Origin of the sequence: Microcoleus sp. (genome assembly GCF_041354475.1) — a bacterium.
Classification (GTDB): Bacteria; Cyanobacteriota; Cyanobacteriia; order Cyanobacteriales; family Microcoleaceae; genus Microcoleus.
The window spans coordinates 1-57,671 of record NZ_JBGJZU010000022.1 but is presented as its reverse complement, the minus strand read 5'-3'; the positions used below and the strand labels follow the sequence as shown (position 1 = coordinate 57,671).

Here is a 57,671-nt window from a genome sequence, read left to right as displayed (position 1 = left end):
CGCCCTTTCGACAAAAAGCCTTAGAATAAGTAATAGCTCCTGCACTTTGAGGGTTTATAACAGTGACAACCATCACCATTGAAGTCCCCGACGAGCTCTCAGAGCAACTCGCACTCTTGGGCGAACAACTGCCAGAACTCTTGCGCCTGTGCGTCGAGCAGCCAGTATTGCCGTCCCGCACCTACCGCTATATTTTAAACTTTCTTGCTAGCGCGCCCACAGCAGCAGAAATCGCAGCATTCCGTCCCACTCCTGAGATGCAAGAACGCCTGCGGATATTAGTAGCACGCAGCAAAGCCGGTGAACTCACGAACGCAGAACAACTAGAACTAGATGAATACGAGCGGATTGAACATCTAGTAATCATGCTCAAAATGGGCAACCTACCTTATATCACCCGCCAATCTTGATTTGTGACTTATATTTCTGCCACCCTTCGCCGATATATTGAAGAACGCGCTTCCTACGGCTGCGAGTATTGTCTGCTGGGAATTTCTTTGAGTTTTTTCCCTCACGAAGTTGACCATATAATTGCTGTAAAACACGGAGGTACAACTGATGCGGATAATCTCGCCTTGGCTTGCTGGCGGTGCAACCGATATAAAGGGACAGACCTCGGTTCTTTCGATCCCCAGACTAGCGCTTTTAGTTTCCTGTTCAACCCCCGGACGCAGAACTGGCCCGAACATTTTACCTTAGATAATGGCAGGATTATTGGGTTAACCCCAGAAGGCCGCACAACTGTCAATTTGCTACAGCTTAACAACGATGAGCGACTAGCTGAACGCAGGCGATTCCCTGCGTGATAGCTTCGCTTCACGCTCTCAAATTCAGAATAGTGCGATCGGAATCAGCACAAAGCTTAGCGATTCCCTCGAACCTCAAGAGGAATCGCCAGCAGTTTTCTTACGAATACTTTAACAGTTAGAGGATGGCTCAGCACTCAATCTTTTGCAGAACAACAAGACTTTGGCATTAGAGTTATTATAGCTTTCGGAGGAACAGTTTAATGCTGACTCTAGATATCCAATCAATTCTCAATTCTATTCCCAATGAAATTAGCTGGCAAGACATCGTACAGTTTGAAAAACTAGACGATCGCGTTGCCATTGCTAATGACCTTTGTGCTAACATTATTGGTGTCAATGAAAGTACGATCGAATGGTGTCCTAATGAAAATCCACCCGATCGTTTAGAACAACTGGTTTGGTGGTGGGTTGTGCGTCCAGATTTAGGAGCGGCGATCGCCAAAGAAGCACCTCAAGAACTCAAAAATATTATCAGTCAATACATTCTGCAAAATTGACAAAAACCAGCGCTCGTCTGTGGTTCAAAAAAATGCGATCGCCCTTACGACAAAAAGCGCGTGAAGCGGAGCTATCCCGTAGGGAATCGCCCTTAAAATCAGAATAGACAAACAATATCTAATGTGTTATAATTGAGTAAAACTCAACCTAGAGAGTTTTACCTAACTTGATAATAGCTGAAAGATATGTTTTGGATTCTGAAAAACTTAATCAGCACAGATACTCAAGGACACCTAAGTTTAAACCTCGAACCCAAGTCAACAGAGTATCGCGTTCTTGTTAACGAAGCCGGACAAATTCTATTAGACCCCATAACCAACATACCCGATCGCGAACAGTGGTTGTGGCAAAACCCCCAAGCATTAGCCTCAGTCAAGTGCGGCCTCGCACAAGCAGCTAAAGGTGAAGTACATGATTTGGGTGACTTTTCTGAATATGCCGATTTGGAGATTGAAGAGGAATGAATTTTCGGATCGAATTTTCTTCATCAGCTAGAGATAGCTTAGTTAATCTTCAGGACATCAATACCATAGAGACGTAACGCCCTAGCAATGTCACGATCGATATGCTCATCTAAATGAAACCTAATTTTCCGACTCACCTTTTAATTCCTTGATTTTTGCTTGCAACCTACCAGGATTTTGACGCCTAAATTCATCCACAAAAGCATCATCTTCAGCGATTTGTATGTCAATTTCTTGGCGGTGGTCGTAATAATAAGCCATAGCGTCATAAACTGCTGCTAAAATCAAATCGTACTTAGTGGCAATTTCTAAAAGAGAATAACCAATTTTTAGGTGCATCAGCATCACATCTTCTACGGCGATTCTCGTCCCAACAATCCGGGGTTTCCCGCCGCGTATTCCCGGTGTCATTTCAATATGTTCTACACTTACTGTTGTTGGCATGATATTTTATTAGGTAGGATTCATAAATAATATGCTATTATAGCCAAAACGGAGACTTTCATAAGCTCGAACGCTTTGAAATTTTCCTAAAGTACGCGCCGTAGCTATCCGTCTTCAAGAATCGCACTTTCCCCCATCCGCGTCCATTGTGGCACGGGCGTCCCGCCTGTGTATCATCAGCGGTTCAAAAGCCCGATCGCCCATTCCTACTATTTTCAAAACTCACTGCGCCAAAACTTCCCTAACTTTTTCCCGAAACAAACGCACAGCCGCCCTTTGTCCGATCGCCTTACTTTGCTCTATCAAACCCGGAATTTCTGCGATCGGCAAAAACGGAAAAGCCAAACTGTTCTCCCTCTCTTCGTAATTCCCCTCAACCAATTGATACACTACAAGACATTGGTTGCGATATCTCCAGATTTCAGGCACACCCAGAGAAGCATAAATTGAGAACTTATTCAAAGAAGAACTCGTGTAATCCGATTCTACCACTAAATCCGGCGGCGGATCTGCGGGTAAATTAATTTCATCTTTATCTCTAACTAAAGATTCATTTTGAATGTAAAAACAAGTATCCGGTTCAATAGCACGAGCTAAATCTTCCCGTTCCAGAGTCAACGCACCGAGGCTCATAGCTTCAATTTCTAACTCATCTGCTAAAGCTCCAATAAATAGTTCGAGCATGACTTTAGGTCTTTCATGTTTAGGTAATGGCATTCTGATTTCTAAAACTCCTTCAGCATAAGCAATTCTCCACGCTCTACCGTCGCCTACATCTGACATTATCGCTTTAAATGTTGACCATTTAATGCCTGTCAAAGTAATTAGTTTTTCCTCGCTACTTTGTTGAGGAGGAGTCAATGTGGTTGTTACCATAGGAGGTATAATTAGTTAAGCTTTGATTGATTTTAACACACCCTTCTCTCATCTGCATCCATTGTGGCACGGGCCAAAAAGCCAGTGCCATAGATCGATTTCAAAAAGGGCGATCGCCCTTTCTCAAAAAAAGTGCGATCGCCCTTTTCAATTCCTAACCAGAAATCACCTGACTCAAAAGATGAGCCTGAGAACCCTCAAGACGAGGCCCATAAACCTGCACCACCAGAGAAGCTAAAAAATTGCCCCAACGAGCCGCTTGTACAGAGTTCAAACCATTAGTAATCCCAAACAAAACACCGCCCGCAAAAGCATCGCCAGCACCCACAGTATCGATCGCCTTTACCGGAAATCCAGCCACATCAACAATCTGTTTATTTTCCACAACAACGCAGCCCTTATCCCCATTTGTGATAAAAGCCAAGTCCGAAATTTCGCTCATTTTCCGAGCACACTCCTCCAAAGATTCCTCCTTAAAAAAGCTGCGAACTTCATCAGCATTGCAAAAGATGACATCGCAATATTCCGAAACCACCTTGTGAAAATCATCCGCAAATCGATCGACCAAAAAGCCATCGGAAAAAGTAAAAGCCACCTTCACGCCCAGGCGCTTAGACTGTTCCATCGTTTCAATGCTAGCCTTTCGCGGATCGGGAGCATCCCACAGATAGCCCTCAACATAACTATACTTGCAATGAGATAGGCGATCGACATCAATATCCGTCGCCGCCAGAGTAGTAGAAACCCCCAAATTAGTACACAAAGTGCGTTCCGCATCAGGAGTAGTCAGCACCACACAAGTACCAGTAGGTCCGTTAGACTCAGCAGGATGGACGTTAAAATCAATCCCCGCCTCCAGCAAATCTTGCCGATAAAATTCGCCATTAGTATCCTTAGCAACCTTCCCTGAATAATAGCCTTTACCACCGCTCTGAGCCACACCAATCATCGTATTCGCGGCAGAACCCCCCGATCGCATTTGCAGCGAAGTGTGTTCCAAATCGTGCAAAATCCCCCCCTGGATTTCCGAATCCATCAGCGTCATCCCGCCACGATTCAGTCCGTGTTTCAGGACAAAATCATCTTCCACTAATGCTAAGATGTCTACGAGGGCATTGCCCACGCCGAACACATCCACGGAACCCAAATCTTGATTGTTTTCAGTCATCGCTAAATTTTGGTTGACACTAATTATCAACTTTATAATAAATCGGCTTCAAGTCAACATAGATTTTCTTTAACTTGAATCAAAAACCAAAAATCTTTCTCAGATTCCCCTCTAAAATCCCAAATCAATATGACTTTTCCCCCTTTGATTCAGCAAATGTTGCAGCCAGGATTTTATCCCCACAGAGTCACAGAACCGGTGCAGTTAATTCAGACTCATATTTCCTTTGTGTTCCTGACCGGAGAATATGTTTACAAAATCAAAAAACCAGTCAATTTTGGCTTTTTGGATTATTCAACCTTGGAGAAAAGAAAGCATTTTTGCCATCAAGAATTGCAAATGAATCAGCGAACAGCAGCGGAAATTTACCTGGAAGTTTTGCCCATTGTTCAAATAGGCGATCGCTTTCAATTTGCCAAGGATGCAGGAGCGACAAATTCGGCTGAAATTCCTGTGGAATACGTCTTGAAAATGCGGGAATTTCCCCAAACTTCGCTGTTTCTGAGTTTATTAGAACGGGGAGAGTTGACGGAGGAACTGATGGCAGACTTAGGGCGGGAAGTTGCCAAATTTCACGGCGCTACACTTACCAATAAGTATATCAGCAAATTTGGCGAAGTCAACCAAATTCGCAAGGCAATAGATAATAATTACCTGATTTCGCAAAAATATATCGGTGGGCCGCAGACTCAAGCACAATATCAGGAAACCCAAAATTATACAGACTCATTTTTTGCCGAAAATCAAGAGTTATTTAACCGCCGAATAGCCAGTCATAAAATTCGCGAATGCCACGGAGATTTGCACTTGCGAAACATCGCATTCTGGCAAAATAAAATATTGCTATTTGATTGCATTGAATTTAACGAGCATTTTCGGTTTGTGGATGTGATGTACGATATTGCCTTCACCGTGATGGATTTGGAATCGCGGGGGCGCAGAGAATTAGGCAATGCTTTTCTCAATACTTATATTGAAGAAACAGGGGATTGGGAAGGACTGGAAGTGCTGCCACTATACTTAAGTCGTCAAGCTTATGTGAGAGCCAAAGTAACTTCCTTGATGTTGGATGATGCTAGTATTTCAACTGCTGACAAAACGCAGATTTCACAGACAGCAGCTCATTACTATACATTAGCTTGGGAATATACAAAACCGCGCCAAGGAAAGTTAACTTTGATGTCAGGTTTGTCCGGTGCTGGTAAGAGTACAGTGGGTCGATATTTGGCTCGTCACACCGGTGCCATTCACCTTCGTTCCGATGCAGTTCGCAAACATTTAGGTGGAATTCCTGTACATGAGCGGGGCGGGCAAGATTTGTACTCGGATGAAATGACTGCCAAGACCTATGGTAGATTGTTAGAGTTGGGGGTAATGTTGGCAGACAGAGGTTGGAAAGTGATTTTGGATGCCAAGTTCGATCGCGCTTCCTGGAGAACAGATGCGATCGATCGGGCTCAATCTCACAATTTGCCACTGGAAATCCTTTACTGCACTGCGCCAATAGAAGTATTGCGCGAACGTCTGCAACGGCGCAAGGGCGATATTACTGATGCCACCGTAGAACTATTGAATGCCCAGCGAACAGCCTTTGAACCATTCACAGAATTTGAGCAAAGTTATGTAAAAAATGTAGATACAATGTCAGACTTTGAGCTATAATAGACATCTCCAATAATTATTGTGGAACCAGCAGAATGTCTGTTCAAATATGGCGTTTCTGCGGAAGTCTAAGAGAACCCATTGATTTTAATTTGATGCTAATCTGGTAAATATCTTTCCGTTATATTAGAAAAAGGACTTGCAAGCCCATGCCAAAATTTAGTAGAGATTCCAAGGGGTTTAACCCCGCATTGATTTGGTTTGTGTTATTTACTGTTGGCTTTCGCTTAATAGGCTCTACTTTGGCCATAAGTATTATCTTCGGCCTGGTGGGAGGTGGAGCAGTGGGTTTGGTGGTAGCTTGGTGGCATAATGAACTGCTACTCAACCCCAATAAACGTCCTAAGGACAAACCCTCTGATGCTATCCTGAATAAAGAAGTAGTAGAAACCGGTGGCAAATACGGTAAAGGCCCTAGCCGTCAAGCTTCTACATTGCTGGGCTGGTTGTCAGCACCAGAGGATAAATTTTGATTTTTAACAGCACAAGTTTAGGACTGATGCTAAGTGGCACAGGACTACCGATTTTTAGGGTGTTCTACTAATTTGATGATGAACGAATTATTCATGGTTTGTCGATAGTAGAACACCTTAGTAATGGTGGTGACACTGATAGACATCCCTCAAAAAGCTGGTCTTGAACAGGGTGGATGGCCTGTTCCACAAGCATGATTGGAGAAGTTTAATGTTTGTATTTTTGTCAAAGCTACTACCACTTTTTATCTATCCTTTGGGGTTGAGTTGCTTGTTAATGATGGCGGCTTTAATCATGGTGTTGCAGCGTCGGAAATGGTCGGCTTTGCCAATGGCTGTAGCTGTAATTATTTTACTCTTGGGAAGTAGCGGTTGGGTTTCCAAGTCTCTAGTTAAATCCCTCGAATGGCAAAATTTACCAACAACAGAATTGCCCCAAGCTGATGCTATCATTGTCTTGGGTGGTGGTGTCAAAGCTGCTTTACCGCCACGGCCTTGGGTGGAATTGGGCGAAGCTGGCGATCGCATTATTTACGCTTCCCGACTGTATCGTCAAGGAAAAGCCCCTCTGCTAATTCTCAGTGGCGGTAGAGTAGAGTGGAAAGGTGGCGGAGATCCCGAATCGGCAGATATGGCAGAAATCGCCCAAACCAACGGCGTACCTGCATCAGCAATTCTCCAGGAGCCAGATTCACAAAATACCTATCAAAATGCAGTAAATGTGCGAAAAATTCTGGATGCTAAAAATATCAAAGGGCCGGTTTTGTTAGTCACCTCCGCAATGCACATGACTCGATCGCTCTTAATTTTCCAGCGTCAGGGAATAAAAGTAATAGCCGCGCCCACAGATTTTCAGATCACCCAACAGGATATGGCAGTTGCTCAAAGCAATTGGCAAGCAGTGATACTAAATTGTCTACCGGATACCTATCAGTTACACCAGTCAACCACAGCTTTGAAAGAATATATCGGCTTAATGGTATATCGCCTGCTGGGATGGCTGTAGGGGAATTGGAGATTGGAGATTTGGGATTAAAAATTTAAAAATATGTTAGCTTAAAGTAATTAAAGCTAATATCTGGCATAGTCGCCCCAAACAATTATGTTGCCCCACGAGTTGCAAAGCATTGTCCCAGAACCGACTCCCACGGCCGAAATTTTCCAAAAAAACCAAATTGTCCGCGAGTTTTACGAAGAAGTTAAGTACCGTAAAGAACTGGATCTTCACTGTCAGTGGTACTATGCTACAGCGAAAAAGCATCAACAGGAATTGCAGAAAATGCAAGGAGATTTGAATATTTTTGGGTGGTTCTGTCGTGGTAGGCAAAAAAAGTAATATAGCAATCCTTGCAGGAGTCGTAAATATTTTACCCCACCCCAACCCTCCCCTTAGTAAAGGGAGGGAGTAAGAAATTCACAAATGATTTAGGATTGCTATATAGCAGTCCTTGCAGGAGTCGTAAAGTTTTTTACCCCACCCCAACCCTCCCCTTATTAAGGGGAGGGAGTAAGAAATTCACAAATGATTTAGGATTGCTATATATCAAATCCGTTGACATCGGAATTATTATTTCTCTCTTCTCTTTCTCTGTGTCCTCTGTGTCCTAGTAAGGTTTAATCATTCCGATACAACCGGAATTAATATAACAGTTTAACCATGGGAAATTCATAAAAAAAGCCGAAGCAGTGGGATTTTCCGCTTCGGTTTTCGGGTTTTTGCTCAAGCTAAACTTCAGAAGATATTAATTCAACTTCATCTTCTCTGAGATGAGCTTTGAATTTTTTGTCAAACTGTACTAAAATCGGCCAATTGGCACTGACAGGTCTACCGTGCCATTCTTTAACGATGGCTACTACTTCTCCTTCCATATCCTTGACATCAAATGGTTGATTGCGATTTTGAGGATGGTGGTAGACAACAACAGAGTTTTTAATGCAAACGCGATCGCCAACTTTCATAGGTTATAAAATTTAGTGTTCTTGCTTCACAACTTTGCAAAGCTTACTTAAAACTTGTATGCTTTGCGAACTGTTTATTCATCTTCTCACAGAAGCTGAACTAAAATTTAAAGTTGGGTGGGGGCGGGTTTACGAGATTGTGGGTTTTAGGCAATTATTTCGGTGAACCGGTACATTTGAATTTACCGTTGGGGGCGGGCGGGTTTATTGAGATGGTTGATTCTTCTTATATATTGTTGGTGAAACCCGCCCCTACAGGATGTGGGGGTTAATCGGATAACGATCGCCCTAACTGCTGCAACCAACACTCAACATCAACGGCTAGGGTTTGACCCAACTCCAGCAACTGTCGAATCACAGGCAACTCCCAGCCACTCTCTGAGTCAACGAGATCCAGTTCGGTAAGGTCGATCGCACTTTCAGTCGTCGGAGCTGCTTGTCGTTGCAACCAGCCCAAACACAGAGGCACAATTTGACTGTACATGGAATCAAAATACAGTTCCTGGGATCTATCCAAACACAAACCCAACTCCAGGCGATTCCCAACAGCAATCAAACGCTCAATGGTGCGAATATCAAGTTCTAACTCGGCAGGAGACAGCAGCGTCACATCAGAACCCTCTTGCAGCAGCGCCTTCAGAGACCGGTAAATCAACTTTTCCAAAATGTGCCTGACTTCAGGAACCTTCAGCCGACAGCGGAGGTGGCTAGCTTCTGTCGAAATTGCTTCGATTTCCGCCAGCAGGGAATCCCCGTCAGCAGTTTCCTGTTCCAGGGCCTTGGCCGCCGTCAAACAGCGGTGTCCCAAGGCCACTTCCGCGGCTACCTGCAACTCCATAGGGACGATCAACTCGTCGCGGTGGAAGGCCATCATCACCCCGTAATTTTCCCGGTAAACCTGAGTGTAAAGCTGATCTAATCTGGTCAAATTTTCCTGACTCAGCAGCCGGACAATCCGATGACGTTCCTCAGCGAACAAACTCCGCAGGCTAAAGGATTGATCCCCGAACAGGCGAACCATTTCGAGAATGGCGTGGGCTGCGGAAGCTTCTTGCAAAACCGCAAACAGCCGTTCTTTGAGCATGGTGTAAGACCGGCGACTACCGAAAGGCTGAATGCAGCAGTGGAAGTCCCAGCCGCCAAGGTAGAACGCCGCAAATACAAACACTTCGGTTTCCCGTGTAATTTCTGAGGTTAATTCCAGTTGACCTACGGCCAGAGTCATGGAGCCCATGCGCTGAATTTGGAAATCTAGCTGCTGGGCCAGATAGCAGTAAACTCGTTGTTCGCGGGGATATTTGGCAAACAGGGAACTGATGGCGTAGTGGGCTGCAACTTGCTTGAGACTGACTTGGGCGGTGGTGACAAGTTGGCGATAGACTTCTGCACCTGTTCTGAAGCATTCCACATTACTTGGTACTAGGTTAAGTCGATCGACAAAATCCTTTTCTAGCTGGACACCAGTCACTTCCCCAGCTAATTCCAGCGCACGGGCTGCGTAGCGCAAAATCTGCACCCCTTCGGGGCGAGATATTTCTTCAAAAAACCAGCCACAGCTAGTGAACATTAACAGGGCGTGGCGCTGCATTTCCAGCAGTCGCAGGGCGTCTACTTGTTCGGCGGCCTCTAGGGGGCGAACTTGATGTTTGGAGAAGAATTGGTCAATGTTGGCGGTCGATCGATCGCCTATAACATCAATATATTCATCTCGCGCCGCCCAGGGATCGCTAAACAACTTGCGCCCCGCTTCCTCATAAATTGGTATGAGTCGATCGCGCAGCCAATTTAGAGTATCTCGCAAAGGTCGGCGCCATTTGAGGTGCCATCCGCCACCACCACCGCAGCCACAATCATCTTGCCAGCGATCGACCCCATGAGAACAACTCCAAGCTGTCACTGGTTTGAGTTCCACTTCCCAATCGCTAGGATTTTGGCTTAAATAGTGAGCAAAATTCGTCACAGTCCAGCCGCGGCGGGGAAACTCTTCTGTGAAAGCGTAGGCTAGGCATTTTTCGGTGCTATTTTTGTGGTGTCCGAAGGTTTCGCCGTCGGTGGCGACGGAGATTAATTGGGATTTTCGGTGGTCCCCCCGCACGGCTTGACCCAAGCGCCCAGCCAGGTGGTTGCTGCTGCTGAGAACATCATTAAAGCCCATATCGCGCGAGATTGGGCCATCGTAGAAAAAGATATCGATGTAGGGAGTATTAGTTGTCGGTTCGGAATTGTGCCCGTTGGCGCGACTCAAATTGTGACTGCTAAGGGGGGAGAGTTGGTGGGAAACTGCCAGCCGCAGTTCTGGTTTCAAGTAGCAGCGGTAGGGGCGAGTCGGATCGATTTGACCTCCCCCGACTTCGCGCCATTCGGGATCGCTATTCTCATGGCCTGGAAGTTGGCGGCAGCGTTCGGCTTGGGAGGGGGCGAGGACGATGAAGCGAATGCCCTCAGCTACCAAAACTTCGAGGGTGGCGTAGTCTACCGCAGTTTCGGCCAGCCACATTCCTTCGGGGGCGCGATCGAACCGGGAACGGAAATCTGCGATCCCCCAGCGAATTTGGGTTTGTTTGTCTCGCTCGTTGGCCAGCGGCATGATGATGTGATTGTATACTTGGGCGATCGCGTTACCATGACCATTGAGTCTTTGACAGCTTTTGCGATCGGCTTCCAGAATCCGCTGATATACTTCCTCGTCGTAGCGTTCCAGCCAACTCATCAGGGTCGGTCCGATGTTGAAGCTGAGATATTCGTAGTTATTGACGATCCCCGCGACTTCGCCGCGATCGTTGAGGATGCGCGCAAAGGCGTTGGGGCGGTAGCACTCTTTGTCGATGCGTTCGTTCCAGTCATGGAAGGGATGGGCGCTGGCTTGGCGTTCGATCGCATCTAGGTAAGGGTTTTCCCGTGGTGGCTGGTAGAAGTGACCGTGAACCGTCACGCATACTCCTGTGGCTGTAGCCACCATGTTTTGGGTTCCGGCCGTTGTTTCCCGTGTGTCCGAGAAACTCAGCGCAGCGGATTTAGTCTGAGAAATGGAAACCATTCGATCGAATCCTCAAGTAGTTTAAAGACAACAAAAACCGCAAAATTAATTGCAGAAACTTTTGACAGAGCCCGTTTGAGCGTCAGGTATCTGTCGGGGCTAATTTTTGGTAAACAAATTTTGATACATCTGTAGTAGTGTGGGAAAAGCATTCGTTCCGAGATGCCGATCGTCAATCCCTGAGTTTTTCCGCAAATGCTTTGTTGTTGAGTTAGTTAAAAAATGTACTGTTCCTGCTTTCTGGCACTTTCGACCCATTTCAGGTTAGTGTTCGCAGGGTTGTTGCTTGAGTTTTATTTACATGGCTGGATCGTAAAGTAGAAACACTTAAATTGCAAGTTTTCGCCGCAAAAATTTAATGTTTGGGCTATAGACTTTGGCGGCTGTGGAGATGGGTTTAACGCCCGATCGATTGATATAATCAGGGTTGGGGCCGAGTTTTGCACCATTGTCTATTTCCCAGTTGGGTAATTCCTGTAGGAGTGGTGCCAATTGGGCGATCGGGGGCAGATTTGCTAGACATATACTTTCCAGAAAAGCTGTAACCCATGATATTTGACTGCCCAAGGTGCTCTAAGGTGAGATTCGGGTGAAGGATTTAGAGAACTTAGCTAGAAATATCAGGAACCCGCACCATCATTTCTCAGATGTACCGTCTTTTCAAACTTGATTGGTTCACGTTTTGGAGGTTGTGGAGGTTTTGAAGGTTCTTCTTTTTTTTGAGAAGTATTAGACTCTTGCTTATCGGCTGAATTATTAGACATGGAGGTTTGTTTGAGTAATAACGAATGTAATCCCAATATAACGCTAATTTACCAATACGCGGAGCAGGCATTAAAAGATTTAGATCTGAGTAGCAATAGGCTTAATACAAAACTAGGTGTAGTGCTGGGATTTGATGCAGCTCTAATTCGTTTTTTTTCAGGCTTGCCAGATCGTTCGGTTGAAGTAACTATTGATGCTTTTGATATTTCCTTGGAGTGTAATTTGTGTTTATTATTAAAATCCTTAAGTTACCTTGCTTTAATAATTTCTTTGATTTATTGTTTCTTGGGATTTAAGCCGCAAACAGGAGGTCAAATAATTTTGCCAGAAGAATTGCTCGAAAAATGCCTTGACATATCAGAGGAAGACTATAGACTCTCAATTATAGAAAACAGGAATCAATCAATTAAGGAATTGGCGAAAAATAGAGACAAAACATCAGATTTGTTTAAAGGGGCTATCTGGACACTCATAGGCGCTGCCATTTTGTCAGCTATTGACGTAATTTTATCCTCCTTCTTAGTCAAGTAAACTACAAAATAGGAAGAGGATTAATTAATGGACATCAACCAACAAAAAGAACAATTCAGCAACATCTACCTGCAAGCCGTCACCACGGTTGCAGGCTATTCCCTCTACAAACCATCCGTAGACGATGACAGCGTAGACTGGGGAATAGCTGCTAAAGGCGGGACAGGCCCCATCAGAGCACCCCGCTTAGAATTGCAGTTAAAATCTACATCAAGAGATATCCAAAACGATAACTCCATCCGCTACCCCCTCAAACTCAAAAACTACGATGACTTAAGAATGGATAACTTCGCCATTCCCAGAATTTTAGTTGTCGTTTTAATCCCCGAAAAACTAGAAGACTGGTTAACCCAGTCCGAAACAGAACTCTGCATCAGAAACTGCGGATATTGGAGTTCGCTGCGAGGAAAGCCAAAAACACAAAACACAACTGCTGTCACCGCCACCATCCCCAGAACCAACCAATTTACAGTCGTCGCCCGCCCGTCAATTATGGAGGGAATTAGCCAAGGAGTTCAACCATGAAAGTCACCGTAAAAGATAGCCAAACCCTCGAAACAATAGACTTAAATAAACTGAGAACTTACTTACAAACTCACGGCTGGCATGAAGACCAACCTTTCTTAGACAATGCCACACTTTGGCATAAGCCAACAGCCGACGGAGAAGAATTAGAAATATTGCTACCTAATCGGCAAAATCTCGGAGATTACGCAGCCCGCATCCGCGAGGCAATCCAAACCCTAGAAAATGCCGAGAATCGCCCCCAAGTTGAAATCTTAAGTGAATTACTTAGCAGCATTCCCAACACAATTATCCAGGGAATTGTTATGCAAATACATAGCCAAAATGCCCAAAGATTAAGTGGTGAGATTACTCTCTTAGGTATTGTTGCTGACAAATTGCGTAAAATTGAAACCTCACTGGGAGACAAAGATTATATCCTGGCTATTAAAGCCTATCAAGAACGCTTACCGATTCTCTGTAGCGGTGACTTAATCAAAGACAACAACGCCTTCATTCTTAAAAATCCCCACAACTTAACCATCGATGAATTGTGGTAAAACTAACAGATTTTGTCGAATATCTGTATTAAATGCCTTCCAAACACAGAGCGAGTTCTTAAACTCCCAACCATCTATTTTTCGGTGTGGTACACTTGGGAGCATGGAGGATAAGCCCATTTGGGCGATCGCATCCAATCCACTCGGCATTAAACCTTCACCACGAAACACTCGGTAGCAATCTTTTGCAGCCTCAACCAAGGTAACACTAATCCCTCGTTTCACCAGCAGCAAGGCAAGTGCCGCACCAGTTGGCCCCGCTCCCACAATTACAACTTGCATCACTGGCCTTTCTCATTATTTGTTAATTTCTTCCCACTATACCTTGGTCATCGCAGAAACACAATTTGAACGAGAGGTACTGACATCGATCGGAATCTGCACAATAAACTCTGTCCCCTCACCAGGCGCAGAAATACAACTAATTTGACCTCGATGTTTTTCCACTATAATATTGTGACAAATAGATAACCCTAAACCTATACCACTTCCCACGGGTTTTGTAGTAAAAAACGGGTCAAATATTTTAGAACGCACTTCTTCATTCATCCCATGACCATTATCAGCAATGCTAATCACAATGCCATTAGAAATGGGTGAATTAGATTGCCAACTATCCATTTTTGTACTGATGGTAATTCTGCGCCGTGAGGATTGAGTTTCCACAGCATCAATAGCATTAGCTATCAGGTTCATAAATACCTGATTTAACTGCGACGCATAACAAGTAAACTTTGGCAAGGGACTGTAGTCTTTAATTATCTCAATTTCCTTGCCATTATTTGAACCATTGATTAGGTGTTGCAAAATCAATAAAGTATTATCAATACCTTCATGAATATCCACTAACTTGTACTCTTTTTCATCCAGGCGGGAGAAGTTTCGTAAAGACAACACAATCTTGCTAATCCGAGATGCACCCTCTTTCATCGACTTCAACAATTTTGGATAATCATCGGCGATGAAATCGGGATCGATATGATCCAATATTTGCAGAATGTCGGCCGCTGGTTGGGGATAAGTTTTGCGGTACAATGTAACGATATCAAGCAAATCTCGCGCATAGTCCATCGCTACGGTAATGTTGCCGTAGATGAAGTTAACGGGATTATTGATTTCGTGAGCAACCCCAGCCACTAGCTGACCTAAAGAAGCCATTTTTGCCTTTTGTACCAACTGAGATTGAGTATTTTTGAGTTCCGTTAAAGTGTCTTCAAGTTGCTGTGCGTAGGATTGAATTTCTTCATAAATTTGGGCTTGCTTAATCGCAATTGCTACCGAGTCAGCCACTGCACACAGTAATTCTACTTCAAAAGCTTGCCAGTAGTACGATCGATTTTCTTTCACCACACAGATACTACCCCAAACTTGTGAGTCAACCTTGAGCGGTACGAATAACCATGCGCCAAGAGATAGTTGAGTTAAGCGTTGTTTAATTTCATCAGAACAAGTATTAACATCATCAATTTTCACAATTTCTGATTGCTTAAGCCGCTCGGAAATTTCATTATTTTCCTCGGAAGTTTCTAGCCCTAAACTTGTCTCTAACAGATTAGAATCATAATACTCTGATATGTTGACCCATAGTTTTCTGTCCGGGAAATATTTAACAATAGCAACACGGTCTACGCCTAGGCTAAGGGCAATCTCGCGGACGGCGGTAGCAAAAATAGTATTTAAATTCAGAGAACTGCGGATAGATTGAGTTAAGTGATTCAATAATTGCTCTTTTTGAAATTGCTGTTTCAATCTTTCTTCTGCCATTTTTCGCTGAAGTATTGAACCTAGTTGAGTTGCGAGAGCCTTCATCAATTCCATGATGCGGATTTGACACAAAATGGGTGTTGTATTGAAAAAGCTTAAAATCGCAATTACCCGATCTTCAACTAAAATTGGCACACCAAAACAGGCTTTTAAACCAACTCTATCCGCCATTTTATTGCGGATAAAAACTTCATCGGGTGCTAGGGAAATATCTTCTAGCCACTCTGGTTGTTTGGATGACCAGATTCTCCCTGGTAGTCCTATATTGGCAGCAAATTTTATGGGCAAACTTTGGTTTATATACTCGAATAAATTTGTTTTTTTGGTATAAGAATTTTGACCGCAATTTAAACAACTTCCATCATGACTGGGTATCCAAGCTTCTGCTAAATCCCAATTAATGAAGTCGCAACACAACCGCAGCATGACGGATATTGACTCTTCAAAATCGTTAGTTTCGGCCATGGCAAAGGTAGTGTGAAGCAAAAAATCGGTTTCTTCTTGGGCAATTTTTCTCTCCAGGATTTCTGATTCAAGACTGTGATTTTGTTGTTGAATTTTCTGAAATAACCGACGTTGAATGAGTTGATTTGAGACACGGACCAGAACCTCTTGATCGTGAAAGGGTTTGGTAATATAATCGACTCCGCCGACTTCAAAAGCTTTGACTTTATCAAAAACTTCATTTAAAGCACTAATAAAGATAACGGGAATGTCTTTGGTTTTTGGCGAAGCTTTCAAGGCTTGGCAAACTTGATAGCCGTCCATGGCAGGCATCATGATATCCAGCAAAATCAAATCTGGAGGAATTAAATCGATGGAACGTAGGGCTAGTTGACCATTAGGGGCAGTGCGTGTTTTGTATCCTTGCTCAGATAGTATTTGAGCTAAAAGTTGCAAATTCGTGGAAATATCATCAACAATTAAAATATTTCCTTTAAAAGAATGAGGTGTCTGATGATTCATGCCTAATTATATGTCTGGCTTGATCAGATCTAGTATTTGATTGAACAGAAATTCGTTAGCTAAAGCTGTAAGAGCGTTGGCTAAAGATTCATGACGATCGCGAATTTGCTCAATTTGAGTGAGAATTAACTCTAGATCGCACTCAATTGTAGCTTGTTCTAAGGACATCAGCCAATCCGCAGGCAAACCCGCCAGAGCTTCAGGAGTCAAAGCTTCGGTTTGATTTGATTCCTGTGTATTATGAGGTTCATCGTAAATGTAACGCACTCCTAGATGTTTGTGAAGGGCGTCAAAGATTTCTGATTCTCGAAACGGTTTGCGGATAAAGTCATCGTAATCATCTGAGAGAACCATGGTTCGCCCTTTCTCCGCAGTGCTAGCACTCACCGCCACAATGGCGGTAGCTTGACCTTTAACGTTAGCTTTAATACGTTTTGTCGCCTCATACCCATCCATGATGGGCATCCGCATATCCATGAAGATTAAGTGGGGTTCAAAACTCGACCATACTTCAATGGCTTCTATGCCATTACTAGCTTCTTGAAGTTCAAACTCAAAACGGTTGAGCATTTTGACTAGGAGTTGGCGCAAATCTGCTCGATCGTCCACAATCAGAATACGATAAGTGGGCTGGTTGGGTTCCAGACCAATGACTTGACGAGATAGCTGTTTGGGTTTAACGGTACTAGCATCAACAACGGTTACTGGGATATCGAAGGTGAAAGTAGTACCGCATCCGACTTGACTGCGCACTGCAATTTGACCCCCCATGAGTTTGATAAACTGTTGGCTAATCGCCAATCCTAAACCCGTTCCCTGCTGGTAAGATGCCCCTGTTTGGGTTTGTACAAAGGCTTGAAACAGTTTGTCTAGCTCATCAGGAGCCATACCACAGCCAGTGTCTTCTATTTCAAAATGTAATTGGTGATTGGGCAACCCCCCCCTGGCCCCCCCCAAGGGGGGATGGGGAATGGGTGATGGAGAATTGGGTGATGGGGAATTGGGCAACCCCCCCCTGGCCCCCCCACCCCCCCCTGCCCCCCCCAAGGGGGGAATGGATGATGGGGGAATGGGTGATGGGGGAATGGGTGATGGGGGAATGGGTGATGGGGAATTGGGTGATGGGGAATTGGGCAACCCGCTACCTCCCTCTCGCTCCCCCTTGGGGGGGAATGGGGGAAGGAATTGCTGATTTTCATTGCTGAAAACTGAACTTATTCTGAGGGAAATTCCTCCTTCTTTTGTAAACTTCATGGCGTTAGAAAGCAGATTAATTAAAACTTGGCGCAACTTGACTTCATCAGCTCTTAGGTATGGGGGGACATTGCTAGAACAGTCAAAGATTAACTGCAATTGTTTTTCCTGAGCCTGGAGTTGGAACATCTCTTCAACTTCGTTCAACAAGCTCTTTAATTCAAACTCTATGGGATTCAGGGTAATGCGCCCTACTTCTATTTTTGCTAAATCTAATACTTGATTAATCAGAGTCAGCAGGTGTTCTCCGCTGCGGTTGATGATGCGGAGATTTTCTTGATCTTGGAGATTGAGATTGGTAGAGTGTTGCATCAATTGGGAGAAGCCAAGAATGGCGTTGAGCGGTGTACGCAATTCGTGACTCATATTTGCCAAAAAAGTGCTTTTTGCCCGGTTAGCGGCTTCTGCTGCGACGGCGGCTTCTTGGAGTTGTATTGCCTGTTTTTGAGTAGCTTCGAGTAATTGAGCTTGTTGCAGAGCAACTCCAAGTTGAGTGCTAATTTGCAGTGCAATATGGATTTCTGCTTTGCGCCAAGTGCGGGGCATGGAATTTTGATAACTGGCGAGTAAACCCCAAATTTGACTGCCACAAAAGATGGGAACAATTAAATAGGCTCTGGCTTGAAACCGCTCTAAAAGTTCGAGGTAACAAGGAGTAAACCCAGCTTGGTAAATATCTTCTGTTGTGCGGTAAAGAAGGCCTTGACTGTACAAACTGTCTTTATTTTGTTGTATGTAGGTATCGAGGACTTTTTCGCCATAGGGTTGGAGAGTTTTTGCTTGACAACTAGGGTCGGTGATGATATTTCCCGAAAAATTAGCAGTTTCCGATCGCTCAAGCAGAGGTATCCACTCCTTCCCCACAGACTCGGCAACAAATTCCCCACTCCAATCAGGATTAAAGCGATAGATAGCAACACGATCGCATTTGAGGATTTCTCGCAGTTCAGAGGTGGTGGTATTAAAGATCGTGTCAATATCTAAGGAATGGCGCATTCGTTCGATGGAGCGAGCGAGGGCTTGTTCCCGTTCTATGCTATCTTGTAAGGCTTCTTCTGCCTGTTTGCGATCGCTAATATCCAAGACAGTACCAAACAAACGGACTAACTGCCCTTTTTCATCAAAAACAGGTTCGCCTCTGACTTCAATATAAGAGATTGACCCATCTTTTTGAAGCAGCCGCAAATCTGTTTCAAAGGCTAGTCCAGTGAGAGCTTTTTTATTAACCAGTTTGAGATAGCGATGGCGATCTTGAGGATGAATAACTTTCACTAATTCATCCAATTCTAGTGGGGGTTGACTGGGGTCAATTCTGTGAATGCGATAAAGTTCTTCACTCCAAATAGTTGTTTTTGTGGCGAAATCGTATTCCCAAGTGCCAATATGAGCAATCTTTTGAGCTTCCAGCAGGTTAGCTTCGACTCGTTTGCGATCGCTAATGTCACGAGCCACCCACACCACAGAACGATTTGGGAGTGGCGAAATACTAGCTGAAAACCAAACTTCTTGCTGATTAAGGCGTAGACTATAATCAAAATTAACAGTTTTTTGGGTAGCCAACGCCTCTAGAACTTTAGCAAACCAAACATCTTCGTTTTCTTCTTGAAAAAAATTGAGCACTATTAAATAAAACTCATTCATATCGCAGGCGTAAAAGCTAGTCGCCTTCGTCGGTATAATTTGTAAATTTTTTTGTTCATCCAGAATCAGTACAATATCGGCAATGGAGTCGAAGATTGTATTAATTTGCTGAGTAGAACTATCCAGTTTACCTTCTAGTAATTGACGGTCTCTCATTTCAGTTTGTAATTGTTCGTGAGTACGAGCTAATGCTGTGCTACGTTCAATGACTTCGGCTTCTAGAGTCCGATTGTAGTCACTCAATATTTTTTCACTTTGTTTGCGTTCACTAATATCAGTAAAAGCGACGATCGCATAGCTGATATGTCCTGGTTCATCAAAAATTGGTCGAGCACGTACCTCAAAGGAAGTAATATTTCCATCTCGATGAATTTCTATATCATCAAGACATACTGTTTCGCCCTTTAGCGCTCGTATAACTGGTAGTTGTTCCTGGGGATATAGCTGGTTTTGACGATATATTTGATAAGCTTGGGCAAGATTTTCGGTAGTGCTATCGGGGATAGTTACGATACCGAGGGCATCCTTGGCTATTTGATTGAGATATATACATTTGCCCGTGGCATCATGGATAGCTACCCCCACAGGCATACCTTCAATAAATTGTTTGAGTTGGCTCTCACTCAGCCCTAAAGCTTGATTTACAGAGTCGAGCTCTGCAAAAGAATTTTGCATTTTGGATGTCATTATATTGAAGGAATTTGCTAGTTCTGTCACGCCATCGTTAGCATCCATTGGTCAAATTTTCTCCGCTTGCATTTTGGTAATATGTTGAGAATAATTATATATGCAAAATCTAGATGGATTTTGTCATCCATCTAGAGCAGTTACACGGAGAAAATTCAGTTATATCGTTTCCGGCTGCATCGGAATGATTTAACCGCAGAGAACACTCTTGACACAGAGGGAGAGAATAGAGATCTGAATCATTCAGATGCTACCGGATTTGATATTAAAGGCAGACCCTGGTAACAACTAAGCTAGTGAAAATCGTTTTCGTTCAAACCTGCTAATTTGGCTAAAACTGCTACGAATTGAGCTGGTTCGATGGGTTTGGTTAAGTGTTCGTCATAGCCGGCGGCGATCGCCTTGGCGCGGTCTTCTTCCCTAGCATAGGCTGTCAGGGCGATAGCTGGCAAGCGCTTGGTGAGAGCAGATGGGGACGATCGAATTTTGCGGATCAGAGAGTAACCATCCTCGATCGGCATACCGATGTCACTCACCAAAATATCCGGCTGGAACTTGCCTAAAATCTCGATCGCCTCCGCCGCGGAACCAGCAGCGATCGCCACGGAACCCGACTCCGAAAGCATCACAGTCAAAAGTTCGCGATTGTCAGGTTCATCATCAACCACCAAAACCTTCAAACCCGCCAGAATTCCAGGAGGCAAAAACCCGGAATTCCTGTCCCCTCTCAACTGTGACTTCTGACTTTTCGGCTGTTTTAGTGGCAGTTTCACCGTAAATGTAGCACCTAGATCTAGACCGGGACTTTCTGCTGTGACACTCCCGCCGTGGAGTTCCACCAAGTGGCGGACAATGGCCAATCCCAGTCCCAAACCATTATTAGCCCTAGTAATTGAGCCGTCAGCTTGGCGGAAGCGATCGAACACATAGGGCAGAAACTCAGCAGAAATGCCCTTTCCGGTGTCGCTGACTTGAATTTGCAGGTAATTAGTCAGGGGTAGCGGCGAATTCGTGGCAACTTCGCCGTACTCTGTCAAATTCGGAATCCAACCTCCCAACTCCCTGGACAAACGCAATACCACTGTGCCCCCCGACGGTGTAAAGTTCACGGCATTGGTCAGCAAATTCGATATTATTTGCTGCAACCTGTGAGGATCTCCCCAGATCAATCCCAGTGCGGGGTCAAGTTGTGAGTTGAGGGTGACAGACTTGGCCTGGGCGTCAAAACTGACTAAATTCATCGCCACGTCGATCGTCTTGACTATATCCAACCAGCCAGTTTTCAGAGACAACTTACCTTGAATGATCCGGGAAACGTCGAGCAAATCTTCCACCAAATGGGTCTGTACCCTTCCCTGACGCTCGATCGCTTCCAGGGCACGGCTTAAGGTGGCTGCATTATAGGGGCGACTGCGAAGCACCTGAGCCCAGCCCAAAATCGCATTTAAAGGAGTCCTCAGTTCGTGGGAAAGAGTCGCTAAAAACTCGTCTTTGAGGCGGTTGATGGCTTCGGCTTCGGCCCGGGCGGCCCGTTCGCGTTGCAGTAATTCGGTGCGTTCTGCCTCGGCTTGTTTGCGATCGCTGATATCAGCGACGATCGACATACAATTAATATTGCCCTTGCCATCATGTATGGGAGTTGCCCACAAACCAATATCGATCAGTGTACCGTCTTTCCTTTGGCGCTTAGTTTCCACTCCGGCGATCGCATTTCCTTCCCGAATACCTTTCAACTTAGCGGTAAATTCGTCCCGTTTATTGGCAGGAACATTGGGCAAAAAGTGACCAAGTGCCTCTGATTCCTTCCAACCAAAAATTCTTTCTGCCGCTGGATTCCACAGTGTTACCACACCATCTTCGGAGTTGAAAACGGTAATTGCCAGAGGACAGGCTTGAACCAAGGCTTCTAAAGTTTGATTGATTGCCGATCGCGCTGCTTCTGCTTGTTTGCGATCGCTAATGTCGAGAACAAAGAACGAACCTTTGTCTTGGCATCCTTGGAAATGTGCCGCGCCGATCAAAACTGGCAAGCGCGTGCCATCTTTGCGGATGTAGAATTTTTCAAAAGGTGTGCAACTCCCGAATGCTGAGATTTGCTCCAAGGCTATGCGATCGAGATCGGCCTGTTCCGGTGGCGTAATTTGCGACCAATACAGGTTTCCCAAAACCAAGTCTTCCCTGCTATATCCCAGCATATTTAGCAAGGCATCATTAGCTTCAGTAATTGCGCCTTCTCTATCCCAAAAACCGATACCGATCATGTTTGATTCTACGACACTGCGGAACCGTATTTCGCTTTCTCGCAAAGCTATTTCTGTCTGTTTAGCTACCGTAATATCTGTCAGAATTAGGCCAGCTCCTATGGTTTCTCCATTTTCATTTTTCACTGGATAGTAATTACCTACCCAATGGCCAAAAACACCCATTTCTCCCTTAGATTCACCGCTAATTTCGACGTTCAAAATTGGCTCACCAGTATCTATAACCTGCTGAATTATCCAGGCATATTGGGCTGCGGATTCTGGCAACAGTTGGCGGAAGTCTTGACCCAAATGTTGTTCGGCTGACAAACCGTTGAGTTCTGCTAAGACTTGATTGATGCGGATGTAGCGCATTTCGCGATCCAAAAAACAAATCCCCAAAGGAGATGCTTCCAATAGCGAGTCAATTAAGGCAAAGGATTCGGATGTTTGAGCCAGTGCTTGCTGGGCTTCTGCATAAAGTCTGGCATTATCAAGACCTAGGGCGACGTGGTAAGCTAGGTCTTCTAGCATGGCTAAATCTGCCGAATTGTAGTGGCGATCGGACTCAGATGTAAAGCAAGTAATAGCACCGATGACTCGTCCCCGCGCCGTCATCGGTACGCAAGCTTGGGAGCCGATATTGAGCGAGCGTAATACTTCTAGTTCTGCTTCATTTCCAGATACTGTTGCTAAGATTTCTGGATTTAACTCACTAATTAATTCAGATGTTCCCGTGCGAATTACTAAGGGATAACCATGTAAAACATGATTATCAATATTTCCCACCGTCAACAAATTCCTCCGATCTAGCCTGGATGCTTCTGCGTGAGCAACAGCGACTAGGCGAACTTGGTCATCGGTTTCCCTCAGATGAATCCAGCAACCCTGTGCTACCATTTCCACGGCTAATTCGGCGATATTTTGCAACACAGTTTCGCCATCAAAGCTCGCTGCGAGCATTTTGCTGACTTCTGCTAAAAAGCGCGATCGTTGTTGTTCTATTTCCGCTTTTTCCCTAGCCCCTTGTTCTATAGTCAGTTGCGCTTTTTGAACTTCTGCAACTTTCAATTCGGTGATATCTCGCGCTACAATTAAGGCATATTGAATTACACCTGCTTTGTCAAATTCAGGAACTACGCGAGATTGATAAGTTCTGATGCCCTTGGCTGAAGGTGCTTGAAATTCAATGATTGCTTCTTTACCAGATGCAAAAACTTTGTGAACAGTTGTTTCCCAGAGTTGGCACACTTCTGGATCTATGCCGATTTCGGCACTGGTTTTACCAATAAAAAATGAAACCGGTTGTCCTTGGCTGTTGGCTACTGCTTGATTGACATAGACATAACGCAGTTGTTTGTCAGTACGGATAATGATATCTGGCGTATTTTCTAACAGTGTTCTCAGTTGCTGTTCGCTGCTGGATAAAGCTGCTTGTGTTTGTTGACGTTCTGTGACATCTCGAACAGTCCCAACGTGTCCCATCAATTCCCCAGAGTCAGAAAACATGGGGGAGCAACTAACATTAATCCAAGGGCAAATTTCCTCGGATATTTGCAGGCGATATTCCATCGCATATTCTCCACCTTCGCGGGTATAATTATGCCACTGAGTCAACACTAGCTCCCTGTCTTCTGGGTGAATGTAATTTTGCCAGCTATCGCCTAAAATTTCTTCAAAAGTCATGTCATAAATAGCCTGACATCGGGGGTTTACATAGGTAGTGCGACCCTGAATATCCGCCATAAAAATCCCCATCGGCGAACAGGAACTTAAAGAGCGAAATCGTTCTTCTTGAGCTTGCAGCGCTTCCTTCGCTACTGTCAATTCTGCCGTTCGCTGTTTGACTCTAGTTTCTAGCTCACTGTAGGATAAAGCTAAGGCCATTTCTGCCATGCGACAGTCAGTAATATCGACACCAGTTGCGATGACATATTCTACCAAGCCGTTGCCATCAACAATGACTGTATTTGACCAATTAATTAAGCGCCTCTCACCAGTTTTTGTGAGCCAATAATTAGTATATTTACTAACCAAATCTTCGGTCTTTAGTTGATTAAAAATATTTTTAACTTGCTCTAATTCTTCGGAAACCAAGAATAAATCCCAAACAAATTTATTTTTGACCTCAGCAAAGGAGTAGCCTGTGGTTTTTTCGCAAACTTCGTTAAAACGGACGATCCGTCCTTCCTTGTCAAGAACTACAATCAAACAGGCGGCTATGTTAATGACTTTGGCAATAATATCTCGTTCTGTTTGTAGTTCTTTTTCTGTGGACTTGAGACCAGCATACCAAGTCGCGACCATTGCAGTGACCAAAAATAAGATCGCAGAAGTTGCCTTAAATGCAAACAGTAACAAAATAGTCAGCAGTAACGCCGTGCTGGTGGCAAATCCAGCAATTTTGTAAGGTTTAATGGGTAAAGGTAGTACCTGAAGCGGACTCATTTTGGTTGACCTATAGCGAGGGCGCTAAATTATTGACTACTTAAAAAGATATTAATAATTGTTTTTTTTATCTAGCAAATCATAATTTTGGGCGACTTGCCATCATCCCTGAGACAGATTTGAAGAAGTCGGTTGTTTGTTGCTACATCCCCGTCGGGGTCTCTCCCCATCTGCCCATCTGCCCATCTACCCATCGGCGCCTCTCTTTGTTATGATGAACAGACAAATAAGCTGATTTTTGGGGACTAACTGAGCGTGAATCACAAGCTGGCAAAAACGATCGGGTTATTTTTGGCAGCAGCAATCATGTTCGGATTCATGGGTTATACACTTCAAAATCCAAATTCTGCGAGTAACTCAGGGATCTCGATCGGCTTTCCCAATTTTACCATCGCCAACCCCAGTGCGATCGACAATACAGGCGATCGGATTTATCTCAACGGCACCTGGCAATTTGTCCCCGCCCTTGGCAATTCCCAAAATCCCCCCTCATCCCCAAGCTGGGGCTCCATCCAGGTACCCGGAGACTGGATGGAAGAAAACAGCGAAGTCATACCAGGAATCATCTCTCGTGGCACTGGCAAAGAGTGGGAAAACTTCAAAAACAAACAACTATCAAAAGCCTGGTATCAGCGGACAATAGACATTCCCAGTGACTGGACAAACCGCCGAATTTTTATCGATTTAGCCAGAGTCAGCACCGATGCAGTCATCTTTATCAACGGTATTAACTGCGGTCAAATTGATTGGCCCTACGGCACTATTGAAATTACTAAAGTAGCCAAACCAGGTCAAAATACGATATCGATTTTAGTCGCTGCTATCTCCGAAGAAAAAGAGAAAGTAGTGATTATGGGACCGAGTGAAATCTACACCAAAGAATCCAACCTCTTCTCGCGAGGAATCATCGGTGAAGTCAGAATTTTTAGCAGACCCCCAGGTCCGTTAATTAGCGATGTCTTTGTTCAAACTTCCACCCGAAACCACCAAATTAAATTAGATATAGAACTCAAAGATATTAAACAAAACGGTCAAATTCAGTTAGTAGCTCAAATGTTCGATGAAAAGGGCCAAGTCGAACAAAAATTTACCGGAACAGCCCAAGTTAAAGCTAAACCAACTCAAACCGTAAACATCCAGTGGGACTGGAAAAACCCTCGGATTTGGGACCTTGGTCAACCAAACCTTTATAACCTGCAATTAGAAGTAACAGGAACTGGCATTAATACGCAGTACAACCAACCTTTTGGCTTCCGAGAATTTTGGATAGAAGGGCGTAAATTTTTCTTAAATGGAACAGAATTACGGCTGCGACCAACCTTACATTCCGATACATGGGAAGGTGGCAGTGTCATCGGAGCCCAAAAATTAATTGAGGGCTACCTTAAAGCCGGTTTTAATATCATAGAAATGTGGCCTTGGGATCATGACGAACGGGGACGGTGGCATTTCCGAGAACTGTTTTCGGAAATAGCAGACATCAAAGGTTTTCCCATTATGGCTCCCGCTTTAGATATTACTTCCATAGGTTGGAACGGCCAGTGGAAAAACCACCAAACAAGAGAACGCTGGGAAGGACGAATGGCGACGGAAATGAGACGATATCGCAATCATCCCTCAGTCTTAATGTGGGCAACCAGTCCTAATTTTTTTGGCAACAATGACGACCAAAATCCTCGTCGCATAGGTAATAAAAAAGTAACAGGAACCCTGGGAACCATTGATGACAAACGTTTGCGGGAGAACACACCTTTGGCAAAGGATCTGTATTCTGCTATCAAAAAAGTAGATCCAACTAGACCTGTGATGTTACATCAAGGTGCAAACTTTGGCGATGTTTATGCGCTTAATTCTTATTTAAATATGATTCCATTGCAAGAAAGAGAAGAGTGGATTTCTGAGTGGAGCAAAACTGGAGAAATGCCCTACATGGTGGTGGAATTTGGGACTCCACTACAAGCAACCATGATGCGAAATCGCGATGGTTTCGATAGCGTTATTGTCAGCGAACCTTGGATGACAGAGTTTGCAGCGATTTATTTTGGTAAACAGGCTTATGAGTTAGAAAGTCAGAGTTATAAAAATAAAATTAGAGAAAAATTTATTAAGGCCCAGGAGTATCAAAACTGGTATCTGAATCCAGAGTTAGATTTTGCACCGGCTTTTCAAAAGTTGCAGCAGTTATTTAGTACAAATACTTGGCGCAGTTGGCGGACTTTTGGGATGTCTGGGGGGATGATTCCTTGGAGTGATGGCCATGGTTGGCAAGTTTCGGATGTTGGTAAAACTAAGGTAGATGTTGGAGAATTTCAACCGGGACAGCGGGGGGTCTATTTGAAGCAGATGTCGAAGAGTCTGCTGTATTATTTGCAGCCAGAATCTTACAATATTTATCCTGGTGGCGAGGCAATTATGAAGAATAATAGTCCCACTTTGGCTTGGATTGCTGGTGCTAGTCCCGCTTTTGTCACCAAAGACCACAGTTTTTTTGCTGGGGGAAAACTGGCTAAGCAAATAGTATTAATTAACGATACTAGGAGTCAACAAAATTTTAGTTTTAATTGGCAAGTTTTGGTGGATGGGAAAGAGGTGAAAAAAGGCGATAAACAGGGAACTATTGACACCGCAGGTACGCTGTTTTTCCCCATTGATGTGATTTTACCTCAGAAGGTTTCGGGCAAGGTTGATGGCGAAATTCGCCTGAGTACGAGGGTGGGCGATCGCCCCCACGTTGATAATTTTTCGTTCCGGGTATTTGACAATCCAAGCAAAATCAAGGATAAGCTGACAATCTTCGATCCTGTGGGCAAAACATCGGCGATGTTAAAACAATTAGGTTATGAACTTGTGCCTTGGAATGGTAATGTCGGGGTAACCACGGGAGGGGCAACCACGGGGGGATTGCCCCTACTAATTATTGGTAGGGAAGCATTTTCTAGCGGGCAAAATTTGCCTGGAAATTTAGAAAATTTTGTGCGGAATGGTGGTAAGGTAATTGTGTTTTCCCAAAGCAGGGAATGGCTGCGAAATATGGGTTTGCGGATTGCACAACACATCAGCCGTCGAGTTTATCCAATTAATAGCAACCACCAGGCAGTTAGCGGTTTGGACGAGGCTGATTTGCGGGATTGGATAGGACAAAGCACTTTGATTGAAGCTTATCCAGATACTGTTCATACGGTCGGAAAATTGAGCGAGAAAAATTCACATTGGTATGGCTGGCATTGGGGAAATTATGGGGGTGTCAGCAGCGCTTCTATTGAGAAGCCTCACCGCACTTCTTGGCGACCAATTTTGGAGTCGGAGTTTGATTTAGCTTATTCGCCGTTGATGGAATTGGATTATGGAAAAGGGCGATTGATTTTAAATGAGTTGGATTTGGAAGACCATTTTGCTGCGGATGCTGGGGCGGCGCAATTAGTCCAGAAGCTTGTGAGTTATGGGATGAATTCTATTGTTTCTGGGAAGCCGGATAAAGTGGTTTTAATTGGGGGAGATCGGGATAGGAAGAAGTTGGATGATTTGGGGGTAATTTATCAGCGGGCTAATGGGCTTTCTCCAGATGTTGGTTTGGCGATTATCGGGGTCGAGGCCAATGTGAAAGATGCTGATTTGCGGGGTTATTTGAATGCTGGCGGCAAGGTGTTTTTCTTGCCGCGAAAAGTGCCTGTTGCTGGTTTGGGTGTGGGTTTGCAGCCTGTTCAAAATTTCGGTGGTTCGCTGGCGGTTCCGAGTTGGGATGAGGTGAAGGGGGTTAGTGGTTCGGATTTGCGATCGCGCTCTTTTTATGATAGTTGGTTGATTAAGTCTGGGGGAGAAATTGGTGCTGACGGTTTGTTAAGTCGGGTTGCTGTAGGTAAGGGTGTGGCGATTTTTTCTCAGATTGACCCGGATGGTTTGAATGCTGATACTAAGACTTATTTGCGTTTTACTCGCTGGCGACAAACTCGCGCGAATGCTCAGATTTTGGCTAATTTGGGGGCGAGTTTTAAGGAGGATGGGGTGGTGTTTAAGGGTTCGAGTAATCAGTTTTATCACTCGGATTATAGGACTGATTTTGAGAATGGGGATAATCCTTATCGCTATTATCGATGGTAAGATTTTTTAACCGCAGAGGGCGCAGAGGGCGCAGAGGAAGAGAGGAGAGAGATGAATATTTTAGTCCTGGACGCATTTCGACCAAAGAAACCGGGTTTTTTACTAAATCTGTGGTTTGTAACGAAGTATTTTCATAAAAAACCCGGTTTCTGGAGTCCCATGCGTAATATCATGTCCGGTCAATTGACCATGATTCCTGTAGGGGCGGGTTCACCAACAATATTTGCCAAAAACCGACAATCTCAAAAACCCGCCCCCGCCTATGTATTATGCTTAATACTGTTAAATATCAAAGGTCAAAGTGACGCCGGAAGCGGGGGTCTAGTTTGTCGGTTTTCTTTTGGTTGCAGGTGCGGCATAGGGTTTGCAGGTTGCTGATGTCGTTGCTGCCGCCGCGGGCTAGGGGGATGATATGGTCGATCGAGAGTTGGGTTTCTTGTTTGGTTTGGCCGCAGCTTTGGCACTGGTATTTATTGCGGGTGAATACATATTTTCTGACTTCTGGGGGAATGGGGATTCTAGGGGTTTTAGTCATCTTGTTTGGCTAACTCTCTTTCGGCATTTTTTGACGCAAATCATCGAGGGGAGAAACGACTTTAGTATCTGCTGATTTTCCACTTTCGGTAATTTCTGCAACTTCCAGTTGTTCCGGCTCAAACTCTAAAGTAATTCTCACTTTTCCTCTTTGCCAACTCTTAGCACCTGGTTTAAGTATTTTACAATCTATTCCTTCTCTAAACCACATTTCTTTTAATTCTGTCCATCCACCTTGATCTTTTATTAGAGTCAGCATCGCTGCAAGAAACTCACTGATTGTAAAGGTGCGGTTGGTGACTAAAATTTCACCCGAATATAGAGACACAACATCGTCACGTTTCAGTGAATCAAAATTCTCACTCATTTTATTGTCCGGTTTGGGTTATTGTAATTATAGTTGTTTTTGGTTGTATCGGGATGATTTAACCACAGAGGACGCAGAGAACACAGAGAGATCGGAGAGAAATGAATAATTCCGATGCTAAATGTTTTCAACCCGCGCAGGCGGGTTTTGTCTGTGTAGACGCGATTCCCAATCGCCGGAATTTCGATCGCTCAAATTGCAATCATTCGCCATCCACCGAAACACCATCATTTTGTCCAATTACAGGCAACAAATGCTCGTGCAACTTCATCGCCTGCAAACAGCTATTAATCCCCGAAACAGCCCGATCGTACTTTTCCATCTTTTCTTCATTCTCCCCTTGCAGCCGCTGATTCCTAGCAATCTTCTCCTCCGCTTCCTGGGCTAAAGTTTGCTCTACATAATCGCGGGCTTGACTGTATTTCTGCAAAATATCATCCGCTTGCTTTTGGGCCATCGGTAACAAATGATCTTTCAGGGTTTTATTAACTGTTTGGCGGAAGGTTTGGCGGATGGTTTTCGATACTTTTGGCTCGAAATCTAGGCGCAATAATTGCCGAATTGCTGGTTGGGCATCTACCATGTTTTCGCAGTCGTAACCTTGGGATGTTTGCTGCAATGTTTGCCGGAATTGATAAATGGAAAACGTGTCTTCGTCGTAAAAACGGGGACTTTCTCGCACGTAGCGATCGCACTCAACGCCGGCCGCATTCACCAAAGCATCAGAAACCTGCTTTGACAACTCCTCTAACTGCTGTTCAATTCCCCCGTCATTCCCCAACAATCGATAAAGTAATCGATAATATTCAGACTTGCGCACGCTGTCTTTCAAATACTGGAAAAAATTAGCAACCAATGAAGCAGTAGACTCTACTAAAATATCTTCTAACTGATTGGCTAAATAGTAAAGCGCCTCAACTAAAACAGCAATTAAAGGTGCTGTAGCATTGCGGGGATGAGCAATCACAGTGCGCCCGTAAGCCGCCTCAACGGAAAAACTATCTAATAATTCATCTAAGCGCCGAATCATGCGAGATTGCAGTTGCCGAAAATCGTTATCAAAAATATCGCATTTATTCATAATCATTTCATTGATTTCTGTGGCGATATGTTCCCGAAAATCCTGTCCTACTTGCTGCAATTCTTGATTTAACCGCAGAAGTTCCTGTGCTTTCATCGCCTCAATTTCGCGGGGCTGACTGTCCAAATTCCGCTGGATTGTTTGGTAGTGTTTCCGCAGTTGAATGCACAAGTCTTCTAAATCGTCGGCGAGGTTTTTGAACAGTTGCGGGCGTTTTTCTTCGGTGAGGTAGCGGGTAATTCCCCTGCGAAAATCTTCGATGCCGCTATCTTGAATTAATTGCTCGATTAATGGTCTTCCTTGTTCGGCAAGAATCCGCACGTAGTTTTCGTTCGGTGTTTCGTAGCTGTTAACTGAAATCCGAAATTGGCTGGGAGATAACTTGCCAGAATTGGCACAGTAGCGGTTAAATTCGCTGATAAATTGTGGAGTTTCTTCGCTATTCTCGCTACCATTACCCGTATTGTAGGGGCGGGTTTTACCGATCGACTCTGAATCTAAGTTACTATCTACATCAACCCGCCCTCTTTCGGCAAATATTGTATTTAAGCCAAAGCGATCGCGCGTTGTGGTATTTTTAATCAAACTCCCGTAAAATCCCAACAATCCGCTAGTTTTGTAAACTCTGGTAGTATCGCGAAAGTCGGAATTAATCAGATTTTCTAAGCGCTGTCGCAGTTGGGTGTTGTACCAAGTTTCGTCGATGCGGTTGAAAATGTAAAAAAGGCGATCGCGAATTCCCGGATTTCCCTTGGTTTTTTCCATCAACTCGGTTTCTTCCGTCGTCATTTCCCCTGACGAAGCTGCTTTTAAAACGCAGACAACTGCCGAAGTATCCGGGCTTTCAATTTTATTATAAGTCAATTCTGCATCTCGTTGTACAGGCGCATCAATTCCCGGCGTATCGATAATTATATTGCCATCTTGCAGCAGGGGATGATAACAATAATATTCGACGCGCTTGAGCACCGCACTGTTGCTACCGCGGCGAGCATAGCTAGCAGCTTCCTTGAGATTGGAAAAGTTAAACTGTTCCATCGAGTAGGTGGCGTTTTCGAGGGTGTGAATGCGATCGCGATTGGCTTCAAAACCTTCTAACAGCAGCATCAAAGCCTTGGCTTGTTTGGCTAATTCCGATTTGTTTTCGCCGCCTTCTTTTTCAATAATTATTTTACAACCCTGAGACAAAAGTGGCACTACATCTGTTTGATTAATATTAAGTTCAGTAGTTAACCCTAATTTTTCACAAAGAGCATAGGCTTGCTCTCGAATTTCCACTTCGCTCAAAAATGTGAGAACTACTCGCTCTTTGTCTGGCTCAGCAAAGGCGATATAACATTCAGTACCTGTGGCGTGTCCTTCTGCACTGTAGAGCAATTCTCGCTCTAATAAAGCATTAATCAACATGGATTTTCCAGCACTGAAAGCACCCGCAAATACAATTTCAAATTCGGGAGCAATTGCTTTTTTCAAAGAAGCTTGCACTGCTGTAATATCTTGTTGTCGCAAAGAGGATTCTTGACGCAGCAGTTGCAATAAAGACTCTACGTGTTCTTGTAGATTTTGGCATTGAGGCGAATTTTGAGTCATTGTGGCAGAAGGCTCCTGATTATCTCATGATTATCTGAGTGTTAATTATCCGCTAGTTCAGAGCTGATCGCAACAGTAATTTCACTTATATTATCTAGGCTTGGTGAAAGTATCGCCTATTAACGGGTTTAACTTTCATGCTCTTCATGGGAACTAATGTCACTCTTGCTCTGCCTCGCAAGCTATCAGAAAAACTGGAGGCAGAGCCTCGGAATTTTCCTTACTAGGCTCTACCTAATAAGGAGTACCATTTAACTCTTTTATACTATATTATACAGACAAATCTTGACGTGGTTTAAAAGACTCAACCTCTCGCAATTTCTGGTACAATTCTCGTTCTTCCTCGCTAATTTCCTTGGGAATTAATACCAAGATTTCTACCAATTGATCGCCCCGATCGCCATTTCCCGTCGGATAGCCCTTTCCCGCCAGCCGCAAGCGCTTGGACGAAGGAACTCCAGGGGGTAATTTCATTTTCACCCTACCATCTAGCGTGGGTACTTCCACCTCTCCACCCAGCACTGCTTCGCTAGGAGTCAGTGGCAATTCGCAGCAAATATCCGACATTTCTAAGCGAAAGAATGGATGGGGAGAAATCGTAATTTTCAAATACAAATCCCCGCCGCCAATGCCTTGATTTCGCAATCTAATTCGCTGGCCAGATACCATAGCAGCAGGCAGATTTACTTCGATTGTCCGCCCGTCTTCTAAAGGAATTCGCTCTAGGCCTCCAGCATAGGCTTTTTCCAAACTCAAAGTCAGCGTTGCCTCAATATCTCTTCTAATTTCTCGCTCTACTGTTTCTCTAACTTCCCTTCTAATTTCCCGCTCCTCCATATCTCTTCTAGGTTCCCTAGAATTAGCCACATAACTCGTTTTCTTAGAAGCCGTACTCCACGGTTCCGGGGAACTAACTCGCTGTGCATCATTGGCTGTGCCCATCCTCACTTCCCGGCGTCTTCCGAGCACTTGGTCGAAAAATTTATTAAAATCTGAGTAGTCGCTAAAATCGACATTATCGGCAGTTTTTCTGCTGCTAGCTTTACTGTTTCCCCAAGTTGAAAAATTGGGAATTCGCACGCCTTGTTTGCTTTGAAAGCCTTTTTGTTTCCAAAATTTACTAAACTGGTCGTATTGAGCGCGCTTATCGATATCTGAAAGAATATCATAGGCTTCATTAATATCCTTAAACCTATCTTCAGCAGATTTGTCCCCTGGATTGACGTCAGGGTGCAACTGTCTCGCCAGCCGTCGATAGGCTTTTTTGATTTCATCGGCGGAAGCATCTCTGGGTACTCCCAGAATTTGATAGTAATTGCGAAAGTTCTGCATAGTTTGAGAAGGAAGAAGGAAGAAGGAAGAAGGAAGAAGGAAGAAGAAGGAAGAAGGAGTTTTATTATTGTAGTTTGTTGATTGTACTGACAATTAATCGTGTTAGCTCATCTACTTCTTTAATAACGGGTGAAATTTTATCTGGTGCTGCTAACCCGACTCTTTCAGAAATGACTAGATGAGTATCCAGTTCTCTGAGCGAACCGAGAGCTATTCGCAAATATCGAATATACTCTTGTCTGGTAACACGTCCATATCCCTCAGCAATGGTAGCTGGTACTGATACAGATGCACGACGGATTTGACTGGTAATACCATAAAGTTCAGATGAATGAAATGATTTCGTTAATTCGTAGCAAAGTTGACAAAGATAAATACCCGCTGCCAGATGTATTGTTCTCTATGGGTCATACAACATGATTTTCTCCTTGCTTACTATAGTAATCTCTATCTATTTCAAAGAAGTCTAGTGTAGTGGAGGAGGGAGGAGAGAGGAGAGAAAAAAGAAATCTAGAAGAAGTTAGAAAAAAGCCATCAGATATTGTTTGCGGAAAATCTGCTTCTTCCTTCTTCCTTCTTCCTTCTTCCCTCCCCCCTTGGGGGGGGCAGGGGGGGGGTGACTTCTTCCTTCTTCCTTCAATTACAGCCAATCGTCGTCATCATCCCAATCGTCACTTTGATTTTGATAAGGGCGAGTTGGGCGATTAGCATTACTTCTACGATCGCCCATTCGATCGCGGTCGTAGGGTTGGTCGTAGGGTCGGTCGTAGGGTCGGTCGTAGGGTCGGTCGTAGGGTCGGTCGGGAATTGGATCGACAGTCGATCGCCGATAGGGCTTAGCATTCTGATAATAGCTGTTGTCATCGCTGCGTCGCTTGCTACCCTCGCCGGAAAAAGTACGCTTCACCGACTCAAAGAAATCATCATCGTCATCATCATCAGCAAAAGCTGAAACTTCTCGGCTCAAATCATAAAGAGCATCCTGCAAATCAGAACCAACTTGGTCAACTCCGCGCTCATCATTGCGTTCCAAACTGTCTCGCAATTCTCGAATTAAAGTTTCTATGCGTTGGCGGCTTCTTTGAGCAAACTGCATTCCGCGATCGAGCGCAACTTCCCGCAACTGCCGCTCGGCCTGATAAGCTAAAGCCTCAGCGCGATTGCGTTTTTCCACCCTTTCCCGCTGCAACTTATCAGCTTGAGCAAACTGTTCAGCATCGCGAATCATTTGATTCACTTCCTGCTGAGAAAGCGTCGAAGCACCTTGCACAGTAATACTTTGTTCCCGGCCAGTAGTTTTGTCCAAAGCTGTCACCAACAGCATCCCGTTAGCATCAATATCAAAAGCTACTTGTATCTGCGGAATCCCTCGCGGTGCCGGTGGAACTCCCGTTAGTTTAAACCGTCCCAAAGACTTATTATCCTGGCCTAATTCCCGTTCGCCTTGGATGATGTGAATTTCCACGACAGTTTGGTTGTTTTCAGCAGTGGAAAAAATATCCGATCGCCTGACTGGAATAGTAGTATTGCGAGGAATCAATTTTTTCATCACACCGCCGATGGTTTCCAAACCCAGGGACAGGGGAGTGACATCCAACAGCAGCACATCCCGGACATCGCCGCCCAAAATTCCAGCCTGAATTGCCGCACCCACGGCCACAACTTCATCGGGATTGACATTTTGATTTGGTTCTTTATCAATCAAACTGCGAACAACTTGCTGAACCAAAGGAATGCGAGTCGAACCACCAACTAACACAACTTCATCAATGCGAGAAGGACTCAAATTGGCATCAGCCAAAGCTTGTTTTACCGGACGGCGCAGCCGCTGCACCAAATCGCTACACAGCCCCTCAAATTGACCGCGAGTCAGCCTCGTTTCCAGATGCAAAGGGCCATCTTCATTGGCATCAATAAACGGCAAATTAATCTCCGTGACTCCAACTCCAGACAGCTCTATTTTCGCTTTTTCTGCTGCTTCGATGAGGCGCTGCAAAGCTTGGCGATTTTTCCGCAGATCGATGCCTTCTTTTTCTAAGAATTGTTCTGCCAACCAATCGACAATTTTGGAGTCAAAATCATTGCCTCCCAATTGAGTATCGCCGCTAGTTGCTTTAACTTCAAATACTCCATCTCCGACATCTAAAATCGACACATCAAAAGTGCCACCTCCCAAATCAAACACTAAAATAGTTTGACTTTCTCGCCTTTCCAAACCGTAAGCCAAAGAAGCTGCTGTGGGTTCATTTAAAATCCGTTTGACATCAAGTCCGGCAATTCGTCCCGCATCTCGTGTCGCCTGTCGCTGGGAGTCGTTGAAATAAGCAGGAACAGTAATTACAGCCCCCGTCACCTCTTGTCCGAGATAGCGGCTGGCTTCATCGGCCAACTTCCGCAATACCATCGCCGAAATTTCCTCTGGGGCGAAATCTTTTTTCATCCGGGGACACTTGACTTTGATGTTCCCGTTGTCGTCGCGGCGAGTTGTGTAAGGGACGCGCTTTGCTTCTGGAGTCAGTTCGGTGTATTTGCGTCCGATGTACCGTTTGACTGCGTAAAAGGTGTTTTGGGGATTCAAAACTGTTTGGCGTCTGGCCATCTGTCCGACAAGCCGTTCTCCTTCCTTGGTGAAAGCAACTACCGAGGGAGTTGTCCGCATCCCTTCTGCATTGGCAATCACAACCGGTTTGCCGCCTTCCATGACGGCTACTACTGAGTTTGTTGTTCCGAGGTCAATGCCAACTACTTTACCCATGCGTCTGTTGTCTCCTGTGGCGTGGTGTCTAGCCTTTTCAATATAAGCGTAAGTATGATTGCACTAATTGTACCGCGAGAAGAAGCGGGGGCTGCGGGGGGATTGCCTCACTTGGGGCTAGCGGCTGGGGTTGGTTGGGTGCGATCGCCCTTGGTTCGATGGGCTTTGGCGCAGCAACCGAGGAGCAAATTGATTAGAATGGAGAGCAAAAGTTATACCTAATAAAACTATGAAATTCTCCCTCGATGTAGAAAACAATCCTACAGGTTGGCCAGATCATACTCAACTACCCGAATCAGACGGTACTTTTGTGAAGAACTTTCAAGAACATCCCCAAAGCATTCTATTAACCGATTCAATTACTCCCATTTTGCAGAGTATTCACGCTGACGGTAACTATTGCATCGGTCAAGATAGCGGTATTTATTGGCGATTAACTGACCCGCTAGAACGGGGTGCAGAAGCGCCAGACTGGTTCTACGTGCCCAATGTCCCGCCCACACTAGACGGTCAATTGCGCCGTTCTTATGTGATGTGGCAAGAGTTTGTATCACCGTTGATTGTGTTAGAGTTTGTATCCGGGAATGGGACGGAAGAACGGGACAGAACTCCTTTATTGCGATCGGGAAAACAGGAAACTAAGGCTGGTAAATTCTGGATCTATGAAAATGTCATCCATCCGGCATTTTATGGAATTTATGAAGTCAGTAAGGCTAGTGTTGAAGTTTATCACTTTATAGAAGATAGGTATGAATTAGTTGTTGCAAATGATCGCGGTCATTATCCAATTCCGCAGTTGGGAGTGGAATTGGGAATTTGGCAAGGTACTTATCAAAATGTTGAGTTACCTTGGTTGCGCTGGTGGGATAGTGAAGGGAATCTGTTGTTATCTGGAGCTGAAAGAGCTGAAAAAGAGCGACAAAGAGCCGATCGCGCCGAAGACCAATTAGAGCAATTACGCGCTCAGTTGCGATCGGCCGGCCTTGAACCGGAATTGTAAATTGTCTGAAAGTGCGATCGAACTCATTGCTGTTATTGTCTCAAAAACACCTCCAATCAAAATAAAACTATGAAATTCACCCTCGATGTAGAAAACAATCCCACAGGCTGGCCAGACCACACTCAACTACCCGAATCTGATGGTACTTTTGTGAAAAACTTTCAAGAACATCCCCAAAGCATCTTACTAACTGATTCAATTACTCCCATTTTAGAAAGAATTCACGCTGACGGTAATTATTGTATCGGTCAAGATAGCGGTATTTATTGGCGATTAACTGACCCGCTAGAACGGGGTGCAGAAGCGCCTGATTGGTTCTATGTCCCCAATGTCCCGCCAACACTAGACGGTCAATCGCGCCGTTCTTATGTGATGTGGCAAGAGTTTGTATCGCCGTTGATTGTGTTAGAGTTTGTATCCGGGAATGGGACGGAAGAACGGGACAGAACTCCTTTATTGCGATCGGGAAAACAGGAAACTAAGGCTGGCAAATTCTGGATTTATGAAAATGTCATCCATCCGGCATTTTATGGAATTTATGAAGTCACAAAGGCTAGCGTTGAAGTCTATAATCTGATCCAAGATAGGTATCAATTAGTTGCTGCAAATGAGCGCGGTCATTATCCCATTGCACCGTTAGGAGTGGAATTGGGAATTTGGCAAGGTACTTATCAAAATATGGAATTACCTTGGTTGCGCTGGTGGGATAGTGAAGGGAATCTGTTGTTATCTGGAGCTGAAAGAGCCGAAGAAGAGCGACAAAGAGCCGATCGCGAACAGGAAATCGCCCAACAAGAGCGACAAAGAGCAGAACAACAACGACAAAGAGCCGATCGCGCCGAAGACCAATTAGAGCAATTACGCGCTCAGTTGCGATCGGCAGGTATTGAACCGCAATTTTAACCCAGCCTAAACAACAAAATACCCAGATTCCCGACTTATTGAAGAAGTCGGGAATCTCACATTTTTCACCAACATTAATCATCACAGAGGAAACCAAGTGCCGCGCATTTTTGACAACATCGAACTATCTCTGCTACCAGCATTACGAGAAACGATTAAACTCTCCTACCGTGCCGATTTTTGCGTTGGCTATTTCAACCTCCGGGGATGGCGGAGCATTGGCGATGTAATCGAAGCATACATGGGAAATCAAGGAGCCTGCTGTCGCCTTTTGGTGGGAATGCAAAGTTTGCCATCCGATGAATTGAATGCTAGTTTTAGCCTGATTTCCCATCACCGCAGCATTGACAATAGTGCCATTATTCGCCTCAAAAAACGGATGGCTGAGGAATTTCGCCAACAGTTGACAATAGGGGCTCCTAGTGATATCGATGAAGCAGGATTACGCAGGTTAAGTTATCAGATTAAAACTGGAAAAGTCATTGTTAAATTATTTTTAGCTTATCACCTACACGCTAAACTATATCTCGTTCATCGTCACGATCCAAACAGTCCGATTGTCGGTTTTTTGGGTAGCAGCAATCTGACTTTATCGGGACTATCGAAACAAGGAGAATTGAACATTGATATTTTAGATTTTGATGCTTGTAATAAGTTGCAAAAATGGTTTGACGATCGCTGGGAAGAATACGGCTGTGTTGATATTTCTAAAGAACTTGCAGAAATTCTCGATCGCAGTTGGGCGCGATCCGAACCAATTCCACCCTATCACATCTATCTCAACATTGTCTATCATTTGTCCCGCGAGGCGATCGCAGGTATTGCGGAGTTTCAGATTCCCCGCGATTTAGTGGGTTTATTTCAGTTTCAAGAAGAAGCCGTTAAGCTAGCAGCCCGTCACATTACCAAACGGGGAGGCGTGATTATTGGCGATGTGGTAGGTTTGGGCAAAACTTTAGTCGGAACTGCGATCGCCAAAATTCTCCAAGAAGATTGTCTCTTGGAAACCCTGATTATTTGTCCGAAAAACTTGGTCAAAATGTGGCAAGAGTATGCAGATAAATATCGCCTACTTGCTAAAGTTTTATCCATCAGTCGGGTACAGCAAGAATTGCCAGAATTGCGCCGCTACCGAGTTGTCTTAATCGATGAAAGTCACAACCTCAGAAACCGCGAAGGCAAGCGATATCGAGCCATTCAAGAATATATTGCCATCAATGAAAGTAAATGTATTTTACTTTCAGCAACTCCCTATAACAAAACCTATTTAGATTTATCTGCTCAATTGCGGCTGTTTATTCCTGAAGACCAAAATTTAGGATTGCGCCCGGAAGCTTTGCTAAATAAATTAGGCGGTGGTAGCAAAGGAGAGTTAGAATTTATGAAGCGGCATCAATGTTCCGTGCGCTCTTTAGCTGCTTTTGAAAAAAGCGAACATCCTGATGATTGGCGAGAGTTGATGAAGCGCTACATGGTGAGGCGAACTCGCTCGTTTATCAAAGAAAATTATGCGGCAACTGATGCAGAAAACCCGCGCAAATATCTAGAATTTGCCAATCGCACGCGCTCCTATTTTCCCGATCGCATTCCAAGAACCATTAAGTTTTCCTCCGAAAATCCTGCAACCAAAGCCCAGCTTGACTTCCCAGAAATTGTCGAAGTCATCAACGCCCTAAATCTGCCCCGTTACGGGCTGGGAAATTACATCGCCAAAAAACCCAAACAACAGCCGACTGAAGCAGAACAGCGACAGCTAGATGCCCTATTCCGTGGCGGTCGGCGGTTGATGGGATTTTCGCGGACAAACCTGTTTAAGCGCCTAGAAAGCAGTGGCAGTGCCTTTATTCAGTCGATCGAGCGCCACATCCTGCGGAATTTTATCTACTTATATGCGATCGACCAAAACTCCGATATCCCGATCGGCACTCAGGATGCAGAATTATTGGATACCCGCAACAGCGACGAAGATGCTGATGCAGTTGTGATGAGCAATTTTGATAGCGAAGAAACAGAAGATAATTCGGGGGAACTTTTAGATATTGCAGCCGAATTGCTACTCAACGAAAAAACCTTTAAACAGCGGGCAGAATTAGTTTATCAAGAATATAAAACCCGCTACCAGCGCAGGTTTAAATGGTTAAAATCCGACTTTTTTGATAGCAAGAAGTTAAAACGGGATTTACTAGCAGATGCCCACTGTTTAATTGAAGTATTGCAAACTTGCAGCGCATGGCATTCTCAACCCGATGAAAAATTAGCTGCTTTGGTGAGATTGCTGACAGAAACTCACCCCCACGAGAAAGTATTAATTTTCACTCAATTTGCCGATACAGTCCGTTATCTAACCGACAACTTAACCAAGTTAAATATTGCGGGCGTTGCATCAGTGACAGGCAAATCAAAAGACCCCACCGAACTCACATTCCGGTTTAGTCCAACTAGCAACGGTAAGCGTGAAAAAATCTCACCCGAACAAGAATTGCGCGTCTTAATTACCACCGATATTCTGAGTGAAGGTCACAACTTACAAGACAGTGCGATTATCGTTAATTATGACTTACCTTGGGCAATCATTCGGTTGATTCAGCGGGCGGGAAGAGTAGACAGAATCGGACAGCAAGCAGAACAGATTTTGTGCTATTCATTTTTGCCAGATGAAGGAGTAGAGCGGATTATCAACCTGCGCGAAAGACTGCGCCGAAGGTTACAAGAAAATGCCGAAGTTGTGGGAACAGACGAGACATTTTTTGAAGATGATTCACCCCAAGTCATTCTGGATATTTACAATGAAAAATCCGGCATTTTAGATGGCGAAGAAGATGCCGAAGTTGACTTAACATCGGAAGCTTTTCAGATTTGGAAAAATGCGACAGACAACAATCCAAATTTGAAAAAAACCATTGAATCAATGCCAAATGTAGTTTACTCAACTCGCAATCATACACCAGAACCATTGCAGCCCGAAGGAGTTTTATTGTACATGAAAACCGCCGAGGGAAATGATTCCTTAATTTGGGTCGATCGCGCTGGAAACAGCGTCACTCAATCGCAATTAGCCATATTAAAAATTGCCGCATGCGACGAATCTACACCAGCAATCCCCAGAGACAAACAACATCACGAATTAGTCACAAAAGGTGCAGAATTGATAGCCGAAGAAGAGTCAACAGCGGGCGGACAATTGGGCCGGTCTTCCGGGGCCAGGTTCCGAACTTACGAACGTTTGAAGAGTTACGCGCAGTCCATGCGTGGTACAATATTTGCATCCGAGGAATTGGCAAAAGCCATTGATGAAATTTACCGCTATCCCCTGCGCCAGTCGGCAATTGACACGTTGAATCGGCAATTAAAAAGCGGTATTGGCGATCGCGCTTTAGCAGAATTAGTCGTAGCATTAAGAATGGACGACCGTTTTTGTATAGTTAGTGAAGATGGAGACAAACGGGAACCGATGATTATTTGTTCTTTAGGCTTGTTTCAGAACTAATAAGATGTACAATCAGTAATATCAATTTAATTGGTCGTTGCACATATCCCGATCCCCCTAAATCCCCACCCCCCCTGCCCCCCCAAGGGGGATAGGGGAAGGGGACGAAAGAGAATATTTCTTGTCCCCCCCTTATTAAGGGGGGTTAGGGGGGATCAAATTCTATGCAGCCTCATGAAAAATTGGCATAATAGCTTTATTTTAAGATTATGACGCTATCAATTGAGCCTCAATCCAAGCTTTCTCTGGCAGCATTCTTGAATTTATCAGAAACGGAACCGGCGAGTGAATATATCGACGGTAAAATTTATCAAAAACCGATGCCCCAAGGAAAACATAGTCTGATTCAAACTGAATTTGCCTCAACGATTAATCAACAGGGTAAACCCAAAAAACTAGCTTTAGCTTTGACTGAGTTACGCTGCACATTTGGGGGACGTTCCTTAGTACCAGATATTGCCGTTTTTGAATGGTCTCGCATCCCCGTTGATGAAAATGGAGAAATTGCTAATCGATTTGAAAGTCATCCCGATTGGGTAATTGAAATTCTGTCACCAGAACAGTCTCCCAATCGTGTAATTAACAAAATTATTTTTTCGATCCAGCACCAAACTAAATTAGGTTTATTTATCGATCCAAACGATCGTTCTGTGATGGTATTTCAACCAAATCAGTTACCAGAAGTGAAGTATGATAGTGATATTATACCAGTTTTGAATGTGTTAAGCGATTGGCAATTGCGAGTTGCAGATATCTTTAGTTTTTTACAAGTTAATTAATCCAGTAGCGACATGGCATTAGCTGTCAGTCCGCCACTCCTCTCGTTATCCAGCCAGTCCGCCAGGGAATGAATTCCCTGTCTAATAGCGAAAGTCCTCTGAAAGAGGACTCATGAGTTGAAAATTCTTCTTCTCAGTCCTCTTCAGAGGACTTTAGCTTTGAGGCAGGGGTTTCAACCCCTGCCGGACTGTCGGACTCTCCTATCCCTTCTTCCTTCATATATAACTATGTCACAAACACTTACAGAATCCCGCCAACTTCTCCAAGACTTTGAATTCAACAAACTATTCGTCCAACAACTCGGTTGGGACAATCCATCATCCCGCAAAATCGTACCTGGAGAAATAGACGGCGAGACTTATGCCCGAAAAGCCATCGCCCAACTTTTAGGAGTAGTTGTATATGAAATTACCACCGCTAGCGGCCATATCCCCAATGCAAATCAAAGACTGACTATTTATCGCGAAATAGTCCAAATCTCCCGCGAAAACCTATTAATTTTTATTGATGCAAATCGCACCAAATCTCTCTGGTATTGGGTGAAGCAAGAAGGTACAAAACTTTATCCTCGCGATCATGTATACGTGAAACGGGAACCCTGCGATTTACTGTTGAGTAAAGTCACAGCTTTAAAAGTTGAATTAGCAGAATTAGAAACGCTTTCAGTGATTGATGTCGCCGAAAGATTGCAGGCTGGATTGGATGTCGAACGAGTTACTAAGAAGTTTTTTGAAGAATTTAAACAGCAACACGTAGAATTTTTAAGTGTGATTTCCGGGATAGACAAAGAAACAGATAGGCGCTGGTATACTTCGGTTTTACTCAACCGCTTGATGTTTGTTTATTTTTTGCAGCGCAAAGGATTTATCGACAGCGGTAAAATGCTGTACTTGCAGGAAAAATTAGCAGCAAGCAAACAGCGAGGAACCGATTTATTTTACTCAGAATTCTTGAAAACACTGTTTTTTGAGGGATTTGCTAAACCTCTCGATTTGCGGGAGGATGACGTTAAAGAATTTATCGGCGATATTAAATACTTGAATGGCGGACTGTTTCTGGAACATCCCATCGAACAGAATTATCCGAATATTGCCATACCCGATGCTGCGTTTGAGAAAATCTTAGATTTATTTGCGCGCTATTCTTGGAATCTTGACGATACAGTGGGTGGGAAGGAAAACGAAATTAATCCAGCGGTTTTGGGATACATCTTTGAGAAATACATTAACCAAAAAGCCTTTGGTGCTTATTATACCAGACCAGAGATTACTGAATATTTGTGCGATCGTACAATCAACAAACTAATCCTCGATAGAGTCAACCAATCCCTTAACTCTTCCAACTCTTCCTCCCCCCCTCCCTCTTCCTCCCCCCTTAGCAAGGGGGAATCTCCCTCTTTCTCCCCCCTTAGCAAGGGGGAATCTCCCTCTTTCTCCCCCCTTAGCAAGGGGGAATCTCCCTCTTTCTCCCCCCTTAGCAAGGGGGGCCGGGGGGGTTCTTCTCCCCATCAATTTGAAACAATCACCGAACTCCTCACCAATCTCGACGCCAATCTCTGCCGCCACCTACTAACAGAAATCCTCCCAAACCTCACATTATTAGACCCATCCTGCGGTTCCGGCGCATTTTTAGTCGCAGCGATGAAAACGCTGATTTACATCTATTCAAAAGTCATCGGTACAAGCAAATTTTTAAATGACCGCCACCTCAATGACTTACTAAAAACCATCGAAACCGAGCATACTTCACTCAACTATTACATCAAAAAACGGATTATTAGCGATAATCTCTACGGCGTGGATATCATGCCCGAAGCAGTGGAAATCGCTAAATTGCGACTGTTTTTAGCCTTAGTTTCGGCGGCGCAGAATGTCAACGACTTGGAACCGTTGCCCAATATTGACTTTAACATCATGGCCGGCAATTCTCTGATCGGATTACTGCGGGTGGATGATGCAGAATATGAAGGAAGTGGAACTCAGTTAAACCTGTTTCACAAGACCTACAGACAAGTATTAGAGGAAAAAAACCGTCTGATTTCTATTTACCGTCATGCGACTACCTATAGCCAAAACTTGCAGAGTTTACGAGATGAGATTGCCGAAAAGAAAGCGCCGGCTATCGAAAATATTAATAAGATTTTGTTGGAAGATTTCAAGCAATTAAAAATTAAGTTTGAACAAGCACAGATTAGCGGTAAGCCGATTAAGCGTAGCCTTTCTATAGCTGATATTGAAGCTTTGCAGCCTTTTCACTGGGGCTATGAGTTTGATGAAATTTTGCATCAACGGGGCGGTTTTGATGCGATTATTACTAATCCACCTTGGGAAACATTCAAGCCAGACGCTAAGGAGTTTTTTGCAAATCATAGCAATTTGGTGACGAAAAATAAAATGGATATTAAGAGTTTTGAGAAAGAGCAAAAGAAACTCTTGCAAGATATTGAGGTTTCTAATGCTTGGTTGGAATATCAGAGCAATTTTCCTCATATCAGTGCTTATTATCGTTCAGCGGAACAGTACAAAAATCAGATTTCAATTGTCAATGGTAAAAAAGCAGGTACGGATATTAACCTCTATAAACTATTTGTAGAGCAATGTTTTAATCTCTTACGCAGAGGTGGCGAGTGTGGGATTGTGATCCCTAGTGGAATTTACACAGACTTGGGTACGAAGCAACTGCGGGAGATGTTATTTAGTCAAACCCAAGTGACTGGATTATTTTGTTTAGAAAATCGAAAAAATATTTTTGAAGGAGTTCATAAGAGTTTTAAAATAGTTGTCATTACTTTTGAGAAGGATGGGATAACCACTGAATTTCCCTCAGCTTTTATGCGTCTTGATGTGGATGAACTGCAAAGATTTCCTAGTGCTGATAGCTTGCAAATTAACGTTGAATTAGTGCGAAAGTTGTCTCCTGACTCTCTCTCAGTGATGGAATTTAAAAATGAGGGAGATATTCGGATTGCTGAGAAAATGCTGCAATTCCCGTTACTGGGCGAACAGATTGAGGAGAAATGGAATCTGCGGTTAACTGCGGAATTTCACATGACGAATGACAGTCATTTATTCAAGCAAGAACCAGGGAAAGGGAGACTGCCACTTTATGAAGGGAAAATGATTCATCAGTTTACTCACCTATGGGGTAAACCTAAATACTGGATAGATGAGGATGAAGGACGCAAAGCATTATTGAAACGCAATGAAACGGATATAGGACAAAAGCTAGATTATCAAACTTATCGTCTGGCATTTAGAGATATTGCTAGAAATACCGATTCTCGAACAATGATTATGACTATGTTGTCGAGAGAAGTTTTTTGCAATCATAAGTTGCCAACGGCGGTCATCAGATATAGCGAACAGCTAAAACCAGATTGTCAAGCTGAACTATTTTTTATGTCAGTGATGAATAGCTATGTAATTGATTGTGCTTTTAGACAGCGAGTAACGACAAATCTTACCTTTTTCTTCATTTATCAAATGCCTGTCCCAAGATTAACATCAGCCGACAAATACTTCACCGACATCGTACAGCGCGCCGCCAAACTAATCTGCACCGCCCCAGAATTTGACGAATTAGCCCAAGAAGTCGGCTTAAACTCCCACCGAGAAGGCGTTACCGATGAAACAGAACGGGCTCAATTGCGAGCCGAATTAGATGGCATCATCGCCCACCTTTACGGCTTAACGGAAGCAGAATTCGCCTACATTTTGACTACTTTTCCCATCGTCCCCGAAACCGTGAAACAAGCAGCATTAGCCGCCTATCGCACCTTTGCAGCATCATTTTGGCCAACCTGAAATCATCAAAATTTCGAGCACTCCCGCGCAATTTCCCAATCTTCCTGGGTGTGAATTACCAAAACTTTCACCGCAGAATCCGCCGTCGCAATATCTGCATCAATGGGCGACTGTAGATTGTGTTCTTCATCCAATTTTAAACCCATAAATCCAAAAGTTTCGCAAGCAGCAGCCCGCACAATAGGAGAATTTTCCCCAACACCCGCCGTAAAAATCAAACCATCCAATCCTCCCAAACTCGCCAACATCGCCCCGATACCGGCACGCAAACGGTGGATGTAAATATCCAATGCTAGTTGAGCTCTCTCATTACCTTGGGAAATGGCTTCCACAATCTGTCGCATATCAGCAGACACCCCAGAAATCCCTTTCAAACCAGAATTGCGATTGAGCATATTGTCAAGTTTTTCCGCAGTTAAATCCGATCGCCTTAACAGATGAATTATAATACCAGGATCGATGGAACCCGATCGACTTCCCATCATCAAACCTTCCAAGGGCGTAAATCCCATCGTCGTATCCACACTGACGCCACCGCGAATAGCAGCCAGAGAACACCCGTTGCCCAAATGACAGCTAATCAGCCGCAAATCTGCCAAATCACGCCCCAGAATTTCGGCAGCCCGACGCGCGCAATATTGATGGCTAATCCCGTGAAAACCGTAGCGGCGAATGTCTTTTTCCAGCCATTCGTAGGGGCCTGGATACACAAAGGTGGCGGGTGCTAATCCTGCGTGAAAAGCTGTATCAAATACTGCTATTTGCCGCACATTTGGGAGGATTTTTTCCATCGCCTCAATGCCTTCTAGGTTGACGGGATTGTGTACGGGGGCGAAAACTGCTAAACGGGCGATCGCCTCTTTAACATCTGGTGAAATTAACGTACTTTGCCGATACTCTTGCCCGCCGTGTACGACGCGGTGCCCGACAATATCAATCTCGTTTAGATTGTTAATGGTTTGAGTTTTCCCTTGCCACAGAGTATCTAGCATTCGATAAATAGCAGCTTGGCGAGATTCTGAGGCTAACTCCTCTTCTAGCTGACTACCTGCTGCTGTTTCGACTTTCAATTCAGATACATTCTGCTGGTGAGTCCAATCAATTTTTGCTTCCCACAGAGGTTGCAAAGGGCGATCGGATTGCACATCTTTTAACTCATAAAGACAGCTTTTTTGACTGCTAGAACCTGCGTTTAAGACTAATATTTTCATACTTTATTTTGTCCGGTTTAACTGGTTCCTAGGCTCTGCCTGGGAACCTATGCCTAGAGGCTCTGCCTCGCTTCATCAATGCTCAGTAGCCTCGCTGGTGGAGGAAATGGGAGGCAGAGCCTCCAGATATGTGTTACCAGGCAGAGCCTGGGAACAAGTATAACGAGTAGATAACCATACAAAATTTATGAAGAAAAATGTCGAAATGTTAACTCTTAATGCAATTAGTAGCTAACAGTTGCGGTAGTTTGATATATCTTCTGATTAGATTTTCATTTACTAAAATTTAAGGAGTCAAATCGATGTTTACACCAATTTTACTTGCTGTTGCCCCCAGAACCGTAGAATGGAGCCCTACTATTGCTTTGATCATGATTGCTTGTAATATTCTAGCGATCGCGATCGGCAAATCAACCATCCAAAATCCGAGCACAGGCCCAGCCATGCCCTCATCGAGTATGTTTGGTGGTTTGAGTTTGGGTGCTGTGTTGGGAACTACTGCATTTGGTCATATTTTGGGAGCAGGTACTATTTTAGGATTGTCTTACATAGGCGCAATTTAGAATCTAGGATGATGGTGGCGCAGCTTACCGGCAATTTCAAGTACCGGGTAAGTTGCGCAGAGTTTCATCCATGTGCGATCGATCGCCCAAAACCTCCAGCATCGGCCCGCGCACATCAAACTTGACAATACTAACAGAAGCTGCTAGAGCAGCAATGCGATTGCGGTAACTTCCCAGATCGATTCCCAACAAACTGCACAGAATAATCCGAATAGTCGCCTTGTGCGAAACTACCAAAACATTACCATCTTTGTACTTTTCCTGAATTTCTGCGATAATTAAGGACGATCTGCTAGCAATTTGCACAGAAGTTTCGCCATCAGTCGGTGGATTCCAAGCCGGTTCCGTCAACCAATTAATGTACTCTTGGGCATATTTTTCCCGGACAAATTCAACTGTTTGACCCTCCCACTTGCCGTATTTAATTTCCCTCAAGCCGTCGCGAAGCTGCATTTCAATTCCCAGAGTATCACACAAAGGTTTTGCAGTTGCGATCGTGCGTTTCATGGGACTGACATAAACAGCATCCCAAGGCAATTTTGCGTAAGCGGCGCCAAACTGTTCTGCCATTTGAGAACCTTCGGCTGTTAATTCGGGGTCGAGGTCGCCGCAGAAACCACCTGTTTTGCTGTAAACTGTTTCACCGTGGCGCAGAAAGTAGATTTTTAAGCTCATATAGATGTCTTATTTGGTGAATAGAATTTTTTTTTAACCACAGAGGGCGCAGAGGGCGCAGAGTTAGAGAAGAGAGAGATGAGTAATTCCGATACCTACTTATGTGAATTTTATCATATTAACAAAAGAGTGTAAAAAACTCCTTCAAATCATCTAGTGCAGAATTATCCCAATCCCAAATATCTTTTTTGTGTTCCATAACATAATCAAACTCAGACATACTGCATTTCCTTCCAGCTTGTTTCTGTTCCTGCTTTGAGCAAGTATCAAATCTAATATAGTTGCTAATCCAGAATTTATCAAACTCTTTCTGGTTGATTTTCTTTCCCTGGTTTTCTAGGCAAGTTTTCCAACTATCCAAGCAATCAGCATAGGGAGAATCTTTAGCCTTGATTGCCCTTAAGAGCGTTTCCAGTTCACCTTTGCCTCCCACATTTGTAAAGTAACAAGCCAATTTTGCATTTGTTCCATTATCTCCACAAATATCAATAAATTGTTTAGTGCTTAACAAAGTTTCAGCTTCAAACACCTGTTTAATACATTTATTTACCAATTCCAGCCGCTCTTGCTCTGAATCGTTATCAATATCAAGAATAATCCCTATTTTTTCTATATCTCTTTTTTGCAAGTCGGCTTCTAAATCTTTTAAAGTAGTGATTAACCTTGTTTCGCTCAAGCCTTCCAAACTTTCATAATCATCTATAAAAATAGGTTCTTCTATCTGGATATCGCAGTTAATAAAATCAACCATTGCCTTCATAAAAATTGCATCATTTTTACTTTCTACTATGACAATATTACTCACCTCTCACTCCTTTTTGATGCTCTAGTGCGTAATTCAAAGTTTCCAAATCGCGTCTGATACCGATAATTTGATCGGTTTTAGGTTTCTTTGCTAGTTCAAAATAGGCGCTGCTGCATTCTTTATTTAGTTCCAAACCCACATCAGCAAATGCTTGCAGCATCTCTAAACTGTGAGTTGTCGCAAAAATCTGGGTATCCAGTTCCACCGCCAACCGAAATAACATTCTCCAAAACTCCCGCTGATTTGTATAGTGTATGCCATTTTCTATCTCATCGATTAGCAGTATTTTGTGTTCGCTGTTTACCAGTTTAAGGATAATTTCCGCAACTCGGTTCATGGCATCTCCAAACAATGAGAGAGGTAAACGTTTCTCTCCTTTTCTTCTCAAGTATAGTGTTGGTTCGCCAATATAAAAACTCTCTACTGATTCGATTGCAGGGTCGATAATTTGAAAAGCTTTCAAGACTTCACTATCTTTTTCATTTAAACGGGCGTTATCGTATGCTACTGTGAGCTCTATTCCTGAAATTCTGGTAAAAGAGGGAATAATCGGTAGTTCACCAGGAGTAGGAATGGCATCAGTAATTATCGTATTACTACCATTTATTAAACCTTTGGAACTAGCAGTTAAACAATCCGAGCCACTGATACCACTGACATTTTGGGTTGTGTTACCTGTAATTAACATAATAGTTTTCGGATCAGTAGTTTTCGGATTTGTATATTGCTGAATGGTGAATTCATCGGTGTCATCATTGTCACTTGTTCCAATAATTAGTATAGATTTGCCTTGTTCTCTTCCATAAAACAAGTTATCCCAAGCTCTGTCAGGCATAGCTTTCATGACTAATGATGACTCTTTTCTCAGATCTCTTAGGACTAATATACTGCTAGCTTCTGGAGAAATATTGAGAAAAAGTGCTTCTAATAACGCTGTTTTGCCAGCATTGTTTTTACCGCCGATTAAATTGACTCTTTCAAACCCAGAAATTTTGATTTTCTCAAAACACCTAAAATTTTGGATTTCTATTTCTTTAAGCATTACCGCTCCTTTTGAATGTACAAATCCTAAATTGTGGTTGATTTATGCTAAGATTACTTTGAGATTGGTGCTTTTAATTATACACTCTATGCAGACTATAGACCTATTTGAAGTCATTGAACGCCATCCAAGCAAGGTGAGTGGTGCATGGGTATTTCGGGGAACGCGCGTACCTGTTGCCGCCTTTTTCTAGAATCTTAAAGACGGGGCCTCTATTGACCAGTTTCTCGAATGGTTTCCGGGGGTAACTCGCGCCCAAGTTGAGGTATTACTCGATCGCGCGTTAGCCTCAATAACGCAGATGGCGGCATGAATATTGATTAACCCGCAAGTCCGTCGGGGGTTAAAAACCCCCGTCTCATAGCGAAAGTCCTCTGAAAGAGGACTGAAAAGCCAATTAAATAAACCACTTAATTCCTAAAATCGATAGTCGGTTTCAACCGACTTTTGCTATGAGACAGGGGTTTTCAACCCCTGGCGGACTCGCGGACTAACGAGAGATTTCTTAATCAAAATTACCCAGGTGCACCCGATCGCACTGTTTGATCTGCTGTCACCGTCGGATCTTTAGTTTCCTTGGGCATTTCAGACGAAACGACACCCCCGTGAGGCCACTTCCAATCGCGGATTTCCGGCATATCGTCGCCGTGTTTGTTGATATACAACCTGTGCTCGATCAGCTTGTCCCGCAGCGCCTGTTTCCCATAAGCCGCAGCATAACTCAGTTTCGGAACGCGATCGATTACATCACCAACTAAGTGGAAGCGATCGAGATCGTTCATCACCACCATATCAAACGGCGTCGTAGTCGTTCCCTCCTCCTTGTAACCGCGAACATGAATATTCGGGTGATTCTTCCGGCGATAAGTCAACCGGTGAATCAACCAAGGATAGCCGTGAAAAGCAAAAATCACCGGCTTATCTGTCGTGAACAAAGCATCAAAATCCTTGTCAGACAAACCGTGAGGATGTTCTGTCGAAGGCTGAAGCGTCATCAAATCCACCACATTCACCACCCGCACTTTTAACTCAGGATAATCTCGGCGCAGAATGTCAACAGCCGCCAAAGTTTCCAGCGTCGGAACATCACCCGCACAAGCCATTACCACATCCGGTTCGCCGCCTTTATCATTGCTAGCCCACTCCCAAATCCCGATACCAGCCGTGCAGTGTTTAATCGCAGCATCCATATCCAAATATTGCAAAGCCGGCTGCTTCCCAGCAATAATCACGTTGACATAATGGCGACTGCGGAGACAGTGGTCAGTTACTGACAGCAAAGTGTTCGCATCGGGCGGTAAATAGATCCGCACCACCTCCGATTTTTTGTTAATTACGTGGTCGATAAAACCCGGATCTTGGTGCGAAAAACCATTGTGGTCTTGTCGCCAAACGTGAGAAGTTAGCAGGTAGTTGAGAGAGGCGATCGGTCTGCGCCAAGGAATATCGCGAGTAGTTTTCAACCATTTAGCGTGTTGGTTGAACATCGAATCAATGATATGAATAAATGCCTCGTAGCAAGAGAAAAATCCGTGCCTTCCTGTTAGCAAATAGCCTTCCAGCCAACCCTGACACAGATGTTCGCTAAGGATTTCCATGACGCGGCCGTCAGGAGACAGGTGCTCGTCATCCTCCGGTAAAACACTACCCATCCACTCCCGGCCAGTCACCTCAAACACTGGATCGAGGCGGTTTGAGGCAGTCTCGTCGGGCCCGACAATGCGGAAATTAGCGTTCTCCTGATTCAGTTTCATCACATCTCGCAGAAAGCGGCCGGTAACGCGGGTGGCTTCTGCCATTACAGTCCCCGGCTTTTGCACGTCAACGGCGTAGTCTGCAAATTCTGGCATTTTCAAGTCTCGCAGCAGCAGACCGCCGTTAGCGTGCGGATTTGCCCCCATCCGTCGATCGCCCTTGGGCGCTAATTCTGCTAATTCTGCAATCAGTTTACCCAAGTCATCGAACAGTTCTTCGGGCTTGTAGCTTTTCATCCAATCTTCCAGGAGTTTGACGTGGCCGGGCTTAGAAGCCATTTCGGCTAATGGAACTTGGTGCGATCGCCACGAACCCTCTGTTTTCTTACCGTCAACCTCCTTGGGTCCTGTCCAGCCTTTGGGAGTTTTCATCACAATCATCGGCCACTGCGGGCGATCGGAACAGCCATTAGTCCGCGCTTCCTGCTGAATCGCCTTAATTTCGCCAATGACCGTATCCATCGTTGCAGCCATCAACTGGTGCATCGTTTCCGGGTCCGATCCTTCCACCCAATAAGGTTTGTACCCATAACCGACCATCAAACTTTCCAACTCCTCGCGGGGAATGCGGGCCAACAGCGTTGGATTGGCAATTTTGTAGCCATTCAGGTGCAAAATGGGTAACACGGCCCCATCCCGAACCGGGTTGAGAAACTTGTTAGAATGCCAGCTAGCAGCCAGCGGGCCAGTTTCTGCTTCCCCATCGCCGACAACGGCCGCCACGATTAAATCGGGGTTATCGAAGGCCGCCCCGTAAGCGTGGACAAGGGCGTAGCCAAGTTCGCCGCCTTCGTGAATCGAACCCGGAGTTTCCGGTGCGACGTGGCTGGGGATACCGCCGGGAAACGAGAACTGTTTGAACAGCCGTTGTATCCCTTCTTCATCTTGGGAAATGTTCGAGTAATATTCGGTATAAGTGCCTTCGAGATAAGTGTTGGCCACCAAGCCCGGCCCGCCGTGTCCTGGGCCTGCGATGTAGATAGCGTTTAAGTCCTGCGCTTTGATGAGGCGGTTGAGGTGGACGTAGATGAAGTTGAGGCCTGGAGTAGTGCCCCAATGTCCGAGGAGTCTGGGTTTGACGTGTTCGAGTTTGAGGGGTTCTTTGAGTAGCGGATTGTCTAGAAGGTAGATTTGTCCGACGGAAAGGTAGTTAGCCGCCCGCCAGTAAGCGTTGATTTTGCTTAGTTCTGAGTCGGAAAGCGGCTTTAATTGCGGGATTTCGGTGGTTCCTAGCATCATATGCGATTCAATCCTGTGTTTTGGTTATTTATCGTTCGACTTTGTTTTGAAGTTTTATCGTTATTTTCACTGACGTGGGATATTATTTTGTTACTTGTAACACTGTTTATTTTGACTCCATGTTTGGCCAGTATACAAGTTAATTGTAGCTTGTTTTTGTCTAAATCAAAGTTTAAATTAAGGTTAATTTTGTCTAAACATCACTCAATATTGAGGGAAGAAAAGCGACAATTTGCGAGGGTTCAAGGAATTTGGCAATAGAAAATAGGACTTATAACTTTATGGTGCGTACTGCGCGTCTTCTCCGCAGGTGCTGCGCCTCGTTGGATGTGTTCTGCAAGTTCCCAAAAGATACTTCTTAAGGTAGATGTCAGAATGATTTACCATCAGAAATTTATCAACAACTTCAAAAGATATAGCAATGCTATTTTAATGGTGAACTGGCTTGTTTTTAATGAACCGCAGAGGCACAGAGGGCGCAGAGGAAGAGATTAGAGAGTAGAGAGAAAGAGGAATGTGCACCAATTCGGCATCGATTGCTATAGTAAGTCAAAAATTATCATGATTTACTAAGTGGATGAAAGGGAGAAATTTGAGTATTTTTTTTAGTTGCTGGATGAGTTTTGTCAGCCGGATACAAGTTTAAAAGTCGATGAGTTGAGGCGGAGGGGGAGACAGTTATTAGTCAAAGATAGATACGCTCCAGGAAATTAATCTATATTTAAACTCTCGATTTAACATTTAACGAATTCCGGTCAAGTGGAGTTACAACCTGCTATGAGGTGAGCGTTTATATAACTATAACTTAACCTAAATCTGTACTTATTTTTAATAAAAGTATGGGAAACTTCTTGTGGATCTTGATTATTGATATGCCCGCTTTTTGGATGCGACGGGCGTCAAATCCTGGCAGCTAGGCAGATCAGAGCAAAATTTCCACGTCATTTCTTAAGAACTAATCGGCAAACCTATGACTAATATTAACGGCAATACCGCCGCCCCTACTTACGTCAACAATATCAGTGACAGCAATCTGAGTGCAGGTTACAAACTGACCCCTCTCTTGACAGTAGGCGACGAAATTCCCCAATTGACTGGAAATTTTGGCAGCTACACCGCCAACACAACCAATCGCTATGCTTTCACGGGCATTCCCGATGGTTTAGGTATTCAACAACGTCCCAACGGTAACTTCTATGTCTGGGTCAACCACGAATTAGGTAATACAACAACCACAGACATTTCCAGCACAGCAACAGGTTCCAAAATCAAAGGTTCCAGAGTCTCCTTGTTTGAGTTTGACTCAAATTGGAAGGCGATCGGCGGTCGGAATTTAATTGAACGAGTCCAAGACGGTACAAAAACATTTACCTTGGATTTAACTACTGGAAATTATAGTTTCCCAAGCAGCACCGGTCCGGAAACTTTTAATTTTAGTCGCTTCTGTTCGGGGTACTTGGCCGATTCTGGATTTCTTGACAGTAACAGCAACCCCGCACCGATTTGGTTTGCACCAGAAGAAGCTGATTCAAATAGTCGCGGTTTTGCTGTCAGACCCGACGGAACGGCGATCGCCCTTAATGGCTTGGGACGCTATTCTAAAGAAAATGTCGTTTCTGCTTCCCAGTACCGCGCCGGTAACGCTAGCAAAAAGACGGTTCTGATCTCTACTGAAGACACCGGCGACGGCGAACTTTATATGTTCGTTGGAGATCAAACTGCTGCTGACCCCAACGGATTTAACAACGGGAAATTGTACGTCCTGCGCGTGGGAACCATTGACAACGAAGGACAAGTTTCCAAAACAGGTGCGATGACTGGAACTTGGACTGAGGTAGACCCTAGCGTGGTTTCTGATGGTACAGCCTTGAGTAATTGGGTGAATGCCTCTGGACGTTCAACTAACTTCCGCCGATTGGAAGACATTGCTGAAGACCCCAAAAACCCCGGTACATTCTACTTTGTTACTACTGGGACGAATAATTTGCCCGGAGTAAGCACTACAACGACTACCGCTAGTCAGGCGGAAAATCCTTACGGCAAACTCTATCGTTTCAGCTTAAATGCTACTAATCCGACGGGCCAAATTAGCAATTTTGAATTGTTGCTGGAAGGAGGCCCTGGTAAGGGTGTCAGCTACGACAACCTGGCTGTAGACGCCCAAGGCAATGTCTTGCTTCAGGAAGACGAGACGGCATTTGGCGGTGAGGTGATGAAGGCAGAAAAACGCGATGGTCGGATCTGGTCGTACAATATTGCTGCCAATAATAGTCGGGCTTTAGATGCTCGAACAGTTGCACCGCTATTTGAGCTTTACGAAAATGCCGGGGGCAGCAACTTTAATAACTTCACTACGCCCGGTGAATGGGAAACTTCTGGGATTGTTGCTTTTGGGACGAACCCCAGCCAAAGTTCTTACCTGTTTGACGTTCAAGCCCACACGATCAGAAATTCGGGAACTAGCACTACAATTTTGCGGGGGAACCACGCAGAAGGCGGTCAGTTAATTTTAGCTACTCCGGTAGGGGTGGCAAAACCAACGGTGGAAACAACGCCTACACTGTTGGACGATCCGAATGTGTCGGCACAACTGCGGGCAGATGCGGACGATCCGGCGATTTACGTTCACCCTACAGATCCTGGTAAGAGTTTAGTGGTGGCGACGGCGAAAAATGCTGGGTTGCGGGTGTACGATTTGCAGGGAAATCTGTTGCAGTCGATTAATCCTGGGGTTTCAGCTACCGATCGCATTCGCTATAACAATGTCGATCTGGTGTATGGTTTCAAGATTGGCGATCGCACGGTGGATTTGGCGATCGCTAGCGATCGGCGCAATGACAAATTAGCTATTTTCCAGATCGATCCCAATCCGGCTACTCCAGGTCAGACTCTCAAAGATATCACCGATCCTAGCATTGGTACTCTCTTCCGCACGCCGACGTTTAGCGCCGCAGCTTCTGCTGACGAAAGTAATGCCTACGGTTTAACTTCGTACCGTTCTCTGACGACTGGCAAATCTTACGTTTTTGTCAACCGCCGCAATACTGGAGATGTCGCACAGTTTGAACTGTCTGCAACTGCTTCCGGTCAAGTAGGTGCTAAGCTAGTACGGAATTTTACGGTAGCTAATCCACCGGCAGTACCGGCCGGACGATCGCCTCAACTCGAAGGTATGGTTGCCGACCAACAATTAGGATTCCTGTATATTGGACAGGAAGATGTCGGCATCTGGAAATACTCGGCCGAACCGACTGGCAATTCTACCGGCACATTAATCGATCGCACGCGGGCGCAAGGCGGTACTGTACTGGTAGATGATGTGGAAGGACTAACCATCTATTACGGAGAGAACGGTAAGGGTTATCTTCTCGCCTCCAGCCAGGGAAGCAACACGTTTGCAGTGTACGATCGCGGTGGCAGTAATGGATTTATCGGTGAATTTGCGATCGGTACTAATGGTGCGATCGACAGCAACCAACAATCTGACGGCGCTGATGTCGTTAATGTGCCTTTAGGACCTAATTTCCCCTCCGGTTTGTTGGTGACTCAAGATGGATTCAACGATCCGCAGGTTTTTGATAGTCAAAACGAGAATTTCAGCACGAATTTCAAGTTGACGCCGTGGCAAAACGTAGCAACGAGTTTCCCCAAAGCGCTACTCATAGATCCAACAGGCTTCAATCCTCGGAATGTTACGGCGTTGTCAACACCAACACCCGCACCAACACCAACACCCGCACCAACGCCAATACCAACACCTGCACCAACACCCACGACTGTACCAATACCAATACCAATACCAACACCAACACCAACACCTGCACCAACACCAACACCAACACCAACACCTGCACCAACACCAACACCAACACCTGCACCAACACCAACACCAACACCTGCAC

Annotated in this window: 41 protein-coding genes; 21 read left to right on the top strand and 20 right to left on the bottom strand. The window is 44.5% G+C overall.

Annotated elements, in window-relative coordinates:
- The first annotated feature begins 62 nt into the window (after positions 1 to 62).
- The 4 genes from ACBR23_RS11065 to ACBR23_RS11050 all read left to right on the top strand — a co-directional run bounded on the left by ACBR23_RS11065 (position 63) and on the right by ACBR23_RS11050 (position 1,771).
- A complete protein-coding gene (locus ACBR23_RS11065; RefSeq protein ID WP_341735884.1) occupies positions 63 to 410 on the top strand; it encodes a hypothetical protein in 348 nt (115 codons plus the stop codon).
- A 3-nt stretch (positions 411 to 413) separates the two neighbouring features.
- Positions 414 to 806, top strand: coding sequence for an HNH endonuclease (locus ACBR23_RS11060; protein WP_371119512.1), 393 nt, complete (start codon positions 414 to 416; stop codon positions 804 to 806).
- 203 nt (positions 807 to 1,009) lie between these two features.
- Positions 1,010 to 1,306 carry a hypothetical protein gene (locus ACBR23_RS11055; RefSeq protein WP_371116010.1) on the top strand — a complete coding sequence of 99 codons (297 nt, stop codon included), beginning with the start codon at positions 1,010 to 1,012 and terminating at the stop codon, positions 1,304 to 1,306.
- A 186-nt stretch (positions 1,307 to 1,492) separates the two neighbouring features.
- The gene (locus tag ACBR23_RS11050) at positions 1,493 to 1,771 is read left to right on the top strand and encodes a hypothetical protein (protein ID WP_340526334.1); all 279 of its coding nucleotides are present in this window, start codon (positions 1,493 to 1,495) and stop codon (positions 1,769 to 1,771) included.
- Positions 1,772 to 1,891: 120 nt separating this feature from the next.
- Here ACBR23_RS11050 and ACBR23_RS11045 read toward each other — a convergent pair whose 3' ends face one another.
- Together ACBR23_RS11045 and ACBR23_RS11040 are read right to left on the bottom strand one after the other, a co-directional pair.
- Positions 1,892 to 2,215 carry a DUF433 domain-containing protein gene (locus ACBR23_RS11045; RefSeq protein ID WP_371119513.1) on the bottom strand — a complete coding sequence of 108 codons (324 nt, stop codon included), beginning with the start codon at positions 2,213 to 2,215 and terminating at the stop codon, positions 1,892 to 1,894.
- Positions 2,216 to 2,437: 222 nt separating this feature from the next.
- A complete protein-coding gene (locus ACBR23_RS11040) occupies positions 2,438 to 3,091 on the bottom strand; it encodes a Uma2 family endonuclease (RefSeq protein ID WP_371116018.1) in 654 nt (217 codons plus the stop codon).
- 26 nt (positions 3,092 to 3,117) lie between these two features.
- Here ACBR23_RS11040 and ACBR23_RS11035 point away from each other — a divergent pair, with 26 nt between their 5' ends.
- Positions 3,118 to 3,249 (top strand): hypothetical protein, encoded by a 132-nt coding sequence (locus ACBR23_RS11035; RefSeq protein WP_371119514.1) that lies wholly within the window; start codon positions 3,118 to 3,120, stop codon positions 3,247 to 3,249.
- Here the strand turns inward: ACBR23_RS11035 and ACBR23_RS11030 are convergent.
- A complete protein-coding gene (locus ACBR23_RS11030) occupies positions 3,246 to 4,259 on the bottom strand; it encodes an adenosine kinase (RefSeq protein WP_341735895.1) in 1,014 nt (337 codons plus the stop codon). The two genes, ACBR23_RS11035 and ACBR23_RS11030, sit on opposite strands and share 4 nt — an antisense overlap.
- A 129-nt stretch (positions 4,260 to 4,388) precedes the next feature.
- Here ACBR23_RS11030 and ACBR23_RS11025 point away from each other — a divergent pair, with 129 nt between their 5' ends.
- From ACBR23_RS11025 to ACBR23_RS11010, 4 genes are all read left to right on the top strand, one after another.
- Positions 4,389 to 5,921, top strand: a complete 1,533-nt coding sequence (locus ACBR23_RS11025; RefSeq protein WP_371119515.1) for an AAA family ATPase — start codon at positions 4,389 to 4,391, stop codon at positions 5,919 to 5,921.
- A 149-nt stretch (positions 5,922 to 6,070) separates the two neighbouring features.
- Entirely contained in the window at positions 6,071 to 6,394 is a 324-nt protein-coding gene (locus tag ACBR23_RS11020) for a hypothetical protein (RefSeq protein WP_371119516.1), read from the top strand.
- A 211-nt stretch (positions 6,395 to 6,605) separates the two neighbouring features.
- Positions 6,606 to 7,400 carry a YdcF family protein gene (locus ACBR23_RS11015; protein WP_371116022.1) on the top strand — a complete coding sequence of 265 codons (795 nt, stop codon included), beginning with the start codon at positions 6,606 to 6,608 and terminating at the stop codon, positions 7,398 to 7,400.
- A gap of 96 nt (positions 7,401 to 7,496) precedes the next feature.
- Positions 7,497 to 7,730, top strand: coding sequence for a hypothetical protein (locus tag ACBR23_RS11010; protein ID WP_371116023.1), 234 nt, complete (start codon positions 7,497 to 7,499; stop codon positions 7,728 to 7,730).
- 389 nt (positions 7,731 to 8,119) lie between these two features.
- Here the strand turns inward: ACBR23_RS11010 and ACBR23_RS11005 are convergent, their stop codons facing one another.
- Both ACBR23_RS11005 and ACBR23_RS11000 read right to left on the bottom strand, forming a co-directional pair.
- Positions 8,120 to 8,353 (bottom strand): ferredoxin-thioredoxin reductase variable chain, encoded by a 234-nt coding sequence (locus tag ACBR23_RS11005; protein ID WP_340517761.1) that lies wholly within the window; start codon positions 8,351 to 8,353, stop codon positions 8,120 to 8,122.
- A 268-nt stretch (positions 8,354 to 8,621) separates the two neighbouring features.
- Positions 8,622 to 11,390: a DUF3536 domain-containing protein gene (locus tag ACBR23_RS11000; protein WP_371119517.1), complete on the bottom strand. Its 2,769-nt coding sequence runs from the start codon at positions 11,388 to 11,390 to the stop codon at positions 8,622 to 8,624.
- Between the two features lie 774 nt (positions 11,391 to 12,164).
- Between ACBR23_RS11000 and ACBR23_RS10995 the strand changes: the two genes are divergently transcribed.
- Genes ACBR23_RS10995 through ACBR23_RS10985 form a run of 3 tightly spaced genes read left to right on the top strand, consistent with a single transcriptional unit; the run spans position 12,165 to position 13,750 of the window.
- Positions 12,165 to 12,686, top strand: a complete 522-nt coding sequence (locus tag ACBR23_RS10995) for a hypothetical protein (protein WP_371119518.1) — start codon at positions 12,165 to 12,167, stop codon at positions 12,684 to 12,686.
- A 27-nt stretch (positions 12,687 to 12,713) separates the two neighbouring features.
- Positions 12,714 to 13,211, top strand: coding sequence for a DUF4365 domain-containing protein (locus tag ACBR23_RS10990; RefSeq protein WP_371119519.1), 498 nt, complete (start codon positions 12,714 to 12,716; stop codon positions 13,209 to 13,211).
- Entirely contained in the window at positions 13,208 to 13,750 is a 543-nt protein-coding gene (locus ACBR23_RS10985; protein ID WP_371119520.1) for a hypothetical protein, read from the top strand. The genes ACBR23_RS10990 and ACBR23_RS10985 overlap by 4 nt, the downstream gene beginning before the upstream one ends.
- Here ACBR23_RS10985 and ACBR23_RS10980 read toward each other — a convergent pair.
- The 4 genes from ACBR23_RS10980 to ACBR23_RS10965 form a co-directional block, all read right to left on the bottom strand.
- Complete coding sequence (locus ACBR23_RS10980; RefSeq protein WP_371119521.1) at positions 13,727 to 14,032, bottom strand: FAD-dependent oxidoreductase; 306 nt, start codon at positions 14,030 to 14,032, stop codon at positions 13,727 to 13,729. The two genes, ACBR23_RS10985 and ACBR23_RS10980, sit on opposite strands and share 24 nt — an antisense overlap.
- Before the next feature lie 36 nt (positions 14,033 to 14,068).
- A complete protein-coding gene (locus ACBR23_RS10975) occupies positions 14,069 to 16,480 on the bottom strand; it encodes a response regulator (RefSeq protein WP_371119522.1) in 2,412 nt (803 codons plus the stop codon).
- A gap of 6 nt (positions 16,481 to 16,486) precedes the next feature.
- Entirely contained in the window at positions 16,487 to 20,110 is a 3,624-nt protein-coding gene (locus ACBR23_RS10970; protein ID WP_371119523.1) for an ATP-binding protein, read from the bottom strand.
- 245 nt (positions 20,111 to 20,355) lie between these two features.
- Positions 20,356 to 24,750 (bottom strand): PAS domain S-box protein, encoded by a 4,395-nt coding sequence (locus ACBR23_RS10965; protein WP_371119524.1) that lies wholly within the window; start codon positions 24,748 to 24,750, stop codon positions 20,356 to 20,358.
- Positions 24,751 to 25,005: 255 nt separating this feature from the next.
- Here ACBR23_RS10965 and ACBR23_RS10960 point away from each other — a divergent pair, with 255 nt between their 5' ends.
- Positions 25,006 to 28,848 carry a glycoside hydrolase family 2 protein gene (locus ACBR23_RS10960; protein WP_371119525.1) on the top strand — a complete coding sequence of 1,281 codons (3,843 nt, stop codon included), beginning with the start codon at positions 25,006 to 25,008 and terminating at the stop codon, positions 28,846 to 28,848.
- Positions 28,849 to 29,137: 289 nt separating this feature from the next.
- On the opposite strand, the gene ACBR23_RS10955 is transcribed toward ACBR23_RS10960, so the two are convergent.
- The 6 genes from ACBR23_RS10955 to dnaK form a co-directional block, all read right to left on the bottom strand.
- The gene (locus ACBR23_RS10955) at positions 29,138 to 29,383 is read right to left on the bottom strand and encodes an HNH endonuclease (protein WP_341731118.1); all 246 of its coding nucleotides are present in this window, start codon (positions 29,381 to 29,383) and stop codon (positions 29,138 to 29,140) included.
- Positions 29,384 to 29,392: 9 nt separating this feature from the next.
- Positions 29,393 to 29,749 (bottom strand): KGK domain-containing protein, encoded by a 357-nt coding sequence (locus tag ACBR23_RS10950; RefSeq protein WP_371114939.1) that lies wholly within the window; start codon positions 29,747 to 29,749, stop codon positions 29,393 to 29,395.
- 202 nt (positions 29,750 to 29,951) lie between these two features.
- Entirely contained in the window at positions 29,952 to 32,420 is a 2,469-nt protein-coding gene (locus tag ACBR23_RS10945; RefSeq protein ID WP_371119526.1) for a dynamin family protein, read from the bottom strand.
- 270 nt (positions 32,421 to 32,690) lie between these two features.
- Positions 32,691 to 33,752: a DnaJ C-terminal domain-containing protein gene (locus tag ACBR23_RS10940; RefSeq protein ID WP_341735916.1), complete on the bottom strand. Its 1,062-nt coding sequence runs from the start codon at positions 33,750 to 33,752 to the stop codon at positions 32,691 to 32,693.
- A gap of 64 nt (positions 33,753 to 33,816) precedes the next feature.
- The gene (locus ACBR23_RS10935) at positions 33,817 to 34,128 is read right to left on the bottom strand and encodes a four helix bundle protein (protein ID WP_371121194.1); all 312 of its coding nucleotides are present in this window, start codon (positions 34,126 to 34,128) and stop codon (positions 33,817 to 33,819) included.
- Between the two features lie 264 nt (positions 34,129 to 34,392).
- Entirely contained in the window at positions 34,393 to 36,507 is a 2,115-nt protein-coding gene (gene dnaK / locus ACBR23_RS10930; RefSeq protein WP_371114941.1) for a molecular chaperone DnaK, read from the bottom strand.
- Positions 36,508 to 36,561: 54 nt separating this feature from the next.
- On the opposite strand from dnaK, the gene ACBR23_RS10925 reads away from it, so the two are divergent.
- The 6 genes from ACBR23_RS10925 to ACBR23_RS10900 all read left to right on the top strand — a co-directional run bounded on the left by ACBR23_RS10925 (position 36,562) and on the right by ACBR23_RS10900 (position 46,480).
- The gene (locus ACBR23_RS10925) at positions 36,562 to 36,729 is read left to right on the top strand and encodes a hypothetical protein (RefSeq protein WP_371114942.1); all 168 of its coding nucleotides are present in this window, start codon (positions 36,562 to 36,564) and stop codon (positions 36,727 to 36,729) included.
- Positions 36,730 to 36,736: 7 nt separating this feature from the next.
- Entirely contained in the window at positions 36,737 to 37,507 is a 771-nt protein-coding gene (locus ACBR23_RS10920) for a Uma2 family endonuclease (protein WP_371119527.1), read from the top strand.
- Between the two features lie 69 nt (positions 37,508 to 37,576).
- Complete coding sequence (locus tag ACBR23_RS10915) at positions 37,577 to 38,410, top strand: Uma2 family endonuclease (protein ID WP_371114944.1); 834 nt, start codon at positions 37,577 to 37,579, stop codon at positions 38,408 to 38,410.
- 97 nt (positions 38,411 to 38,507) lie between these two features.
- Entirely contained in the window at positions 38,508 to 41,897 is a 3,390-nt protein-coding gene (locus ACBR23_RS10910; RefSeq protein ID WP_371119528.1) for a helicase-related protein, read from the top strand.
- A 209-nt stretch (positions 41,898 to 42,106) separates the two neighbouring features.
- Positions 42,107 to 42,676, top strand: a complete 570-nt coding sequence (locus ACBR23_RS10905) for a Uma2 family endonuclease (protein ID WP_371119529.1) — start codon at positions 42,107 to 42,109, stop codon at positions 42,674 to 42,676.
- A 228-nt stretch (positions 42,677 to 42,904) separates the two neighbouring features.
- On the top strand, positions 42,905 to 46,480 hold the full coding sequence (locus ACBR23_RS10900; RefSeq protein WP_371119530.1) for an Eco57I restriction-modification methylase domain-containing protein: 3,576 nt from the start codon (positions 42,905 to 42,907) through the stop codon (positions 46,478 to 46,480).
- Positions 46,481 to 46,485: 5 nt separating this feature from the next.
- Here ACBR23_RS10900 and ACBR23_RS10895 read toward each other — a convergent pair whose 3' ends face one another.
- Entirely contained in the window at positions 46,486 to 47,691 is a 1,206-nt protein-coding gene (locus ACBR23_RS10895; RefSeq protein WP_371119531.1) for an acetate kinase, read from the bottom strand.
- Positions 47,692 to 47,993: 302 nt separating this feature from the next.
- Between ACBR23_RS10895 and psaK the strand changes: the two genes are divergently transcribed.
- Positions 47,994 to 48,254, top strand: a complete 261-nt coding sequence (gene psaK / locus ACBR23_RS10890; protein ID WP_341735925.1) for a photosystem I reaction center subunit PsaK — start codon at positions 47,994 to 47,996, stop codon at positions 48,252 to 48,254.
- Between the two features lie 36 nt (positions 48,255 to 48,290).
- Here psaK and ACBR23_RS10885 read toward each other — a convergent pair whose 3' ends face one another.
- From ACBR23_RS10885 to ACBR23_RS10870, 4 genes are all read right to left on the bottom strand, one after another.
- Positions 48,291 to 48,929: a histidine phosphatase family protein gene (locus ACBR23_RS10885; protein WP_371119532.1), complete on the bottom strand. Its 639-nt coding sequence runs from the start codon at positions 48,927 to 48,929 to the stop codon at positions 48,291 to 48,293.
- Between the two features lie 118 nt (positions 48,930 to 49,047).
- The gene (locus tag ACBR23_RS10880; RefSeq protein WP_371119533.1) at positions 49,048 to 49,734 is read right to left on the bottom strand and encodes a DUF3226 domain-containing protein; all 687 of its coding nucleotides are present in this window, start codon (positions 49,732 to 49,734) and stop codon (positions 49,048 to 49,050) included.
- Positions 49,727 to 50,776, bottom strand: coding sequence for an ATP/GTP-binding protein (locus ACBR23_RS10875; protein ID WP_371119534.1), 1,050 nt, complete (start codon positions 50,774 to 50,776; stop codon positions 49,727 to 49,729). The genes ACBR23_RS10880 and ACBR23_RS10875 overlap by 8 nt, the downstream gene beginning before the upstream one ends.
- Positions 50,777 to 51,291: 515 nt before the next feature.
- Positions 51,292 to 53,769: a phosphoketolase gene (locus ACBR23_RS10870; RefSeq protein WP_371119535.1), complete on the bottom strand. Its 2,478-nt coding sequence runs from the start codon at positions 53,767 to 53,769 to the stop codon at positions 51,292 to 51,294.
- Between the two features lie 970 nt (positions 53,770 to 54,739).
- On the opposite strand from ACBR23_RS10870, the gene ACBR23_RS10865 reads away from it, so the two are divergent.
- Positions 54,740 to 57,671: phytase (locus tag ACBR23_RS10865; RefSeq protein ID WP_371125647.1), on the top strand; the 2,932-nt coding region annotated here is incomplete at its 3' end.

Excerpts from the sequence above, each read along its gene's own strand:
- ACBR23_RS11000 (WP_371119517.1), bottom strand. The coding sequence starts at position 11,390 with ATGGTTTCCATTTCTCAGACTAAATCCGCTGCGCTGAGTTTCTCGGAC.
- ACBR23_RS11030 (WP_341735895.1), bottom strand. The coding sequence starts at position 4,259 with ATGACTGAAAACAATCAAGATTTGGGTTCCGTGGATGTGTTCGGCGTG.
- ACBR23_RS10965 (WP_371119524.1), bottom strand. The coding sequence starts at position 24,750 with ATGAGTCCGCTTCAGGTACTACCTTTACCCATTAAACCTTACAAAATT.
- ACBR23_RS10985 (WP_371119520.1), top strand. The coding sequence starts at position 13,208 with ATGAAAGTCACCGTAAAAGATAGCCAAACCCTCGAAACAATAGACTTA.
- ACBR23_RS10900 (WP_371119530.1), top strand. The coding sequence starts at position 42,905 with ATGTCACAAACACTTACAGAATCCCGCCAACTTCTCCAAGACTTTGAA.
- ACBR23_RS11050 (WP_340526334.1), top strand. The coding sequence starts at position 1,493 with ATGTTTTGGATTCTGAAAAACTTAATCAGCACAGATACTCAAGGACAC.
- ACBR23_RS10990 (WP_371119519.1), top strand. The coding sequence starts at position 12,714 with ATGGACATCAACCAACAAAAAGAACAATTCAGCAACATCTACCTGCAA.
- ACBR23_RS11015 (WP_371116022.1), top strand. The coding sequence starts at position 6,606 with ATGTTTGTATTTTTGTCAAAGCTACTACCACTTTTTATCTATCCTTTG.
- ACBR23_RS10975 (WP_371119522.1), bottom strand. The coding sequence starts at position 16,480 with ATGAATCATCAGACACCTCATTCTTTTAAAGGAAATATTTTAATTGTT.
- ACBR23_RS10870 (WP_371119535.1), bottom strand. The coding sequence starts at position 53,769 with ATGATGCTAGGAACCACCGAAATCCCGCAATTAAAGCCGCTTTCCGAC.
- ACBR23_RS10970 (WP_371119523.1), bottom strand. The coding sequence starts at position 20,110 with ATGGATGCTAACGATGGCGTGACAGAACTAGCAAATTCCTTCAATATA.
- ACBR23_RS10885 (WP_371119532.1), bottom strand. The coding sequence starts at position 48,929 with ATGAGCTTAAAAATCTACTTTCTGCGCCACGGTGAAACAGTTTACAGC.
- ACBR23_RS10895 (WP_371119531.1), bottom strand. The coding sequence starts at position 47,691 with ATGAAAATATTAGTCTTAAACGCAGGTTCTAGCAGTCAAAAAAGCTGT.
- ACBR23_RS11010 (WP_371116023.1), top strand. The coding sequence starts at position 7,497 with ATGTTGCCCCACGAGTTGCAAAGCATTGTCCCAGAACCGACTCCCACG.
- ACBR23_RS10925 (WP_371114942.1), top strand. The coding sequence starts at position 36,562 with ATGATTGCACTAATTGTACCGCGAGAAGAAGCGGGGGCTGCGGGGGGA.
- ACBR23_RS10940 (WP_341735916.1), bottom strand. The coding sequence starts at position 33,752 with ATGCAGAACTTTCGCAATTACTATCAAATTCTGGGAGTACCCAGAGAT.
- ACBR23_RS10950 (WP_371114939.1), bottom strand. The coding sequence starts at position 29,749 with ATGAGTGAGAATTTTGATTCACTGAAACGTGACGATGTTGTGTCTCTA.
- psaK (WP_341735925.1), top strand. The coding sequence starts at position 47,994 with ATGTTTACACCAATTTTACTTGCTGTTGCCCCCAGAACCGTAGAATGG.
- ACBR23_RS11045 (WP_371119513.1), bottom strand. The coding sequence starts at position 2,215 with ATGCCAACAACAGTAAGTGTAGAACATATTGAAATGACACCGGGAATA.
- ACBR23_RS10915 (WP_371114944.1), top strand. The coding sequence starts at position 37,577 with ATGAAATTCACCCTCGATGTAGAAAACAATCCCACAGGCTGGCCAGAC.
- ACBR23_RS10905 (WP_371119529.1), top strand. The coding sequence starts at position 42,107 with ATGACGCTATCAATTGAGCCTCAATCCAAGCTTTCTCTGGCAGCATTC.
- ACBR23_RS10955 (WP_341731118.1), bottom strand. The coding sequence starts at position 29,383 with ATGACTAAAACCCCTAGAATCCCCATTCCCCCAGAAGTCAGAAAATAT.
- ACBR23_RS11020 (WP_371119516.1), top strand. The coding sequence starts at position 6,071 with ATGCCAAAATTTAGTAGAGATTCCAAGGGGTTTAACCCCGCATTGATT.
- dnaK (WP_371114941.1), bottom strand. The coding sequence starts at position 36,507 with ATGGGTAAAGTAGTTGGCATTGACCTCGGAACAACAAACTCAGTAGTA.
- ACBR23_RS10980 (WP_371119521.1), bottom strand. The coding sequence starts at position 14,032 with ATGCAAGTTGTAATTGTGGGAGCGGGGCCAACTGGTGCGGCACTTGCC.
- ACBR23_RS10945 (WP_371119526.1), bottom strand. The coding sequence starts at position 32,420 with ATGACTCAAAATTCGCCTCAATGCCAAAATCTACAAGAACACGTAGAG.
- ACBR23_RS11005 (WP_340517761.1), bottom strand. The coding sequence starts at position 8,353 with ATGAAAGTTGGCGATCGCGTTTGCATTAAAAACTCTGTTGTTGTCTAC.
- ACBR23_RS10920 (WP_371119527.1), top strand. The coding sequence starts at position 36,737 with ATGAAATTCTCCCTCGATGTAGAAAACAATCCTACAGGTTGGCCAGAT.
- ACBR23_RS11025 (WP_371119515.1), top strand. The coding sequence starts at position 4,389 with ATGACTTTTCCCCCTTTGATTCAGCAAATGTTGCAGCCAGGATTTTAT.
- ACBR23_RS11055 (WP_371116010.1), top strand. The coding sequence starts at position 1,010 with ATGCTGACTCTAGATATCCAATCAATTCTCAATTCTATTCCCAATGAA.
- ACBR23_RS11040 (WP_371116018.1), bottom strand. The coding sequence starts at position 3,091 with ATGGTAACAACCACATTGACTCCTCCTCAACAAAGTAGCGAGGAAAAA.
- ACBR23_RS10875 (WP_371119534.1), bottom strand. The coding sequence starts at position 50,776 with ATGCTTAAAGAAATAGAAATCCAAAATTTTAGGTGTTTTGAGAAAATC.